Origin of the sequence: Rubinisphaera margarita, from assembly GCF_022267515.1 — a bacterium.
Taxonomy (GTDB): domain Bacteria; phylum Planctomycetota; class Planctomycetia; order Planctomycetales; family Planctomycetaceae; genus Rubinisphaera; species Rubinisphaera margarita.
The window spans coordinates 288,356-346,026 of sequence record NZ_JAKFGB010000005.1; the positions used below are offsets into that span (position 1 = coordinate 288,356).

The window sequence follows — 57,671 nt, forward strand, 5'->3', positions numbered from 1 at the left end:
CGGGCCGAATCCCTGGATCTGGCTCGGATCGATCTTCACCGCTTTGGCGAGCTCAGCCGGGGTCAACTTCCGGAACTTGCCGAACATCAGTGAGTGTTCAAAGGCCGAAGAGACCATGTCGGGAGGCGGCTGCGTCGGGCTGGGAAGATTGACGGGATCGTATTTCTGGTAGGTATGAATCACGCCGCCGTGCGATTTTGGAGAAGGCATTCCAGGCAACTCTCTTTCCAGATCTCGGTTCCCGTACATCATGTCGAACGCTTAGATGGTCGCGAGCCGGGCTGCCCCATTTGTGCTCGCGGTCCTTCTGGTCGTATTATAGGCGAAACCCGTCAGCGTCTACTGGAGGAACTTTGAAACATGCGATCGACACCCCGACTGCTCACTTGGGCCGCCCTTCTGGCTTTTGCCATTCCGACCGCTCTCACAGCCGCTGAACCGGCTGGAGGCTGGAAGCCTTCGTCGGAACTTGGCGAGAAGCTTTCGAAACGTTCGACCGACCGGAATGGGGGACGGACATTTATCGGCAGTGAAGAGCAGGTCCCCGATTACACGCTGCCCGAGGTGCTCGAAACCAGAGACGGCGAGGACGTTGAAACCGAAAAGGAGTGGAAGAACGTTCGTCGCCCCGAGGTGCTTGAGCTGTTCCGCAAGCACGTTTACGGCCGGGCTCCCGTGGGGCGTCCCGAGAACATGACGTTCGACGTTTACGACGTTGATCGCACCGCGATGGACGGCACGGCGACGCGGAAGCGGGTGAAGATTACCTTCCAGAATCGTGGCAAATCGCTTTCGGTGAACGTCGTGATCTTCGTGCCGAATGATCGTCAGGGGCCGGCTCCCGCCTTCCTGCTGATCTGCAATCGCGACAGGGAGAACATCGATCCCACGCGAAAGAACAAAGTGGAATACTGGCCGGCCGAGGAGATCGTTGCCCGCGGATACGCCGCGGTCGCCTTCTTCAATGGCGAGGTCGATCCCGACAACTTCGATGAGTTCAAGAACGGAATCCACGGACTCTACGACAATCCGAACGGAAGGCAGGACGATTCCTGGGCCACTCTGGCGGCCTGGGCATGGGGAGCGAGCCGTGTGCTCGATTATCTGGAGACCGATGATTCGATCGACGCGAAGCACGTCGGCGTGGTCGGTCACTCACGCGGTGGTAAAACGTCTCTCTGGGCGGGAGCATCGGACGAGCGGTTCGCGATGGTTGTTTCCAACAACTCCGGTTGTGGCGGCGCAGCTCTTTCCATGCGACAGTTCGGAGAAACCGTCGGCCAGATCAATCGCGTCTTCCCGCACTGGTTCTGTGACAACTTCTCGAAGTACAACGAGAACGAACAGGATCTGCCGGTCGACCAGCACATGCTGATCGCCCTTTCCGCACCGCGGCTGGTGTATGTCACAAGTTCTGATGAAGACCTGTGGGCCGACCCTTACGGGGAGTTCCTTTCGGCGAAACATGCGTCCCCGGTGTGGGAGCTGTTCGGCAAAACCGGTCTGGGAGCCGAGGAGATGCCGGCTCTGAACGAACCGATTCAGAAAGGCTCCATCGGCTACCACATCCGCAGCGGCGGGCACGGCCTGACGCTCTACGACTGGCAGCAGTTCATGAACTTCGCCGACAAGCACTGGAACAAGTAGTCGCTGCGGTGGACTTGTCGACGTATCCCACACCAGGGTTAGCTTGAACGGGTGGCCCGTCCGCCTCAGCGGGCGGGTCGCAGCGGGAACTTGGCGGCGCCTTTGTTGTTGGAAGGCAGCCACCTTCGCGAACGCTATCGGCAGGATGCCATCGGTATGAGTCCTACTCGATTTCGTACGTCATTCGTCCGTGATGCTGAGCACGGCTGATGCGGTCGGTGGCGTGCAGGCCGGCGAGGACGAATTCGACGCATGAGGCTCGGACAGCCGGATCTTCAGCCGCGTTGAGTTCGAAGGCTTTCTCCCAGACGGGCGGCACACGTTGCAGGCGGTCTGCGTAATCGCTCGACGGAAGCAGGTCGCCGACTTCGATTTTCACGCCGCGAGAGAAGATGTGCGAGATCTCGTCGAGACCGTGCTTGTCGACGTATTCGTCGAAGATAACGCGAATGGCTTCCGCGATGATCGCTTCGAGCACCTGCGTTTCCCGCATCTGATGACTGCCCATCAGATCGAGTTCGAGCTTGCCGAGTGATGAGGCATACAGATGCCCCAGATCGCTGATGCGGGGAACAGCCGGAGACTCGTTCAACAGCACGGCTCGCCGGCGGGCGCTGGCGATCATTGTGCGGTAGTTGGCATTTGAGAACCGAGCGGAGACGCCGGAGTCCTGGTCGATGTACTTCGATTTGCGGGCCTGAACGGTAATCTGTTCGATAATCTCCCGCATGAAATACGGCACGACGACCGGGAACTGATCGTCCTCGACGTCGGCGGCTTCCTGCTGGGTAATTTGAATGCCGAGATCGCGGTCGCGCGGATAGTGCGTCTGAATCAACGCTCCGATACGGTCCTTCAACTGCGGAATCACTTTTCCGCTGCGGTTGTAGGTCGCCGGGTTGGCGGAGAACAGAATCAGAATGTCGAGATCGAACTTGATCGGATAGCCGCGAATCTGGACGTCCCGTTCTTCCAGAATGTTGAACAGCCCCACCTGAACGAGTTCGTCGAGTTCCGGCAGTTCGTTCATCGCGAAGATGCCGCGGTGCATGCGGGGGATGAGCCCGAAGTGCAGAGCGGCCTCGGTCGACATGCTCACGCCGCCAATCAGCTTGGACGGATCGATCTCGCCGATGACGTCCGCGAACTTCGTCCCCGGAGCGAGTCGTTCGGCGTAGCGTTCTTCGCGGGGCCACCAGGCGATCTTCACGTCAGCCGGATCGGTCTCGGCAACATATCGCTTGCCGGCAGCGGAGATCGGGTGATACGGATCGTCGTGCACCGGGATATCGGGATGATCGAGATAGGGAATGTGCGGGTCGAGAAAGCGGACCAGCGATCGCATCAAGCGGCTCTTGGCCTGTCCTTTTTCACCGAGGAACAGCATGTCGTGAGCGGCCAGAATTGCGATGCTGATCTCGGGCACCACCGTGCTTTCGTAGCCGATGATGCCGGGAAACAGTTCCTCGCCGGCGGAGAGTGCCTTGAGAAAGTTTGCCTGAATCTCTTCTTTCACCGAACGGGATTTCCAGCCGCTTTCGCGAAGTTCCTGGAGCGTCTGAGCGAGTTGAGTCATGAATGCTTTCCGTGCTGTCTCGTTGGTGCTATTCGAATGCGAATCGGGCGGGCCATGTTCGCAATGCGGGGTGGGATCGAAACGTCCCTCTCATTATTGCGGAGGAATGGAACTCGCCAACCCGTTCTGCCGGATTCCGTGCCGTTCGAAGAAACTCCGGCACGGACGCATGATTGACAGAGAATTGTCGGAACTTCCCCTGGATTGTTCAGTTTCATAGGAAGAAACGCCGCGGAATCATTGGATTGGGGAGGGGGAGATTATGACGGAATGGTCGCGTTGGTGGGGTGGAACGCTGTGTCTGCTCGCAATCTATGCAGGGGCCTGGAGAACGCTGGAAGCCGGAGACTGGCCCCGTTTTCGTGGTCCAAACGGATCGGGTATTCCAGCCGATAACGAGCCGGTGCCAACGAAATGGAGTCCTGACCAGAGCGTGCAATGGCGGACCGAATTGCCCGGAGCGGGCGTGTCTTCACCAATCGTCATCGGCAATCGGGTCTTTGTGACCTGTTACTCGGGATATGGCCTGAACCGCCAGGAGCCGGGTAACATTGAAGATCTGGCGCGACATCTGGTCTGCGTGGATCGAAAGACCGGTCAGGTGCTCTGGCAGAAAGCTGTCGGAGCGATCATGCCGGAAGACCCGTATACCGGCATGGGCGTGCCCGCTCACGGTTATGCGTCTCATACACCGGTCTCAGATGGGAAATCGATCTATGTCTTCTTTGGAAAGTCGGGGGCACTGGCCTTCGACATGGATGGCAACCAGAAGTGGCAGACGACTCTGGGGGCGGAATCGGATCCCAAACGCTGGGGGTCCGCTTCGAGTCCGATTCTGACGGACGATCTGCTGGTTGTAACCGCCGGGCCTGAGAGTCGAGCCGTTTATGGGCTGGATACCAAAACCGGAAAGGAACTGTGGAAGGCGGAATCGTCGGGCCTCGGCGACGTGTGGGGAACTCCCATTCTTACGGAAGGCAAAGACGGGCGAACTGATATTGTGATCGGGGCTCCGTACGAAGTGTGGGGGATCAACTCGGCGACAGGCAAACTCAGCTGGTTCTGCGAAGCGATCCCGAGTGATTCCTACAGTTCGAGCGTGGTCCTGGCTCAGAATACGATCTTCGGCATCACAGGGCGGGAAGGGGGCTCGATCGCGATTAAAGCTGGCGGGTACGGGGATATCTCCGAGTCCCACGTCCTTTGGAGCGGGCGCGATCGCAGCCGGTATGGCACGCCAGTCGTGCAGGGAAATCGGCTTTATTACGTAAACGGCGGCATCGCGACCTGTCTCGATGCGACGACGGGCGAAGAGGTCTTTCGGGCTCGCCTCGAAGGCGGAGCGGATGCTGCGCCGGCTGCGGCGGACTTTGGTTTCGGCTTCGGACGGGGACGCGGTGGAGATTATTCCTCGCCGGTCCTGGCGGATGGAAAGGTGTACTATGTCGCCGAGAGCGGAGTGACGTACGTTCTGAAAGCGGGAGATGAATTCGAACAGCTCGCCACGAACCGCGTGACGGAAAACAGCGAGAACTTCGCTGCGACGCCGGCGATCAGCAGTGGCGATCTGTTTATTCGTTCCGACAAGGCGCTTTACTGCATCAGCGAGTAGCCGATCTGTTTATCGAGGTGGTCGTCCCGGGGGTGGTCCGGGACGTCCACCGGGACCGCGCCCGCCCGGCGGCGGACCGCGATGGCTGAACTCTTCGGCCGGTGTGCCCCGGAAGTTTCTCGGGATTACGGGCCAGTCTTCCGTCAGAAAGTAAGCGTAGGTTCCGTCGGGGAACTCGGGAGTGATGGCGTGACGTCCGTTGCACTCGTCGAGATCGCCCGAGCCGGCGACGAATTCGTAGTCGTTCACGAACGTTCCGTCATACGTACCGTCGGGGGCGGGATCTCCCGGACGATCTCCTTTCCTGAGCTGATAACTGGAGGTCAGTTTTTTGATCGCGGATGACGAATCTTCGGCATCGCTGTAGCCATAGACGGCGTAGATTGGAAATCCATCGGCTGCCCAGCCGATCAGCGGCGAATGCTTCTCGGAACTCATCGTCACGCGATCCAGCAATCCCGACGGCAACCCGTGATAATGATACTTCCCGTTGGGCTGCACGTGAGCGTGGGAGAAATCCAATCCCAGATTGATCGCGCCGGAAAGCGGTTCATACTGCCAGTCGGGAGCGGTCGCGTAGAACTCGGCTGCGCCGGGATCGAACGGGACTCCGTTGATGGCGATGCCGAACATTCCCCGCAACGGCGTGGTCTCATCGGCGACTTCCGGATTTGCCGGGACGCGGAAGGCATGGGATTGAGCGGTTATCGGATTCGGGTTTCCCCGATTGGGAAAGCGTCCGGTCCTGTGGTTCGGAATCCCGTTGGCAGTAATGACCCGCTGGTCCCCGACGATCTTGATGGAAACGCGACTCTCGACATTCGGATCCGACGTCGCCGGCACGAGCTGAAGCTCGCCTTTTTGTGTCACCCGGTGCATGCCGCGACGCGGTGGCTGGGCCACCAGGACGAGGGTCAAAACTCCAAAAACGAGGACGCCGCCGGCAATGAGCGGATGCTTTTTCATCGAGAGACTCCGTGGGCAGACGTCGACCTTCGGGTGACCGGAGAAAGCTCGCCAGTCGCATCGGTTACATCCTACCGGCGAGATCTGCTCCTGTCACCAGCAGGTCTGGTTTCGCATTCGGTCTAGAGTCCTCTGGAGTGGACGTAAATCAGCGCGGCGACCCACTTTCCCATTTCCGTTCTCAGGCGAGCGGGAGTGACGTCAATGTTGTCGATGGCGAAACGGACAGAGTCGAAATGACTCTGCCCGTCAGACTGGCATCACAGATGGGAGCGGTCGGAATTCATCTCACGGCTGTCATTTCCTGCTTCGGCCCGAAGAATTCAAAGTGGAGCTGGCTGTCGGCAACGCCCTGCTGCATCAGTCCGGCATACAGATTCGCCATGAACGCCTTCGGTCCACAGAAGTAGTATTCGGCATTGTCCGCTGCCACGGTTTCTCGAATGAACGGACCATCCAGTCGTCCGACACTCTGGCAGCGTCCGGCCTTCAGGTCGTCCTCGCGAGGCGTTTCATACCGCACGTGAAGATGCACGTTCAGAGACGTTGCTGCAATGTCGCGAAGTTCCTGTGCGAGCGCCTGACAGGCGCTGCTGCGGGCGGCAATAAACACATTGATCGGTGCGTCAACGTTTCGATGGCTCAGGCATTTGAGCATCGACATCAGCGGCGTGATCCCAATGCCTCCGGCGATCAGCACCAGGGGGCGTCCGTCTTCATGCTGAGGAGCGATGCAGAACTCTCCGCAGGGGGGGCCGATCTCCAGACTGTCACCCACATTGACATGATCATGCAGGTAGTTCGAAATTACACCGGGAGAGGTCTCCGGCACAGGACTCGGTTCTCGTTTCACGCTGATTCGGAAATAGTCGAGCCCCGGCCGATCCGACAGCGAATAATTCCGCGGCGAGGTCGGCGTGGTGGGATGGTCGATGCGAACGGTCAGGTACTGCCCTGCGCGAAAGTAGGGGAGCTCTCCTCCATCAGCTGGCTTCAGATAAAATGAAGTAACGATCTCACTTTCCGGGACCTTGTCGACGACAAGAAACTCGCGATAGCCATTCCACCCGCCGGGGCGTTCGGCCTGCTCGCGGTAGATTTCCAATTCTCGTTGAATGAAGATTTCGGCGAGGAAGCCATACGCTTCACCCCAGGCGGCAAGGACTTCATCCGTCGCCGCGTCGCCGAGCACATCTTTGATCGCCGCCAGGAGATTCTCGCCTACGATCGGATAATGTTCCGCCTGAATTCCGAGCGAGCAATGTTTCTGCGCGATCAATTCCACGGCTGGTCCGAGAGCCTGCAGGTTCTCGATATTCACTGCGTAAGCAATAATGGCTCCGGCAAGGGCTCGCTGTTGTGTACCAGCCTGCTGATGAGCCGGGTTAAAATAGGCTTTCACCTCCGGATTGGCGGTGAACATTCGCTGATAGAAGTGGCGGGTGATCGTTTCTGCATGTTCGGCAACGGCTGGAGCCGTCGCTTTGACGATCTCAATAGTCTGGGGAGTGAGCATCGATGGGCACCTTCTGGTATGGGGTCTGAAATCTGTGGGAGGAGGCTGGCTTCCCTCAGATAAACCAGTGGCTGGAATTATACACCAAATGGTGTATAATTCAATTCGAGTTCTGAGAGGATGTCGTCATGTTGTCAAAAACAGCGGAGTATGCACTGCGGGTGATGGCCGGTCTGGCTGCTGAAAACGAGCAGGCCAGGGGCGGAAATCAGATCGCCGAGCAGACGAAAGTCCCGCGTCGTTACCTGAATAAGGTTTTGAAAGATCTTGTTGATGCCGGGCTGGTGCATTCCCGGACCGGTCCGGGGGGCGGCTATTCGCTGGCGCAAGCGCCGGATTCGATCTCGATCCTTGACGTGGTGAATGCCGTTTCGCCGGTCGAACGAATCCGACATTGTCCGCTGGGACTGAAATCGCACACGAGTCTCTGTCCGCTGCATGCCGAACTCGACCGCGCTTACGCGGCGACCGAGGCGGCCTTTGCGGGGGTGACACTCGATCAGGTTCTGAAATCGGCCGGCAAGATCCAGCCATTGTGTGAAGTTGCCGACGACTGATTCTTTTTTTTACGACAACCGTACCCCGAGAGGAAGGATGCTCTGTTATGAGAAGCGCGCTCATCGCTCTGACAGGCTTGGCCATCGTCGTCACGTCTCACCCCGCCCGCTGCGAAACGCCTGAGGCCGCTTCGGTCGTTCGCGAGAATGTGGTTCAGGCCCGCCGCGAGGCGGAAGTTCTCCACGATACCATCCATGCCACGCTGCAGCTGGTGCATCACGCGTATTACCGGGAGGATGAAGGTTTGCCGATCCCGGCGGCGACGCTGAAGGACGTCTTCGAAGAAGTCGAGAAGCATCGGCAGGTGAAGCTCCGCTGGCTGGCGGTCGATGGGCAGGCGATGAATGTCGATCATCTTCCGGCCGACGAGTTCGAGACGCAGGCCGTCGAGAAGCTCTCCGCGGGAGAGGGGAGTCATGAGCAGACAGTCGACGGGATCTACCGGCGGGCAGCGGCCATCAAGCTGACCAATGTGTGCTTGAAGTGCCACCTTCCTGATCGCACCACGACGGAAGCCCGTACGGCGGGATTGATTGTGACCATTCCGATTGCGGAGTGATCAGCAGGGAGTCGAGAAAGGGGATTGCCTTCGCCTGCGGTCCCTTCTAGACTTCTCGCGGCCACACTGGCTCCGGACGAGACGCGCCGTACCCGGAAACGACAAGACGACGCTTCGTTACACTCTCGTTCTGGAGCGTTGTTATGAATGCGTGGCTGATTCTCTTACTGGCTGGACTGTTGGAAACGTGCTGGGTTGTCGGATTGAAATACACCGACGGGCTGACCCGGCTCTGGCCGAGCCTCTTCACGGCCATCGCGTTCACGGCCAGTCTGGTACTGTTGGCTCTGGCCGTTCGGCATCTTCCGATCGGCACGGCTTATCCGGTCTGGGTCGGTATCGGCACGCTCGGAGCCGTCATCTGGGGAGTCTGGCATTTTGATGAAGCTGTGACCTTCGCACGAATGGCCTTCCTAACGCTGCTGCTGGTCGCGATCATTGGACTGAAACTGTCCTCGACCACCTGAGCCGCATTTCCGGGAAACGCGTCATTCCGCGACCGTTCCCTGTTCCTCTTCCACGGCTTCGTTGACGACGTCATCCCAGAGCTTTGGCTGGGTCTCGGTGAGAATTTCGAGAATCGCCTGGCGATCGGTCGCCGACAGATACGCGAACTCTTCGCTCGTGTCCTGCCCGGTGAGGATTCGATGGAGCCGGGTGACAACATACTGCTTCGCTGGCGTGGGCAGACTCTTGAACCCGGCCGAGTCTACCAGATAGCTGCAGGGATACTTAAACATCCGCGTTTTCAGATCGAAGTCACGCAGCGAACGTCCCTGACTGTCGCGCGGCCCCTGTTGTTGGAACTCCCGGGTGAATTCCGAGGAACCCGACACCGGGGATGTGAGGGCGAACTCGTCTTTGAAGAGCATGTATTCGAGCAGTTTATCGCCAGCTGAAGCGATCCGCCGTCCTGTTGAATCGCTGACATAGTCGTTCTCCCGGCCCAGCGCCTCGTTCATGATGCCGTCGTGGTGGCGGGCCAGACGGGATTCCATCGAGACGAGCGTGAACATGTTCTGCATCTGCGTCTGATGTTCGAGCACCATGAGGGCGACGAGATCGCTATGCGGAGCCAGATAGGGATCGAGATCCACCAGAGTGGATAAATCGGTAACGTTCGCTCCCGCTTCCCGGTCAATCGCTTCCGGCTCCTGCCGACTCGGAGAAATTGCATTCCCCATGTGACGCATTTGCCCGTGAGATCCCGAGACGTAGTACCCGCCCCAGCGTTGATCAAACGGACTGCGATGATCGATGGTGAATGTTCCGGCTCCGAAATGAGGCTGTCCGTCTCCGGCCACAAACGCCGAACGAACCAGTCCGCCGGGCACTCCCTGGGTTCGGGAAGAAGCATGGCAGGTGAGGCATTGCCCCTGATCGCGGATGAACCGGGGCATTTCGAGCTGATCCTGATGCAGCACGTAAAAGACCGCTCCCAACTCGGGATCCATCGACATCACTTCGAGGACATCGCCGTCCTGAACCCAGCCGACGTAGACATCGTCGTTGAAATACAACGCTCGCGGCCGCTCCGGAGTAATCTTCCTCAGCTGAAAGCTGGTCTTCGAGTAGACCAGCACCTGGGATGATGCCGGGATCTTCAGTTCTTCCAGGACAGATTTCAGATAACCTTGTTCGTCGTCGAACTTCAGCGCGATGTTGCCCTGCTTGAGCCGCTCTTGAAGCTTTGCCACCGGATCGCGCGGCGTCGCGTCGGAGTAACTGATGGGTTCCCGGTCGAACTCGATCTGAGCCTGGGCGGTTGAAGTTGCACCGAGGAAAAGAACGCTTAACAGACCAACCAGGGCGATGAACGGAAGGCAACGCGATCGAATAAAGAGAAAGGCGAGCGACATGGCGGGACTCCGGAGGTCAGAGTATTCAGAGGAGGGACTTTATTCTTGCACGCGGGCCAGTTGCCGCCGCGTGGGAGCGACATCGGCCAGCGTCACACTGTTGAGGTATTCGAGCTGAATCCGTTCGGCTTCCGCCAGGATTCCCTTGAGTCGGCAAAAGGACTGGATGATGCAGACTTCATCGCGGGAAATGCAGTCGAGCAGATGCAGGTCTCCTTCAAACCTCTCGACCACCTCTCCCAGACGAATTTCTTCGGGAAGCGACGCCAGCTCGATTCCGCCGCCGATACCTCGAATACTGCGAACGTAACCGTAACGGGCCAGCAGATTCACGACCTTGGCGACATGATGGACCGAGATGCCGAACAACTCCGCGACATCGGCCACCTTCGCCCGTTCTGTGCGGGTCGCCAGATACATGAGCGTCCTCAACGCGAAGTCCGTCTGCATCGTAAATTGCATGGATTGACCTGCTGTTACTGAAAGATGTATGGTTGATGCATCTTTAAAAAATACTTTCACGGCCAGGTCCTGTCAACGTGCCGTTTTGTCGCAAGAGATCTGGAGAGTGTGGATACGGGAAGGCACCTGATGAGGGAATCGCACCTCGATGAGCATGATTCGGTGTTTGACTGGCTGCTCGACGTTCCTCGCTCCCAGTCGGTGTTCGAACGTCACGGCATCGACTGCTCCTGCGGAGGCAAGTCGCTGCGTTATGTCTGCGAACAGGCTGGCGTTGACTGGCGGATGATCGTGGCGGAAATCACTGCGTCGTCCGATCCGCCTTCCGCGTAGGCATTTGGTGCGAATCGACCGATCTGGAGGAATTCCTGAGGGAGAATCTCTGCAGAAAACTCCCCATATACAGAGGCGTTTTCCTCACTAGACTCGAAGGGAGAGCCCACTCCGAGCCGCCTTGAGACGTGATCAGCGGCGCGTCGGAGTTTCACCCGAGAACAGGGAGATTCCCATGGGTCTGAAGAGACGCTCCGCGGTCATCACCGCTATTACTGTGGCAGTGACGGCCGCCGGTCCATCCACATTTGCTCAACCGCCACTGAAGGGTGCGGAGAGCTTCATGCCGGTCGTCGTGCCCGATTTCGAGACGACCTTCAAAAAGGACAGCGAACAGAAAGCGAAGTTCGAGGAACGTCAACAGAGCCTGCTGCACGAACGATACATTCTTGAAGACAATCCTTCGGACGTCTGGATGTCCGGCAAACGAAAGAATGTGCAGCAGGGGATTCGCGTCAAACTCCCCGAGGGCGTCAGCTGGGACAAACTCGCCACCATGTCTCCCGACGAAATCCGCGAACAGGATCTTTTCCCGGCGGGCTTTCGGCCGCTGCCGCACTCGAAGCATGAGATCGGCGGGATGGTGTTTCCACCCGATCAGATCAAAACGATTCGGGAAGCCGAAGGGCGGAATCTCGAACGGTTCGATACCTCGTTCGATTATCCCGATCATCTAACGCCGGAGTTCCCGCCGCCGATCTTCCTGTCGACGCATCCTGAACTGGGTGACGTCTCGCAGGGCAAAGTTCTGACGATCAAGAACTTCTACGAAATCATGAATGGCAAACTGACTCCCGTGCAGCTCGAAGGTCTTCGTCTGCTGTTGACCCCATTCCCCCAGCAGCAGTTCAACATGACCGAAGACCGCAAGGTGAAGGAGCCCGAACTCGGCGTCACCTGTCTCGACTGTCACGTCAACGGGCACACCAATGCCACTTTCCATCTGAATCCCGATACGCGGCCGCAGACGCATCGCTTTCGGATCGATACCGTCAGCCTGCGGGGGATGTTCAACCAGCAGATCCACGGCTCCAAGCGGTCGCTGCGATCGGTTGAAGACTTCACCGAGTTCGAACAGCGGACCGCCTACTTTGACGGCGATCACGTGACGGCTGCCAAGAAGGGCGTGCACCTGCCCGATCGCGCCAGTCAGGTCGCGATGATGGCGCAGATGCAGAACATGTTCGACTTCCCGCCTGCTCCGAAGCTCGACCGCTTCGGCAAGCTGATTCCTGAGAAGGCCTCAGATCTCGAACTCAAGGGGCAGGAGCTGTTCTTCGGCAAGGCCCGCTGTGCGGAGTGTCATTCCGGTCCGTTCTACCTCGATCACCAGATGCACGACTTGAAGGCGGAACGCTTCTATGAGCCGAAGACAGTTAACGCCAAGTACGAAGCGGCTGAAGGACCGATCAAGACTTTCACCCTGCGAGGGATCAAAGATTCGCCCCCTTATCTGCACGACGGCCGTCTGCTCACGCTCGAAGATACAGTCGAGTTCTTCAACCTTGTAACCGGCGTAAACCTCACCGCGGAAGAGAAGAAAGCCCTCGTCGCCTTCATGCGCTGCCTGTAACCGAACGTGACTCGCAACAGCGTCTCCTCGTGGTGGCCGAGACTCCCGAGTTAGTTGGAAAGCGTAGATCGGGTGGCCCCGAAAGATTCTTTCGGGGCGGCGCAGCCGCAGGCGAAGTGGGATTTATTGCAGCGAGTTTTCTGCCACTCAACGACTGTCTCATTATCGAGACATGTCATAAAGACCTGGCGACGTAAGTTCCCTCGCCCCCGTGGGGGAGAGGGTTAGGGTGAGGGGGAATGCGGGTGACATGCTCCACGGGCCGTTGATTTTCATTTGTATGGAGTATCGCTGGTTGACCGCCCCCTCATCCGCCCTTCGGGCCTTCTGCTTCTGGCAGAGTTATCAAGCCGCTCCCCTGAAGGGGGCGAAGGGACCCATTCGCAGGCGGCCCCGATGGGACGTCTTCTACGCGTGATCGAGCAGGGCGAACAGTTCCCCGGAGAAGAACTGTTCGTCTTCGGCTGTGAACTCGCGGGGAGTCAACTCCATCGCTGGCGGAGTCGACCCGGCGGGCTGAACATCGGGAAGCGGGCTGTCGGTGTTCTTTGTCCATCGCTTCAGGCTGGAGAGCGGTAAGGCTTCGTCGGACGCAACCAGAGGGGCTGGCGGTGGGGTCGGCGCATAGGCCCGGGGGGCGGCGTTTTCGTACTTCCAGTCGACGGTCGAACTCCAGCGGGCGACCGACCGGTTGTCGAGTGTGCTGCCGTTCGACTCCGCGGACCACCAGTAGCCGGTCGAGGCGCGACCGAGAATATCGGCCAGGCCATCGCCGTTGGTGTCGCCAACGAGAACCGAGCCGGCGATCGGAGCAAAGCTCCACCGTCCGGCGCTTACGGCTCGGAATCGGTTCGCTTCGGCCAGTCCGGTCCACCAGACGCCGCTGCCCATCAGCGCAGCGATGTCGGTTTTCAGGTCCCCGTCGAAATCTCCCACGACCGTTGCCTGCAGACCGGTGCTGAACTTCCACTGACCCCAGTTCTCGGTCACGAATGCAGTGCCTGTCGACAGGCCAACGGTCCAGTCGCGGAAATCGCCTGAGCCGAGCAGCCCGATGACATCCGCCATGCCGTTGCCGTCGAAGTCGCCGACCATGAATTCATCGGCACCCGAAGACAGATCCCAGGTGGCCCACTTCGTGCTGATGAATCGATCGTTCGTCGACAGCGCGAGCCGCCAGTCGCCGGTGGGAGTCAGAATCGCCAGATCGGCTCCATCGACGCCGTCGAAGTTCCCGACAAGCACGGTTTCAATCGCGAAGTAGTCAGACAGCGTGGCCCATCGGCCGGCGGAGACGAACGAACTTCCCGTCGAGCGGCCGACCCACCAGTTCCCCTGATCGCTCCCGGTCGACTTGAACAGGCCGACCAGGTCATCGCGGCCGTCGTTGTCGAAGTCACCAACGTGGACTTCCTTCACATCGTCGGTCCGCCAGGTGGTCCACAATTCGTAGGTGAACGACTTGTCCGGCTGCGCCAGTCCGACACGCCAGTCTCCGTTCGGCAACCAGCCGGCGATATCTTCGAGCCCGTCTCCGTTGAAGTCGCCATAAAGGACCTGAAGCAGATCGGTTGTCGGCCAGCGGGCCCAGTGGCTCGTTGTGTACTCGCCGTCGCTGCCAGCCGTAGAAACCCACCAGTTGCCGTTGTTGTAGCCAATGATCGACGATGTCGATTCCGGGACGGGCGGCACATCGGGAACAGGAAGGAGAACGATATCGTTGCCATCCCCGCCCACATAGGTGATCGTGAACTCTTCGCCCCCCACGGTCACAGGGGTTCCTTCAGGGAGACCGGTGAAGTTTCCGAGGATTGCATCGGTTCCATCGTTGTCGAACAGGAGATGGCTGCTCTCGCCAGTCGGCGTGAACTGCGTATCGTCGAGCGTGAGTGTGCTTCCAGTCAGAGAGAGCGTGCCACTGACGAGCATCGGATCGAACTCGGTGGTCGATCTCGTGCTGGCGAGCCGCAGCGTAATGTTCGCCCCATTGGTAAACGATACTCCCTGCGCGGCCTGCAGAGCGATCGAATCGACCAGACCGACGAGACTCGAATTGTCGAACAGAATCCCGGAACCGGCCGCGTTGCCGATTCCGGTCAGAGTGATGGCCGCCAGTGAGATCGACTCCAGAGACGCTCCATTCTGCACCACGAGGCCATGACTGCTGCCGCTGTCGCCCCCCGTCCCGGAGATGGTGATCGCACCGTTGATCGACGAAACCGCCCCGCCGTCAATCAGCACTCCGGTCGACTCTCCGGTAGCCGTCCCGGCGGCATTCCCGCTGATGGTCAGTGCTCCGTGGACCGTCGAAAGGCTGCCGCTGCTGGCGATGGTGGCAGACGTCACGGCGTCGACAGAAATCGATCCCGAGCCTGGCGTTGTCACTCCGGCACCAACAACGATCGTATCACCCGACAGCAGGATCGCTCCGCCATAGTCGTGTTCCACCGCGTCATCGATTCGCAACTCCCCAGCAGCAGCGATTGTGAATGCCGCCGGATTGCTGAAGTACGAACGGATCCCCGTCAGAGCGGGAACGGAATCAGCGGTTCCGATCGCGCCGACGGTCATGTTGTCGGCGTGTCGCAGATTGATTACCCCGTTGCCGGTCGAAGCGGCAACGATCGTCGCAGCGTCCCCAACGGGCGTGGCCAGGTCCAGAAACGAGCTGGCTCCGACGGTCGTTCTCGCCTGAGCGGAAATCGCTCCGGCAATAATGTCTGTCGCAGTGTCTCCGGAACCATCGACAATCGCACCTTCTGAGAGCAGACGCACAACACCGCCGGCGGACGTGGAGATCAGACCGTTAAGCGTCAGCGGACTCCCTGAAGCGAAGTTTCGCAGACTCACCCGTCCCGCGATTCCGCCCGCACCGGCATCTGCGGTGATGTCGTTGGCGGCGATCTCTCCTCCCGTGGCCCCGGGGCCGACGTTACGAATGAAGATGTGGCCACCGTCGCTTGCCGTGCCCGCACCCGTCGTATGAATCGCACCGCTGAGCAGGATCGTCCCGTCGGCGAAGATATCAACCGCCCCGGAAGCCTCTCCCGCGACCCCGGCCGTCGTTGTGATCGAACCAGCCGATGTCGAACTGATCTGGCTTTCGCTGTGAAGTGTGACGTCGCCGCCCAGAGTCGCGATACCAGCTTCGATCGTGATTGTTCCGCCCGTCTCGACGGTCAGGTTTCCTCCGCCGGTCGAGAGGATGTTCGTCGTAAACGAAACGCTGTCCTTCTGGCCGGCAATGTTATCTCCCAGAATCGAGACGTCAGCCGCGAAAGTGGAGTCGAGGCCGGAGACGATCACCGTATCCGCCCCGCTGCCAGTGGTGGTGTTGACCGTGAGGCTGGCGGTCGGATTGCTGAATGTGACCGCGTTGCCGGGCGTGGAATCAAGCAGCGATTCTCCATCGGCGACATCGGCATCGTCGCTGAGGGAAATACTCTCGGCTGGTCTGTTGAACCAGAAGGTCCGATTCTGCACCGACACCCGATCGCTTATCGGCTCGATGCCGTCGTAGGTGACAACAGCTCCGTCGTAGCTGATCTGCCCATCGGTCGTATTCAGGAAGGTCTGGACAACATTCGTGTACGACCCGCCGGAAACATTCAGGGAATCACCAGTCGCGGTGGTTTGGGAGCCGCCGTGCAGATCAATCGCCACGGAGGGAGCAAACAGATCGACGGTATCATCCCCGGCATCGCCCCAGATCTCCGGATTCGTCCCGGCTGCTGCCGCGTTGAGGGTCAGTTCGTCATCGCCGGCATTGCCATGAATGGCGAGAACAAGAGCCACGATGTTCTGCACGAGAACCGTATCGGCATCGTCTCCCCCCGAGATGCTCAGCCCGGAGTTTACTCCCGCTCCGGTGTTGAGCACTTCGAACTGATCGCTTCCCGCTTCCCCGTTGAGGAAGAGCAGGGCATTGCTGCCCGAGGTCGTCAGCAGAAACTCATCGGCTCCTCCACCAGCGTTGACGGTCAGAACAGAATCATCGCCGGTGGTCGTGATGTCGATAACGTCGGCAGCCCCGCCGGCCGTGATCTCCGTTGCGGTTCCATTGGAAAGGGACGCGACATTGATTGTGCTCGCCGTCGTCGAACTCGTCTCGACCGCGAGTTGCTCGAACGTCTGGAAGGCGATCATCCCCCAGCCCGTCCGGGTCGTGGTCGTTGAAGAGAGATCGTACGTCGATTCGGAAACAGACGCCGCATCGAGAATCAGCAACTGATCTCCGACTGTGGTACTGACCGTCGCCATGCTTCCGCGCGCTGTGATGCTGGCAGACGTTGTAGCGATTCCATTCGTATCGCCAGCGACATCGACGTCGCCGAAGATCCGACTCAGTCGAACGGTGTCGTTATCGGCTCCGCCGCTGATCTCTGTATTCGTTCCCGCCGAGGTTTCCAGGAAGGTGATCGAATCGAGCCCGCTTCCCGTACTCAGGTCAAACACCAGAGCATCGAGGGTTGTCACGTTGACCGTATCGGCGTCAGGCCCACTGTCGATCTGCAGTCCGCTGCTGACGCCTGACCCAGTTCCGGCGATCGAAATCTGGTCTTCACCAGCGGCGGAATTCAGGAACGTGAGTGAGTTCGCTCCTGTCGTCGTGATATCGATCGAATTCCCCGCTTCGGCGGAGTTGATTGTGAAGACGGAACCCTCTCCAGTGGTCTGCACATCGATATCATCGGCTGCCGATCCGGTCGTGACTTCAACAGCTGTTGAGGCGGCGGTCGACTGGATATCAATGTCACTGGCCGCGGTCGCGCTCGCTTCGAGCTGGATCTGTTCGAGCGTGTCGTACGTCAGCGTTCCCCAGTCGGTCCGGGTGAAGGTGCTCGCCGTCAACGTGTAGGTCTCCGCAGTCGTGGAGCCGGAATCGAGGATGCTCAGTCGATCTCCGCTCGGCAGATTCAGGGCGGCATCAACGCCCCGGGCGGAAATCATATAATTGTCGGCCAGCATCGAGTTGTTGCCGCCATGCAGGCTGATATCAACAGTCGGCGCCATCAGCGTGAACACGTCGTCTCCGTCGCCGCCATCGAGCTCGGGGTTCGTGTCGGTTGCGGTGCCGAGAAGGGAAATCGCATCATTCCCGCCATCGCCATTCAGATGAAGAACACGGGCGCTTAAATGTTGCACGGCGAGCGTGTCGCCTTCCGATCCGCCCTGAATCTGCAGGCCAGAGCTCAAGCCCGAGCCAGTGCCGGTCACCTGAATGAGATCGGCTCCAGCCTGTCCGTTCAGGAAGAGCAATGCGTCGGTTCCGGTTGTGACGACATCGATCATGTCAGCCCCTTCACCGGAGTTGACTGTGACGACCGAATCGGCTGCGGTCGTCGCAATGTCGATATCGTCGCTGTCGGTGCCCGTCGTCAAACTGAACGTGAGAGCCGAGAGAGCAGAGGTCAGTTCGACGCTGCTGGCGTCGGTGAAGCTCGTTGTCAGATGCAATCCCTCGATGCCGCTGGTGGCGATCGTTCCGCCGCCGGTGCGTACGACTGTGCCGCCGCTCAATGCGTAATCTGCTCCGGCTGTCGCAGAGTCGAGGATATTCACGACGTCGCCGATCGTCTGGTTACGGACAATCGTCGTCCCACGAGCAGAGACCTGAAACGGTGTCGTCGCAGCGGTATGGCTGCCGCCCGCGATGTCGATCGAAGTGGTGGACGAGGTGATGTTGAACGTGTCATCTCCGTCGCCGCCGCTCAGTTCCGGATGCGACGTCGCGGCGGAGGCGGTGAGCGTGATGACATCAGCTCCGGCGTCTCCGGCGACATTCAGCACATGCCCGTCGAACTGCTGCACGGTGATGGTGTCGGTATCGGTTCCTCCCGAAATCTGCAATCCGTTCTGATTGCCTGAACCGGTGCCGGTCACGTCGATTGTGTCCTCACCCTCTTCGCCATTGAGATAGAGTAGTGAGGCGTCGGCCGTCGTTGTGACATTGAACTGATCATTGCCCATCCCGGCATCGATCGTCAGGACGGAGGCCAGGCCCATGTCGACGACGTTGATGATGTCCGCTTCGTTCCCGGCAATCACGGTCGCGGTCGAACTGGCGGACAGCGAGTTGATGTTGATCGTGCTCGATTTCGTCTGGCTCGTTTCCAGTCGAAGCTGTTCCGTCTGGTTGTAGGTAATCGATCCCCACGAATCGCGGGTGAGTGTCGTGCTGCCCAGAGTGTAAGTCGCTTCGTCGGTGGAAGTCGCATCGAGAACGGTGAGTTGATCCCCATCGATCTGATCGAACTGCAACATCGTGTCCCGGGCGGAGATCTGATGAGACGTGGTTGCAGTGCCGTTCGATCCTCCGTCGACGTTGAGAGCGCCGAGAATGCTCGCGAGCGTAAACGTGTCGTCCCCGTCGTTTCCGTTTAGTTCTGTGTGCGAACCGGCCGCCGTTTGCGAGACTGTTATCGAATCGTGATCATTGCCTCCGCTGACGAACAGGGCGTGTCCGTCGAAGTTGTCGATGCGGATGATGTCGTTGCCCGCATCGCCGTTGATGGAGAGGCCGGTCATCATCCCGGCTCCCGTGTCCTGCACCGTAATCTGATCCGCTGCCGCGCCGCCGTTGAGGAAGACCATCGAATTCGCGGCTGTGTCGGCGACATCAATCGTATTCGTGCCTCCACCTGAGTTGATGGTCAACGCGGTGTTCATCGCCAGAGCCGTGACGTCGATATCGTCTTCCGCCGAGCCGGTCGTCACCGTCACGGCGAGACTGGTCGGAACGAGAGTGAGATCGACATCGGCTGCAGTCGTCGCTCCGGTTTCAACGAACAGCCGTTCGAGCGAAGTGAAGGCGATCGTTCCCCAGCCGGTTCGCGTGAAGGTTTCGCCATCGAGCGTGTAGGTCTCTTCGGTCGAGGTGGTCGACTCGATGATGTTGAGTCGATCCCCGTCGGACAGGGTCAGAGAAGCGGTCTGGCTGCGGACAGTGATCGAGTAGTCCGTCGTCGCCGATGAGTGGGTTCCGCCATCGATATCAATCGAAACGGGAGCTTCGTTGATGTTGAAGGTGTCGTCTCCTTCGCCACCATGGAGTTCCGGATTCGTGCCGAGCGAAAGTGTCCCCAGCGTGATCGTATCGTCGCCTGCATCTCCCTGAATCAGAAGGGTGAGGGCATCGAGATTCTGCACGTCGATCGTGTCGACATCGACCCCGCCGGAGATGTGCACGCCGGAGTTCGCGTCCGCGCCGGTGTCAAGAACGGTGATCGCATCCAGCCCCGCACCACCGTTCAGAAAGAGGAGCGAACTGGTTCCGGAGGTCGTGACATTGATGGTGTCGTCTTCGTCGCCTGCGTTGACGATCACAACAGAGCCATCCGCGGTGGCCGCGATATCGATCTGATCGGCTGCCGTCCCGGTCGTGATCGTGAAAACGCCAACATCAACTGCAGCGGTCACATCGACAATCCCGGCTGCCGTCCCGCTCGTCTGCAGCGTCATCGTTTCCACAGTGTCAAAGCTGATTGTTCCCCCGCTGTCGCGGACGACGGTGGAACCGGCGACGGTGTAAGTCGTCGCGGCCGAGGCATCGCCATCGAGAATGTTGAGGGTGTCGCCGACTTCAGGAGTCAACGTGGCAGTTGCAGAGCGAGCCGTGATCGAGAAGCTGTCGGTTGTTGAGAGCTGCCCGTTGCCGCGAATGCGAATCGACGCCGTGTCTGAGGTCACGTTGAAGATGTCATTGCCATCTCCGCCCAGAAAATCGGGAGCGGAATCAACTGCCGCGGCCAGCAGCGAGATCTGATCGTTCCCGCCATCCCCGGATATCAGCAAAGGCAGGCCGGCGAAGTTCTGCACTTCGATCTCGTCGTTGTCCGCCCCGCCAGAAATCTGCAGACCGCTGGTCGCACCGGCTCCGGAGTCGACGACGGTGATCGCATCGTCTCCGTCCTCTCCATGCAGCCAGGTCAACGAGGAACTGTGCGTGCTGTGCACCTGAAGCGTATCGGCATCGGCTCCCGCGAGAACGACCAGGACACTGTCCGCGCCTGTGGTCGTGACGTCGATCGTGTCGGCGGCTGCTCCTGCAACGATTGTCGTGACGACGCTGGCGGCTGTGTTCGAAATGTCGATATCACTCGACTCGGTTCCGCTTGTCTGCAATTCGAGCCGCTCGATCGTGTTGTAGTCGATCGTCCCGGCTCCCGACCGTGTCACCGTCGTCGGGGTGAGTGTGTAGGTCGACATCGAAGCGTGACCGGCATCAAGAATATTCAGCAGGTCTCCGTCAGTCATCGAGAGCGAAGCCGTGCCCCCGGTGGCGACAATGTCATAGTTCGTCGCGGTGGTTTCGTGGTCCTCACCCGAGATGGTCAGACTTCCTGAAACGAGCCCCACATTGAAAATGTCATCCCCGGTGCCGCCGAGGAACTCAGTGTGTGAACCGGCAGCCGTTGCGGTGATCTCCAGAGTGTCATCGCCGCCATCGCCGTCGACGTGCAAGGTGAATCCATCGAAGTTCTGGACCGTCAACTGGTCCGCATCGTCGCCGCCTAAAATTTGCAGACCGTTGGAAGAGCCCGTTCCGGTGTCGAGGACCGTCACTGCATCTTCGCCCGCTTCGCCATTCAGAAAGACGAGGGAGGTGTCTGCGGTCGTGACCACATCGATGGTGTCGTTCCCGCCGCCGGCATTGACGGTAAAGATTGCGTTCTCGGCTGTGGTGCTGATGTCGATGTCGTCGCTCTCGGAACCGGTGTTGATCCAGGTAGAGAGCCCAGCTGTAATCGAAGTGACGGCAACATTGGTGGTCGCGGTGTCGCTCGTGTCGAGATGGAACTGTTCCAGGGTGTCGAACGTAATCGCATCCCATCCACTGCGGTTGATTGCCGTGCTGGTGAGTGTAAAGGTCTCTTCAGTTGTCGTGGTCGAATCGTCGATGTTGAGGCGATCGCCGAGGGTCCAGTCGAGAGAAGCGTTCTGGCCGCGGGCGGCTACGGTCGCCGATGTCATCTGGGTGAGATTCGCGCCGCCATGGATATCAACCGGAGAAGCGGCCTGCTCAAGATTGAAGGTGTCGTTGCCGTTCCCGCCGAAAAGTTCCGTGTCGCTGCTGATAGAGAGTGTGCCGAGTGAGATCTGATCGTCACCATCTCCTCCCTCGACTCGCAGGGCAGCGGCATTCAGACTCTCGATGTTGATGGTATCACCGCCGCCACTACCGAGAATCTGCACGCCGGAACTGGCTCCCGATCCCGTGTCGGAGATCGTGATCATGTCCTGCGCCGCTCCGCCGTCAATAAAGAGCAGGGAATCGTCGCCCGTGTTGACGACATGGATGGTATCCGCGGAACCACGCGAGTTGACCTGCGTGACGGAGCCAGCGCCTGAATCGGAGATCGTGATCGAGTCGGCGTTTGAACCCGTTGTCAGCGAAAAGAATCCGGCATCGACTGCGGCGGTCACATTAACTTCGCTCATTGCGGTCGAGCTGGTTTCCAGATTCAGGGATTCAATGCCTGTGTAAGAAAGGATGCCCCCGCCCGTGCGTTGAACTTGCGAACCTGTGATCGTGTAGAAGCTCGATGCGGTCTCATCCGTGTCGAGGATGTGAAGCGTGTCCCCGATCAAAGGGTCGCGTGTCGCAGTCGTTACCCGGGCGCTGATGGAATGGCTGGTCATGGTCGACAGTTCGCCATTCCCCTGGACATCAATTGAAGCCGTGTCGGAAGTGACTTTGAAAACGTCGTTGCCGTCTCCGCCGCGAAGTTCCGGCGTGGCGTCCATTGCGGCTGCCAGCAGAGTGATCTGGTCGTCTCCGGTGTCTCCCTCAATCAGCAGCGGGCTGCCGGCGAAGTTCTGGACCTGAATGATGTCGATCTCGCTGCCACCGGAGATCTGCAGTCCGTTTGCGGCTCCGCTTCCCGTATCGACCACAGTGATCGTGTCGCTCCCCGATTCGCCCGACAGAAAGACCAGCGAGGTATCGTCGGTCGTGGCAACGTCGATCACATCATCTCCGCCCCCGGCGTTGACCGTGAGTACGGAGTTCGCAGCCGTGGTCGTGACATCGATGTAATCGACCCTGTCGCCGGCGTTGACCGTCGCGGCCAGCCCGGCGGCCAGATTGTCGATCTCGATGGTGTTCCCAGACAGGGTGCTGGTGTTCACAACGAGCCGTTCGAGCCCGTCGAAACTGACCGAGCCACCCCAGTTGGTGCGGGAGACCGAAGTGCCGTTGATGGTATAGGTTTGGCCGCCGAATGAAGCGGCGCCGAGAATGTTGAGCACATCGCCGTCGGGTCGTGACGAAGTCAGCGTCGTTCCGCCGGCCGTGATTGAGTAATCGGTCACATTGATCGGATCGGTCAAATGGCCGTTACCGTCGACGGAGATGGGCAGGCCGAGCGATCCACTTGAGTAGTCGAGGTCGAATGTGTCGTTGCCATCCAGACCATTGAGCGAGAGGGAGTCGGTAATCGAAGCGAGCTGGCGGAAGATCTCGACCGAATTCAGTTCGACAACGAGTTCTGTCCCGTCGCGATAAACGTCAAACGTATCGTCATTCGCGGTCCCGTCGAGATTGGGATTGGGATCGGAAAGGTGCGTCAGGACGACGTCGTTGCCGTCGCCCCCATCGTAGTCAATCTGGTAGATATAGTCGTCGAGGACCAGCTGATCGCCGTCGTTCAGATTCAGGAACGTGCCGGTGACGGGGTTCACGCCCTGGTTATCGATGATGGTGAACGTCTTCAGGTAAGACGGCGTGTAGGCGGCCAGCCGGGTCGTGTCGAGCTGTGCGTTGTTGAGAGTCACGTCTCCCGCGACGACGATCTGATCGTAACCGGTGCCGGGATCATCTCCTTCGAGTTCGATTTCGACCGTGTCGCCGCTGTCCAACACCAGGTTTCCTGTAACAACCAGTTGTCCGGGAGAACCGCCCGGGGCGATGACGCCGTTCAGAGTCACCGTCTGTCCGCTTGAGGTCACATTGCCAGCGTTCGTTCCGGCTGCCGTGGTGATCGATCCGGTTCGCGCCGTCAGGGTGACAGCGACATCGGAATCGGACGTCAGAATCTCACCGAGAGCGATCGAGCCTCCCACGAGGGAAACCGAATCGGCAAACGTAGCCGAGGTGATCTCAACGGCTCCTGTGCCGGCGGTTGCATCGCCGATCAGAATCGATGAGAAGCCGTTCGCAAGATTCGCGAGCTCCGCGGCGTCGAGATTCAGGGTGCCGGTCGCGCTCTCGCCGATGCCGATCGACGAAGTGGGATCGTTTGGCACGATCTGAAGAGAGCCCGTTCCAGAAAGTCCGGCGTTGACAGCCAGAGTGGAGGTCTTCAGCGTGGTGGCCCCAGAGAGGGAGCTCGCGGTGGTCGCGAAGCTGATGGAGTCGTCGCCGGTCTGAAGATCGATCGTCAAATCACTGCTGAGACTGATCCCGGAAACGGTCATCGCATCGTCAGTTCCCGCTCTGCCACGGATTGTCAGCCCGGTCATCGGCTCGGCGAATGTCGTGTCCGTCAACTGGCCACCCGCGAGAGTCAGGTTGCTGGCACCGCCGTCGACGAGGAAGACTCCGGGGTTATTGACCTCCGGCAACAGAAACTCGTGGGTATCAGTTTGCAGCTGATTGTGGATGCCTTCCGTTCCGGAATAGCTGATCGTTTGCGGGAGAAAGCCCCCCGTTAGTGCCAGACTGCCCGACGTCGCATCCCCAAAGTCGTGCGTCGAACTGGTGAACGAGCCGCCGGTCAGGGTCAGTTGATCCCCAATCGGGCTGAACTCAACCCCGCCGTCGTACTGGGTGAATCGATCAAAGTCTCCGCCGGAGTAATCGAGGGTGACCCGGTCGTCGAGTTCCCCGGTGTCGATCAGGATCGAACCGCTAAAGGAACTGAGCGCGACCAGGACGTCATTGCCATCGCTGAACGTGCCTGGCCCCGGCGCAACGAAGTTGTCTGGATCACTGATCCGAAGATGCGGAGTGCCGGGCACAAATGTGGTGTCGATGACCAGCGTGAGATTGTCGGCCGTCGGGCCGCCAAACTCGTCGATGTGGAGGTCCTGATTATTGATGGCCACCGAAGCGAGCAGGGTGCGGTCTTCCAGCGTCTGACTGCGGCGGTCGACGCCACGGAGCCGCTGTTGCGCGATGATTCTCCTGTGAGAACGGGGCTTCAAATGCGAAGAGACAAGTGTCTCCAGCCAGTGACGGAGGAACATCGAAACGTCCTTGGACAGCAACTTCCGTTTCCGCGGGGCGTACTCCAGCCCCGATCTGTCAACAAAGTGCAGCGCATCGGACAGCCAGAGGAAAACGCATGCGGCAAGCAGCTCGCAGCAGCAGTGGGCCCGCTGTCAGATGCCATTTACACTACCGGGTCGGGATAACGCGGAACAACCCCCAACCCGCTGATTCTGGGCGAACTGCGGCAGGACCGGTATGGACCTGCTGCCAATCCACAGATATAACGCGGGTAGGACGTCACACTTTCAGGAGCCGGAACTTCGTCTCATGGGTCGCTCGCTCACAGCAATAATGACAATGCTCTCCCTGGTGCTGCACGCACTTCTGGGATGCTGTGCCCATCACGCCCACGCGGCCGAATGCGGTTGTGCGGTTCCCGCCCAGCAGGAGCAGCAAACCTGTCAACACGCCCATTCTGGACAATGCGCACATCACGAACAACCGGAACCGGAATCTTCCGACGAGGACCAGCCGTCCTGCCCGGATGAGAGTTGCTGTCACGAACTGGAATGTTCGTTCATGGCGGATCAAAAGGTCGATTTCAGCCTCGATCTGGCATTTGCCCTGCAAATGCCGTGCGTCTGTTCCGCCTTGCTCAAGGGAAGTATGCTGCCTGCCGTCGTGCCGACCGCTGTTTGCGAAGCCGCTGTCCCGCTGGAACGTCAGCCCCTGCGCGCATTGACGCAGGTGTGGCGACTGTAATCCCGTCGTGGTAACGCCTGACGTTGTGCAGCTCGCCGCACGTCTCCAGTTCCGTTTCGGGATGTCCCCGATACGCCCGATGAGCCGCTAAGCTCGCAGGCCGTGCCGATATTCCCGCTGCTCCCTGCACACTGAGCAGATGTGCTGTTTACTGCGGTGATGAACTGCTGCGCTTTTTTCCTGCAGTGTGACTCGCTGCGCCTGTTCCCAGTTAACCCGGGACGACGATCTCATGAATTCGATACAGACCCGGCCGATCCGTCGTTGGATCGGTCCACTCATCCTGGTGGCGTTTCTCGTTATCGGATGGCTCACCAGTTCCGTCTGGCTGCCGCCGATGAATGGCATGGTTCAGCGTTCAATCACCGGCTTTCGATCGGCCGCCTCGACCGAGCCTCACGGCGAAGAGGAAGGCGACGCACATGCCGGTCACGATCACGAAGGGCACGACCACGTCGGCCACGACGAAGCGACGTCGCTGGAACTTTCCGATCAGGCGTTGCGGAACATCGGACTCTCGCGCGAGACGATCCAGCCGATTGAGCTGCAGACGTTTCAGCGGTCGATTACCGTGCCCGCACTCGTCGTCGAACGTCCGGGGCGGACTCGCGTCCAGGTGGCCACGCCGATGACGGGCGTCATCACCCATGTGCACGCCGTGCAGGGAGAAGCCGTCGAACCGGGAAGCCTGCTGTTCCAGATTCGACTCACGCACGAGGACCTGGTGTCTGCACAAACCGACTTTCTGCAAACGCTCGGCGAGCTCGATGTGGAAGAACGCGAGATCACACGGCTGCAGGATGTCACGAGCAGTGGAGCGGTCGCGGGCAAGGTTCAGCTCGACCGGGAATATGCCCGGGACAAGCTCGCCGCCCATCTCCGGGCCCAGCGGGAAGCGCTCAAACTGCACGGTCTTTCGGACGAGCAGGTCGATCTGATCGCCAGCGAGCGGCGACTGCTGAGGGAACTTCAGATCTTCGCACCTTCGACCGACGAGCATCCCGAGAACGAACTCAAACTGGCTGGCAAGCTGGTGCAACCGGTCTCCCTGCAGCAGTCAGGCGATGCTCCCCCGAGCGGGTCCGGCGACCGGGAATCACTCATTCTGCAGGATCTGCTTGTTCACAAAGGACAGTCGGTGAATGCCGGAGAAACGCTGGCCGTGCTGGTCGAGTACAGCGAGCTCTATATCGAAGGACTCGCCTTTGAGCAGGACATCTCTCAACTCCGTCGAGCATCGGAACAGGGCTGGAAGGTCGATGCGATCTTCGAAGAGCCCGGAGCCGGTCCGCGGATCGTTGAGGATCTCGAGTTCGCCTACCTCGCCAATCGGGTCGACATGGATTCCCGGACGCTGCCGTTTTACGTCCGGCTGCCTAACGAAATCACGAAAGACCGTCGCAGCGATGGCAACCGGTATATCGAATGGAAATACCTGCCCGGACAGCGGCTGCAGATGCGGGTGCCCGTCGAAGAGATGCCGAACAGGATTGTCCTGCCTGTCGAGGCCGTCGCCCGGGAAGGGGCGGAGTGGTACGTCTTCCAACAGAACGGAGACCACTTCGACCGGGTGCCCGTGCACGTGACCTATCGCGATCAGTATTCCGCTGTGATCGCCAACGATGGCTCGCTCTTTCCGGGCGATGTCGTCGCCATGCGAGGCGCTCACCAGATGCAAATGGCCCTCAAGAACAAGGCCGGAGGGGGAGTCGATCCTCACGCTGGTCATAACCACTAGGAGGGCTGTTCATGCTGAATGCAATTATCCGCTTTGCACTCCGGCAGCGACTGCTGGTGATGGCGATCACGCTGCTGATGTGCGGCTACGGCACCTGGCAGGCGCTCCACGCACCGATCGATGTCTTTCCGAATCTGAATCGGCCCCGCGTGGTCATTATGACCGAAGCCCCCGGACTCGCTCCGGAGGAAGTCGAGTCGCTGATCACCTTCCCGATTGAAACGGCTGTGAACGGAGCCAACGGGGTGCAGGCCGTTCGGAGTTCGTCAGGCGTCGGGATCTCCGTCATCTACGTGGAGTTCGACTGGGGAACCGATATCTACGATGACCGACAGATCGTGAACGAGCGGCTGCAACTGGTCACCGACCGGTTGCCGGAAGGGATTAGTCCACAACTCGCACCCGTCTCATCGATCATGGGGCAGGTCCTCATGTTGGGGATGTGGAGTGAGGGAGGCGAGACCGAGCCGATTGAAGTTCGCACAATGGCTGACTGGGTGGTCCGTCAACGGCTGTTGACCATTCCCGGCGTTTCGCAGGTCTTCACCATGGGAGGCGGTCGAAAGCAGTTTCAGGTTCTGGTCGATCCCGACGCTCTGCTGCGATACGGCGTCACGCTGCACGAAGTCAAGCAGGCTGTTCAGGACAGCAATGAAAACGCGACGGGCGGCTATCTCGACGAACAGGGGCCGAATGAATTGCTGGTTCGTGCTCTCGGACGCATTCAATCGATCGAAGACCTGCAGAAAGTCGTTGTCGCCACGCGGAACGAGCGACCGATTGTGCTGGCTCAGATCGCCCGCGTTATTGAAGGGGCTCAGGTCAAACGGGGCGACAGTGCCGCCTATGTCCGCACCGGGGCCGGAGAGTTCGTCGGCGGCCCGGCGGTTGTGCTGACGATCAACAAGCAACCCGAAGCCGACACTCGAGCGGTTACCGAGGCGGTCCTGGAAGCCGTGGAAGATCTTCGTCCCTCGCTTCCGCAGGACCTTCGAGTGGAGCCGCTCTATTCGCAGAAACTGTTCATCGATCGAGCCATCGAAAACGTCGTCGAAGCGCTGAGAGACGGCGGGATTCTGGTGGTCATCATTCTCTTTCTGTTCCTGATGAACATCCGGACGACATTTATCACGCTCACAGCGATTCCACTTTCGCTGTTGATGACCGTGATCGTGTTCTCGTTCTTCGGTCTGTCGATCAACACAATGACACTCGGCGGCCTGGCAGTCGCCATCGGGGAACTGGTCGACGATGCCATTGTCGATGTCGAGAACATCTTTCGGCGGCTTCGGGAGAACCGGCAGCAGGGGAACCCGAAGAATCCGCTGCTCGTTGTCTTTCAGGCCAGTGTCGAGATTCGAAACTCGATTGTCTTCGGCACAATGATCGTGATTCTGGTCTTCCTCCCGCTGTTCGCGCTCTCGGGCATGGAGGGGCGGTTGTTCACGCCGCTGGGAATTGCTTACATCGTTTCGATTCTGTCTTCACTGCTCGTCTCCCTGACGGTCACGCCCGTGCTTTCCTACTGGCTGCTGGCTGGGAAGAAAGATAGCGGGCACGAGAAAGATGGCCCGTTGCTCCGCCTGTTGAAATGGATCGGCGACAAAGTCATTCGTTTCAGTCTGAGAGTCCCGAGGCTCAATCTGATCGCGACCGCACTGGCGGTCGGACTGGCCGGGCTCTTTCTGATCAATCTGGAACGCGACTTTCTTCCCCCATTTAACGAGGGGACGATTCAGCTGAATGTTGTGCTGCCGCCGGGAACGTCGCTGGGAACCTCGAACGATATCGCCGGTCGGGTTGAAGACCGACTCATGGCGATCGAGGACATTCTCTCGATCAGCCGCCGCACCGGCCGGGCTGAACTCGATGAACACGCCGAGGGCGTCAACATGAGCGAGATCCTGATCGAGCTCGATCCCGAATCCGAGCAGTCCCGTGAGGAGCAGATCGAAGAAATTCGTGAAGCCATGGGCGAAATCCCCGGGATTGTCACGGCTGTGGAGCAGCCGCTCGCTCACCTGATCTCACATATGCTATCGGGCGTGAAAGCTCAGATCGGGATCAAGATTTACGGAGACGACCTCGATCTGCTGCGTCGCAGTGCAGGGGAGATGCAGGCTGCAATCCAGTCCGTGCCGGGCGTGACCGATCTTCTGGTCGAGCCGCAGGTTATCATCCCTCAACTGCGGATCGAACTCGACCGTGACAAACTCCTGCTCTACGGTTTGACGGCTGCTGAAGTCAACACGTTCATCGAAACAGCGATGAACGGGCAGATCGTTTCGGAAGTCCTGCTCGGGCAGCGAACCTTTGACCTGTTAATCCGGCTGGACGAAGGCTATCGAGAGAACCTGCAGGCGCTGAAACGGCTGACGATTGAGATGGAGAACGGCGGGAAGATTCCACTCGAAGCCGTGGCCGACATCTATGAATCGGGAGGTCCCAATACGATCAATCGCGAGAATGTCCGACGGCGAATCGTGCTGCAGTGCAATGTCTCTGACCGCGGCGTGGTCGATGTCGTCCAGGAGATTCGCGAACGGGTGCTGCCCGTCGTCCAGTCGCTTCCGCCCGGGTACTTCGTTGAATACAGCGGCCAATTCGAGAGTCAACAGTCGGCGACCCGCATCATTGGAGCTCTGTTCGCCGTTTCGCTGGTCGGCGTCTTTCTCGTGCTGTTTACGATGTTCCGTTCCGTAAAACTGTCGCTGCAGGTAATGGCCGCACTGCCGATGGCGTTCATCGGCTCGGTTGCCGCCCTGGTGATGACCGGTCAGACGCTAACCGTGGCCGCCATGGTCGGGTTCATTTCCCTGGGCGGGATCGCTTCCCGCAACGGAATCCTGCTCCTCAATCACTACCTGCATCTGGTCCGACACGAAGGCGAGGACTGGACGAAAGAAATGATTGTTCGTGCGGGACTGGAGCGTCTCGCTCCGGTGCTGATGACTGCGCTCACGTCCGGGATCGGCCTCGTGCCGCTGGTACTGGCCGCGGGCGAAGCCGGCAAGGAGATTCTCTATCCGGTAGCGACGGTCATTCTCGGGGGACTGATCAGTTCGACACTCTTGGACTTCTTTGTCCACCCGGCACTCTTCTGGTTGTTCGGTCTCGAAGAAGCCCGGCGTGTGGTGGACGAATCGAACATGGAACTTGAGCTCATCCTCCCCGAACAGGAACCCGTCGAAGAACGGACTGTTGAAGTTTGAACCGCGGAAACGGTTCCCTCATTCTCAATGCTGAAAGGAATAGCAATGTTACGAATTCACTCTCTTCTGTCGCTGGTTGCTCTGCTGGTCGGCCTGGTCGGATGCGAGCCCCAATCGGCTCCTCCGGCTTCCGAGACCACTAACGGGCAGGCAGAAAGCGGCGGCCATGACCACGCCGAACATGATCATCCCACCGAAGGTCCGCACCACGGAGAACTCATTGAATTGGGTAACGAAGAATATCACGCGGAAATCATTCACGATGAAACGGCAGGCACCGTAACGATTTACATTCTCGATGCGGCGGCAAAGATGCAGGTTCCGATTGAATCGGCTGAGGTCATCGTGAACACAACTCACGACGGACAGCCCGCTCAACACACGCTTCAGGCCAGTCCCGATGAGAATGATCCTGAGGGGAAGTCCTCGAAGTTCGTCTCCAGCGAATCAGACCTTGCCGCCCATCTTCATCAAGAAGGAGGTGAGCCCAGGCTCGTGGTGACGATCAATGGAAAGTCCTACCGGGGAACAATCGCCCACGACCACAGCCACGAGCATGACCACGCCCATTAGGCCGTGAATGTTTTGGCCGTTTTTGGCTGCATCATTCTCCTTCCCTCCGGAATTTCTTCGTCATTCTGGAACATTCTTCGCGTCCCACTGGAATTTGCTGCCGGCCCGCTAGAATAAAGGCTGCATTCAACTCGAGGTGACAGGATGTCATGCCGCCGCCTGGGACGTAATTGCAGTTTGTTTGTACACACCGGCGGTCATATCTACAGGCGACGAGGCAACCAGGATTGAGCAGCGATTCGCACTCTGAGAGAGAGTTTCCCCAAAGCGGCGGAGTTCTACAAAGATTATTAGGGCCGAACGGTCTGGGCACACAACCGCGTCGGATATCCGACGCGGTTTTAGTCGGCTTTGCGGTTGCGCTTCTCGTTCTGCTGGTGACCGCTGCGATCAACTACATCCATACCCGCACACTGGTTGAGAACAGTCGTTCTGTCGCGGAATCGCAGGAGCTGATGGTTCAACTCGAAGGGCTTCTCTCCAATATCACCGATGCCGAGACAGGCCAGCGTGGTTTTCTCCTCACGCTTGATGAATCGTATCTCGACCCATACGAGTCTTCCGCATCCCTGGTCCATTCCGATCTGCGGAAGCTCGAAGAGCTGTTGCATGAGAACGAAACTCCATTGGGGCGGCTTCCCGATTTGAACCGAGCCGTGCAGGCCAAACTCGATGAATTGCGAGAGACGATCGATCTGGCGAAAGATGGCGATCGGGAGGCGGCTCTCGTCATCGTCCAGAGTGATGTCGGCAAGAGGCTGATGGATGAGATCCGCACAATCCTTGGATCCATGCAGGAGACTGAAGCCGAAGATGTGCGGAAACGGCTGCTTGAGACGGAGCAGAGTTTTCAGTCTGCGGTCGCCTCGGCGGTGTTGTCCACCCTGGTCGGAGTCGCGCTCCTCGGGTTTGTGTTCTATCTCGCCCTCCGGAATATTCGCCAGGAGCAGGCGGCGACCGCCGAAATGACCGCCCAGCGTGAACTTTACCTGACGACCCTGGCCAGCATCGGCGATGCGGTCATCAGTACCAATGCTGAGGGGGATGTTGTTTTTCTGAATACCGTTGCCGAGAGCCTGACCGGTTGGACAACCGCCGACGCCTCTGGTCGACCGCTGACGGAAGTCTTTCGAATTATCAACGAGACCACGAGAGCGACGGTGGAGAATCCGGCGTTGCGAGCCATTCGCGAGGGCGTCATCGTTGGACTGGCCAATCATACGCTACTGATCACACGCGATGGACAGGAAGTGGCGATCGACGACAGTGCCGCTCCGATTCGAGATGATGCCGGGGAAGTGATCGGGAGTGTGCTCGTTTTTCGCGATATCAGCAGTCACAAGTTTTCGGTGCGACGACTGGAGGCAAGCGAAGCCCGCATGCGGTCGATGCTCAACTCGGCTCTGGACGGCATTATTTCCATCGACCACCGGGGCAACGTGATCGAGTTCAACAAGTCCGCCGAAAAGATGTTCGGCTATACGCGGGACGAAGTTCTTGGCAATGAAATGGCGAACTTCATCGTTCCGCCGTCGCTTCGTGGGAGACATCGCGATGGCCTGGAACGGTATCTGAAAACAGGTGTCGGCCCCGTTCTCGATCAGCGTCTGGAACTGACCGCGGTTCGGAGAGACGGCGAAGAGTTTCCCGTGGAAATCTCGATCACACGCATCGAAACCGTCGGGCCCCCGCTGTTTACCGGATACGTTCGCGATATCACCCAGACGAAGTTCGCCGAGCAGCAGCGACAGGAGTCCGAGCGGCGTTTTCGGATGCTCGTCGAACAGATTCAGGACTACGCCATCTTCATGATGGACCCGGAGGGACGGGCAACCTCGTGGAATGTCGGAGTTCGGCGATTGCTCGGTTACGAGGAAGACGAATTCATCGGTTTGAGAGTCTTCAAAGCGGCCTTCACGCCGGAGGATCTGGAAACCGGGATCGATGAAGCGGAATTGCGTCAGGCTGCCACTGAAGGGCGCGGTGGAGATGACCGTTGGAAGTTACGAAAAGATGGAAGCCGTTTCTGGGCTTCGGGAATCACGACCGCGCTGCACGACGAAGACGGCAATTTGCTGGGCTTCATGAAGGTGATGCGGGATCAGACGGATCGCAAGCGGCTCGAAGATGAGCTTCGGAAAATTGCGGCCGATCTCTCCGAAGCGGACCGACGAAAGACCGAGTTTCTCGCCACGCTGGGGCACGAACTTCGCAATCCGCTGGCGCCGATCCGAACTGGCCTGGAAGTCATGAAGCTGGCCAGAGACGAGCCGGAGACCATCGAGGAAGTTCGGCTGACGATGGAACGACAAACCCATCAGATGATGCGTCTGATCGATGATCTGCTCGATGTGTCACGGATCACCCGCGGCAAGCTGGAACTTCGCCGATCGATGGTTCTCGTGGGCGACGTGGTCGGCAGCGCCGTTGAGGCGGCGCGACCTTTTGTCAATGATGCTCAACATGAGTTGACCGTCGAGTTGCCGGAAGAACCGATCGAGATGTACGGCGACCCGCATCGACTCGCCCAGGTCTTCTCGAATCTGTTGAATAACGCAGCAAAGTATACGCCGGTCGGAGGACATATCTGGCTGACCGTTCGCCGACTGGACGACGATGTGGTCATCAGCGTTCGGGATAACGGCCTCGGGATCCCGGCGGAGATGCAGGAGAGTATTTTTGAGATGTTCACCCAGATCGATCGTCCGCATGAGTTCGGCCACACCGGACTGGGGATCGGTCTGACACTCGTCAAGAGATTGATAGCACTTCATGGAGGAACGATCGAAGTGAAAAGCGATGGGCCTGATCACGGAAGCGAATTCACAGTTCGATTACCAGTAATGACGGAGTCGGCGGCCACAAGCGTTCTGCTTGAGGATCCCCCGAGCGGAAATCCGCCTCTCAAGGTCCTGGTTGTCGATGACAACGAAGCGGCTGCATCCATGCTGTCTATGGTTGTCAGCATGCTCGGCAATGAAGTCCGCATTGCTCACGACGGAAGCCAGGCCGTTCAGGTGGCCAGCCAGTTTCGTCCAGAGGTGATCCTGATGGATCTCGGCATGCCGAATATGAATGGATTCGAGGCGGCTCGCGAAATCCGCAAACAGGAATGGGGCAAGACGATGGTCCTGGCGGCTCTGACAGGGTGGGGGCAGGATGAAGATCGTCGGCGCTCGCGTGAAGCGGGCTTTGATCACCATTTCGTCAAACCCGCCGAGCCAGCCGAACTGCAACGGTTGTTTGCCGCGGTGAGCCGGAATTGAGCAGACGTCCCTAGAGCATATTCATGCTTCTCCTGCAGTCGCTCGGCGTCAATCCCGGGCTATGCTGAGTTTTGCACCTGCACACGCCTGCATTTGAATTTTGACTTTGCTTTAGACCGATCGGAAGTAGAAGACGATCAGTCCCGCGACGTAGACCAGCGTGACCCAGACCGAATCGATCCCCATTCCGAACAGGGTGCGGTCGCGTCGCTCAAGCAGTCCCCACATATAGAGAGCCGTAAGGACGATGCCGATCCCTCCCATGAACAACGCCGATTGATCGACAGCGTTCACAACCGGACCGGCTCGGAATGCCAGATCACTCGGCAGCAGCAGCGCGACTTCGAGGGAGTTGGTTCCGAAGATGTTGGAGATCGCCATCGTGTAGCTGCCGAGCCGAATCGCGCCGGCGGTAGTGCTGATCTCGGGAAGCGAAGTGGTCAGAGCAACCAGCGTGGCTCCCAGAAAACCGCCCGAGAGTCCCGTCTGTTCCGACAGCGCATCGGCGGTCGCTGAGACGAGGAAGCCTCCAATCAACACGAACAGACAATTGTAGGCAAACTGAATCCAGATTCCCCACTCCAGCCGTGTTCCCTGGCCCTGTTCAGACGCGTGATCACTGGCGTTCTCCTCGGGGTTGTTCTTTTCGGAGAGTGCTTCGGGAAGCTCAGTCGGAACCCACGACTCTCGATTCTCAAAGCGATTCATGTAATAGAGCGAAGCGGCATAGACCGCACCCAGCAACAGAGGCCAGAAGCCAATGTGTGCGAACAGCGTCACATCGCCCGCGGAGATGGCGCACACGCCGACGGCGATCTGCAGAATCAGCAGCGTCCCCCCCAGAAGCAGAACCGGGCTCGGAGAAAAATAAGTCAAAGCTCCCTTCACGACCCAGAAGTCGATCAGCGCCAGAACGGCGAGTTGCATGGCAACGCCACCGAACAGATTGTTCATCGCCAGGGAGGCATTTCCCAGCCAGCTCGCTGTGACGGTGGTCGCGATCTCAGGCAACGAGGTGGCCCCGCCCAGCAGAAGAGCCCCCGCCAGAGCTTTGGACATGTTCGATCGCTCGGAAATCTGATCGGCGATGTGCGAAAGTTTCGTTCCGGATCTCCAGACCAGCAGGCCTCCGACGAAGAGTATCAGCAGGTTGATCCACGGGCTGTATGTATGAAAATCGAATGTCATGCAACGACCAGTCGCCGGGCGGCGAAAAGATAAAAAGCGAAAGCAGGCGAATCCATTGAACGATTCGCCTGCTTTCTACCCCTGTTTCACGCAGATTACGTGCGGGCGGCTTCCCGGTTGATGAAGCTTTCCGCCAGATTGGTGAGAATCTTGTCGGCATCACCTTCTTCGTCCAGCGTCTGCTGCAACAACTCGGCGGCCTGCGGCTGTCCCAGTCGTTGAGCCAGGTTCCGGATACAGCCGTATGCGGCAATCTCGTAATGCTCAACCCGCTGGGCGGCACAGATCAGAGCCGCGTCGATCACGTGGGCATCACCCTTGGCGCTGATGACTTCTTCGCCTTCTTTGACCAGCCCCTTCATCGCTTCGCAGGTCTTGCCCTTCGCATCTTTGCCGAAGATCTTGAAGACCTGTTCGAGGCGGCGAATCTGACCCTCCGTTTCTTTCAGGTGTTCCTGAAAGGCTTTCTTGAGCTCCGGATCAGAGGCTTTGTCCGCCATCTGCGGAAGTGCCTTGGTCAGACGTTGTTCGGCATCATAAACGTCTTCCAGCTGATCAACGAAAAGTGCGTCCAGATCGTTGAATTCGGTTGATGTAAATAGTCCCATTGTGATTTCCTTTCGTTTCATTGCGGATGGACTCGCGTCCCATTCGGCGTTTCTTCCTGGCTGAATCGGGCTGCAAACATCGTTCCACCAAATCGGCGTCCCCGAGGAACGCAATGCGGCCTCTCGGGGCGATGCTGAGCCCGATTCACTTTCGGGCCTCAAGTTCCGGAGTCCCGGCTCAGGCAAACCCTGACTCGACGCTTGGCACGATATTCGTTCAACGGAAGATCTGGTTAGTTTCCCCGATCGCACGGCCCCTTTTGATTCTGGACCAGATGTTCGATTTTGAACTCTCACTCGCCGGTAATTTCACCGTTTTCTGCATCGCGGCTGTCGTGATCGGTTTCGCGGGCGCGAGAGCGTCACGGTTTGCCGATCAACTGGCCGACAGCACAGGATGGGGAGAAGCACTCACCGGAACCATCTTTCTGGGATTCATGACCGCATTGCCCGGCTTCATCGCCTCGCTGGTGACCGCGATGAAAGGCATGCCGGCTTTGGCCATCAGTAATGCTCTCGGCGGCATCGCCATCCAGACCGCAGCGCTCGGAGTGGCCGATATCGCCTATAAACGGGCGAATCTGGAGCACGCGGCTGCCTCGGTGCCGAATATGATGCAGACCGTAATGCTGCTCGCGCTTCTGGTTCTCGTGCTTCTCGGGTTAAGCAGTCCCGACGTCACGGTGGGTCACGTTCATCCCGCTTCGATTCTCCAGATCATCGTGGCCGCCTGCGCGTTCGTCATCGTCGTCCGTGTGCGGCAGGATCCGATGTGGAAACCGGTGCAAACGGATGAAACGCGAGTCGATCGGCCCAACGAAGACTATGTCGAGCGGGATTCCCGGAAGCTCGGATTGGCTCTGCTGGTCGTGGCCGCCCTGACCGCCCTGAGCGGAGCAGTGATTGCTGAAGCGGCACAGAACATCGTGGAACAGACCGATTTCTCGGAGATTCTCGTCGGCGGCTTACTGATGGCGGTTGCGACCTCGTTGCCGGAACTCGTCACCAGTGTGGCCGCAGTCCGAGAGGGAGCCCTGACGTTGGCAGTCAGCGATATTGTCGGCGGAAACTTCTTCGACGTTCTGTTTGTCGCGGGAGCGGACATCGTCTTTCTCAGTGGCTCGATCTATCACGCCGGGGACGTGGGTATGCGTGAGGTCTTTCTTGCCACGCTCACCATTCTGCTCAATCTGATTCTGTTGGCCGGCCTGATCTTCCGGCAGCGGGAAGGACCGGGACGGATCGGAATCGAAAGTTCTCTCATGCTGGGGTGCTACGTGATCGGATTCATCATTCTTTCACTGTCATTCTAGATCCTCGAATGTTTTGTCCAGCCAGCAGCGGAATTGGACTCTGAACGCGCAGCCTGCGCCGGCAGCTTCCGCGCCCGAGCATGCTGATCGTCGTCGCCCGAAAACTGCGGGGTATCGGGAAATCTCCTTAAAGGGAGGGCTTGCCATCCAACGGCCCTGCATTACGCTGAACTTGCACGAAGAGATTACCTGCTTTGTTTCCCGGGCGAGCCGCATGAATCGAGATTCCGTTGACCCTCGTAGATGGCTGCAGCGATGGTTCGTCCCCACCGCGATGCTGCTGCTCGGTGGATGCGCCGGTCCACAATCCACGCTCGATCCCGCCGGGCAGGGAGCGGAGGATATCGCCCGGATCTTCTGGATCATGGTCGTCGGGGCGACGGTCATCTGGACTACCGTCATCGGACTGGCGATCTATGCACTGAAGTTGAAGCCCGGCCCCCATCATCGCCGTCGCTCCGGCTTCTGGATCATCGGGGGTGGAGTCATCGCCCCGACCGTGATTCTGACCGGGCTGGTCATCTACAGTCTCGCCTTTCTTCCTCAGCTTCTCGCCCGACCTCCTGAAGGTTCGCTTCAGATCAAAGTCGAAGGTCTTCAGTGGTGGTGGCGGGTTACCTATCTCGAGAACGGCGAACCCGATTTCGAGCTTGCGAATGAAATCCATCTGCCCGTCGGCGAGCCAGTCGAGTTCCTGCTTTCAAGTCCCGATGTCATTCATTCGTTCTGGATTCCCGCGCTGGGCGGGAAAGTCGACATGATTCCGGGCCGGCAAACGCGGCTGACCCTCATGCCGACTCGAACCGGAACCTTTCGCGGAGTCTGCGCTGAATACTGCGGCTCCTCCCATGCGTTGATGAACTTCACGGTCGTGGTGGAAGAACCGGATGAGTATCAAGCGTGGCTGGAAGAGCAGCGAAGTCCCGCCCGCCGACCGGCTGAGCAGCTCACGATCCTCGGTCGCGAACTGTTTGTGAGTTCGGGGTGCGGGGCATGTCACTCCGTTCGCGGGACCGACGCGAATGGTCGCATTGCTCCCGATCTGACCCATGTCGGCAGCCGCCATAAACTGGGCGCCGACGTTCTTCCCAATGAACGAGCCAGCTTCGAACGATGGATCCGCCATACTGACGACGTGAAGCCCGACGTCCTGATGCCCGAATATCATTCGCTCGACGCGGCGGAGTTAACGGCTCTCGCTGCCTACCTCGAAAGTCTTGATTGAAACCCGCTGTATGCAGACCACCGAGAACGATCCTGAACCGCTGCCCGAAGCCCCGCCGCTCGAAGTCCGGCGTGCGCAGGAGGAGCGTCTGCTCAAAGCCTGGGAAACGCCCAAAGGCTGGCGGTACTGGTCGGCGGTCAACAACTCCGAGGTCGGACTCTGGTACACGGTCGCCTCGTTCTGCTTCTTTCTGTATGGCGGCGTACTTGCACTGCTGATGCGCATTCAGCTGGCCGTACCCGAAAACACGTTCCTGACCGCGAATCAGTACAACCAGATCTTCACCATGCATGGCTCGGTGATGATGTTCCTGTTCGCCGTGCCGATCTTCGAAGCCTTCTCCATTCTCGTATTGCCGCAGATGCTTGGGGCACGCGATCTCCCGTTCCCGAGGCTCTCGGCGTACGGGTTCTGGAGTTTCATCATCGGCGGGGTGTTCGTCTGCGGCTCCATCTTCTTCGATGCCGCACCGCGAGGCGGCTGGTTCATGTATCCGCCGTTGACCAGTTCGTATCAATCCGATGTCGGAGCCGATATCTGGCTGCTCGGGTTGACGTTCATCGAAATTGCCTCCATTGCCGCGGCGATTGAATTAATCGTCGGGGTTCTGAAGTGCCGCCCGCCGGGCATGCGAATCAACTTGATCCCGCTTTACTCGTGGTACATTCTGGTCGTCGCCGGAATGATCCTGTTCGCCTTCCCGCCGTTGATCGCCGGCGACATTCTGCTCGAAATGGAGCGGGCGTTTCACTGGCCATTCTTTGACCCGGCACGAGGCGGCGATCCGGTTCTCTGGCAGCATCTGTTCTGGATCTTCGGACATCCCGAGGTCTACATCATCTTCCTGCCATCGGTCGCGCTGATGGCGATGATCGTGCCGACGTTCGCTCGCACGCCGATTGTCGGCTACAGCTGGGTCGTTTTGTCAGCGGTTGGGACCGGGTTCCTCAGTTTCGGGCTCTGGGTCCACCACATGTTTACCACCGGGCTGCCGGGGGTGTCACTCGGAATCTTCTCGGCCGCTTCCCAGGCCGTGGCGATACCGACCGGGGTGCAGATCTTCTGTTTTCTGGCGACGCTGGTCGCGGGACGAGTGGTGAAGTCGACCTGTCTGCTCTTTATCTTCGCAGGGCTGGCGACCTTCATTATCGGCGGGCTGACCGGCGTGATGGTCGCGGTGGCTCCCTTCGATTTTCAGGCTCACGACACCTACTTCATCGTCGGGCATCTGCATTATGTGCTGATCGGCGGAACGATCTTTCCGATCATGGCTGGCTTCTATTACTTCTTCCCGATGGTCCGGGGTAAGAAGCTGAGCGAACGGATCGGTACGATCGTCTTCTGGCTCGTCTTCATCGGTTTCAATGTTGGCTTCTTCCCGATGCACATCTCCGGAATGATGGGGATGCCCCGGCGAGTCTTCACCTATCCAGCCGGGATGGGCTTCGACACCTTGAATATGACCTCAACCATCGGCGCCTTCATTCTCGCCGGCGGCTTACTGCTGTTCTTTATCGATGTCGTCCGGCCGCGAAAGAATCAGCCTTATTCGGAACGCAATCCGTGGAACGCCGGAACACTCGAATGGCTGGCGGAAATCCCCGATAAACCGTGGGGAGCCCGCTCGATTCCGGAGATCGACAGCCGCTATCCGCTCTGGGACCAGCCGAACTTTGTCCGCGATGTCGATGAAGGCCGCTTCTATCTCCCCGATGCAAAAGAAATGCTCCGCGAAACGATCGTGACTTCGGTGATCGATGCCCGCCCGATGCAATGCCTGCGCGTGGCCGGGCCGACATTCATCACAGTCTGGGCGGCAATCTTCACCGGCGGCTTCTTTATTCTGGCGACGTATCACTGGTGGACCTCGGCTGTGGTCAGCGGGCTGCTCGCCATCGTGATGCTGCTCCGCTGGGCCTGGACCACGGCTCCGATTCCTGAGAAAGACTCGAAGGATGTCAGCCTCGGGGTGACGCTGCCGATTTATGTCTCCGGACCGAGTGCGGTCGGCTGGTGGGCGATGTTCATCACCATGACGGCTGATCTGACGGCGTTCATGTCACTGGTCTTCGGCTACTTCTTCTACTGGACTGTTCATAAAGATTTCCCGCCTGAACCGCATCAGGGGCCGGGAGTCTTCTGGCCGGTGTTGAGCCTGGTGCTGCTCGCCGGTTCGTATGGACTGACGCTGTTGTCTCATCGATGGAATCGAGACGACAACGCCCGGGCGTTCTATGGAGGGCTCATCGGAGCAGCCGTGCTTTCCCTGGGCGGAGCGGCCGCGATTCTTGCTGGTCCATGGACGACGAACCTCGATCCGACTTCACACGTTTACCCGGCCATCGTCTGGGTGCTGGCCGGCTGGATGGCTCTGCACGTGATCGGCGGCACGATCATGCAGTTGTACTGTCTGGCCCGGCGGGCGGCTCGCCGAATGACCGCGAAATACGACGCCGACATCGTCAACGTTTGTCTGTACTGGCATTTCCTCGCTCTCACGGTCTTCATCACCGTTGGCGTGATTGCCGGTTTCCCCTTCCTGGTGTAGAGAGACGACATGACCCGGATCTCCGATCCCGAATATATGCAGCCGACGGAGGAACAGGATCGACTCTGGATCCTGTTCGCTTCGCCGACGATCTGGGCGATCCATCTGCTCGCCTGCTATATCACCGCGGCAATCTGGTGTGCGAAGTTCGGCGAGACCGATTCGGCTTTCACCACCGTGCGGATTGCATTCGCGGTTTACACCGTGCTTGCTCTGGCGGCAATCGGCTGGTTGGGCTGGACCGGATATCAACAGCATCGGCGTGTCACCGACAAGACCCCGCACGATGACGACACGCCACTCGATCGCCATCGGTTTCTGGGCTTCGCAACCCTGCTGCTGTCCGGCCTGAGTGCGATCGCAACCATCTACGTGGCCCTTGTGGCCGTTTTCATCGGGAGTTGTGACTGATGAGTGATTCCCTGTCCCTGGCCCCCCAGTTCGAACACGATGGACGAACGACACTGCGGACCGACTCCCTGTTTTCCGGGTGGCGGATCTGCTTTCTCATCTGGGGGCTGATCAGCCTGATCATCGCGTGGATGGGTCCACTGCCGCGCCTGGCGCATGAGGCATTCTTCGCCCACATGACAATGCACATGCTCGTGGTCGCCGTCGCCGCTCCCATGCTGGGGCTCGCGATTGCCGGCAGTCGGTTCGATCCGGTCATGAAATGGCCTCGCATCTTCTCGCCCATTCCCGCTTCCGTGGCCGAGCTGATCATCGTCTGGGCCTGGCATGCTCCGCAGCCGCATCATCTGGCGCGAATGCACACCTGGGGACTGTTCGCCGAACAGGGCTCGTTTCTGCTGGCCGGAATTATTGTCTGGCTCTCCGCGTTTGGCGGGCTGCTGCCCCGCAGTCGCGGCCGCAGTGCGGCGGGGGTCATCGGTCTGTTGCTCACATCGATGCACATGACCCTGCTCGGAGCGCTCCTGGCATTGGCTCCCCGTTCGGTCTACGACCATCACCAGGGATTCGGAAGCATGACGGCTTTGGAAGACCAGCATCTCGGCGGGGCGATCATGCTCGTCGTCGGGGGAATCGCTTACCTCTGGGGCGGAGTCGCGCTCACGGTCGGACTCGTGCAGGACCGCAAACAGGACGAGGCGGTGGAGTGATGAAACAACATCTCAAGACAATCGTGATCTTTCTGCTGATCGTTGCCGTCTGTGGCGGTCTACTCGTCGTCACCGGCGTCCTGCCAATCCGAGCCAGCGACGGTCACTGGGCAATCACCCGCTGGTTTCTCAACTTCTCGAAAGAACGGTCCGTCGCCTTCCACAGCAGTGGAATCGAAGTTCCCGATCTCGACCGTGAAGCCCTGGTGGTGAAAGGGGCAGGGCACTACGAGATCGGCTGCCTGCAATGTCACGGCAGTCCGCAACGGGAAGCCCCGCGCGTCGTCGCCTACATGACTCCAAAGCCGCCCGATATCGCCGCTCTGGTGAAGGAACGGGAACCGGAAGAGCTGTACTACATCGTCAAGCACGGCATCCTCATGACCGGCATGCCGGCCTGGCCCAGTCTGCAGCGGGACGATGAAGTCTGGCCGGTTGTCGCTTTTCTGCTGAAGTATCCAGAACTCGATCACGCGGCGTACCGCAAACTCGCTCTTGGTGAACTCGATCTGGAAGAAGTGCCGGACACCGTCAACGGTGAGGATGAAACTCCGCTCGACGTTCCGCATCATGTTGTCGAAAGCTGCGCCATGTGTCACGGTCTCGAAGGACGGGGGCGCGGCTACGGCGTCTTTCCGGTACTGGCCGGCCAGAACGAAGCCTATCTGGTCGAGACGCTGGTTGCTTATCGGGACGACAAACGGCACAGCGGAACAATGGAAGCCGTGCTCGGCCGACTCGATGTCGACGACCTCGAACGCCTCGCCAAATACTACGCAAATCTGCCAGCGGCAGGAGCCCTTGCGGATTCCGAAACCGATGGTCCCCCGCGTGATGAAGATCATGCGGAAGCCATCGAGCGGGGCCGCCAGATCGCACTGGAAGGCCTTCCGGAGCAGAAAGTGCCTTCCTGTGCCGACTGTCATCCGATCGACGGCTCGACGATTAATGACGAGTACCCGGTTCTTACCGGCCAGTACGCCGACTATCTGGAACTGCAGCTCGAGCTGTTCGCCGAACGGGTTCGCGGCGGAACCGATGCATTCAATCTCATGCACCCCGTCGTCGATCATCTCGAACCGGAGCAGATGCGGGATGTCGCGCTGTTCTACGCCGCGCAGTCGCGCGACGAATCACCATGATGGCACGACGTTCGGGGCGTGCGAGCAGAACTCAGTTCGCTTCGATCCACTCCAGAGCAGCCTCTTTGTCCGGGTAGTGGAAGTATTTGATCTCGGCGGTAGTGAACGGCTTGCAGAACTTCGCCATCCCTTCTTCCCATTTGCTTTCGCCGACGAGAGCCAGCTTTTCGATATCCCGGAAGTGCTTCAGGTCGAACTTGATGTCTTCCCACATCGCACCGGCATCCCAGCCATGAAAGTCGTGCATGACGACGACCATGCGAATCTTGCCGAACTCTTCGATTCGCCTTTCAATGATCGGAACAAAGGCTTCGTAAGCCGCCTTTTCGAGCTTCCCGGTGATTTCGATGATCAGAATCTTCCCAGCCGCCACTTCGGTTACGTTGAACGACATCAGGTCCTCCGCAGTTCGATTACCAGATCCGGAACGTCAAGCCCTTGCAGGAATCTCGCGACTCGTCAGCGAGATTTCAGCAGCCCGAATTCGTCAGCTGCTCTCCTGTGCATCATCCTATCTCCGGCCGGGCCTGCAACCCAGTGCCGGAAACGGATTAAGGTCGAGTTTGTGCCCTCGCCGAAAATTCGTCCAATCCTGAGATCCGTCTTCGCCGGCCATCGTTCTCCCTTGAAAGTTCCGCGGCTGCTGATCAGCGACGGCTACATAGCCGGTCGATACAATCCCGCAGCCGCTTTGTAATCCCTCTTTTTTGTCGAAGAAGTCAATGGTTATCACGTCGCTTCTCCTTGTCGTTGGACTCCTCCTCCTCTTCGCCGGGGGAGAATCACTCGTCCGCGGGGCCTCCCAGCTCGCTTACGCTGCGAAGCTTTCTCCTCTGTTTGTCGGACTGACGATCGTCGCCTTCGGCACGAGCACCCCCGAACTGGTCGTCTCGATTTCGACGGCTCTCCAGGGGGAGGCCGACCTGTCGCTCGGAAATGTCGTTGGCAGCAACATTTTCAACATCCTGTTTATTCTCGGGCTTTCCGCAGTCGTCGCTCCGCTGACCGTCAAGCGGCAGATTGTCCGCTGGGATGTCCCGCTGATGATCGCAATCTCCGTCGTCCTGCTGATCCTGGCTCAGGACGGACGCCTGACCGCGCTGGAAGGGTGGGCCCTTCTCGCCGGAATGCTGACCTACACCGCATTCTCCTACTGGCAGGGGAGCCGAGACCGGGATGCCGTCGCCGTTCCCGCCGACGATGTCCCCGCCGCGTCCGGGAGGAAAGGAATGTTCTTTCAACTGGGACTGATCCTGTTCGGGCTCGTGCTGCTCGTCGCAGGCTGCGAGCTGTTTGTCCGCAGTGCCATTTCAATCGCCCAGGCACTCGGCGTGTCGACGACGATCATCGGACTCACGATCGTCGCGGCCGGAACTTCGCTGCCAGAACTGGCCACTTCGGTGATTGCCAGCTATCGCAACGAACGAGACATCGCGGTCGGCAACGTCGTCGGCAGCAACATCTTCAACATTCTGGGCGTCCTGGGCTCGGCCTGCATCTTTTCCGGAACGGGCGTCGGCGTGCCGGAGTCCTTCCTGCAATTCGATCTGCCAATCATGGTTGGCACCGCAATCGTCTGCCTGCCGATCTTCTTCACCGGCCGCGTAATCGCCCGCTGGGAAGGAGCCGTCTTTCTCGTTCTCTACGTCGCCTACACAACCTACCTGATTCTGGCGACAACCAACTCCGGCTACCGCGACCACTTCGGCACGGCGATGATCGCTTTCGTCCTCCCGCTAATCACACTCGGCATCATCGTCAGTTTGATTCGTCACCCGTGGAAGCGAACGAACAGCGAATCGGTTCAAAGCGAGACGCGGTAAGGAGCAAGCTTTCTGCCGCCGATCGCCCGCCTCTTCGGTCGAGAACCGTGCCGAATCGGACCGACAGGACGACAGGGATATCCTTCAAAAGCTTCAATCGAAGTCACTACAACCGCTATTCAGAACAGATTCGGGCGAATTCGGGACGACTGAGCTGGGCGACCTGCGACGTGGCGGTCGGAGGCGCAGCTATTGTTGGAGATCTCAATGTCTTCAGAATTCGCCGGTTCGTCCTATGCAAACTTCGCTGCCCCAGAACCTGCTCGATCGACGAGCGGAACGTGCCATTCGTAATCTTAATCGCTGGTCGTCCCGCTTCGATGGCAGTGTTACCCAGCGACGGCGTCACCTTCGGGAACGATGTTTCATCAAGGCGTCACTGGCCACGATCGCGGGAAACGGGACGGCGGGTCCTACCGTGGGAGAATGGAGAACGGTCTGGGTCCGCAACATCTCGGCGGGGGGGATTGGCTTCCTGTCCGCAAAGCCCATTTCGGAGATCACCGAACCGATTGTCATCGTCCTCGGTAATCGACGGCTGATCTACCGAATCAACCGCAGCCGTCCCGTCCACGACAGTTTCTACGAATACGGTGCCCGCTTCATTGGTGAGGGGCATGTCGATTCCTAATCGGTCACCCGACCCGGGACTGCGGCGAGATCCCATTCTTCAGGAAAGCAGCCAGTTCAGCCGAGTCGTAGATCGCCCGCGAGGAGACGAGCCGGCCATCGCGAACCGCAAGTTCAGTGTACGAGGTGAGCAGATAGGTATGCGGGCTTTCGTGATGCCCGAGGATGGTCTCGTTCTTCACCGTGACACACTGCCGTGCAGAATGCGTCAGCAGTTCCACGCTCTGAATCGCTTCGATTTTCAGGCTGGATCCGAGGGACTCGTAGAAGTCGAAAATGTCGAGCCCGTGGAACGAACCCGCAAAGGTGAGTCCCGCGTCTGACCCCGGCATGTCGTAACGGATCGATGGGTCGGCAATCGGAGCGTCCCCCAGGAACAGCAGTCGAGGGCTTCCCGTCCCGATCGAACTGACGTAACAATTCGCGACCCGCTCCCCATCGGCAGCGACGAAGAAATCAGAAGTCAGCCCCAGTGGCCTATCCCCCGGGTATCTCTGGGAATAGGCCCGGTTGATAACTTGAGCAATCCGAGCCAGCACGTCGCCGTTCACCCGCTTGCGACCATGCTCGACATTATGAATCGTCCGCACGCTGACTTCCACCGCGTCCGCCAGTTCCTTCCGACTCAACCCCACCTCAGCCAGCAGGTCGTTGAGCAAGCCCTTGCGGGTGAGAATACCCTGAGGAGGACGCCCCATAAGTCTTGTGCTCCTGAATGGTGCCGCGCGAGAGGCCACTTTGGAACCGAGGTGTCAAACTCGGTCGCCGAACGAATCGTCGAACAGAAAAGAGCACCAATCGCCAAAGAATGAGAGAACGAGCCGCCTGGACAGCAGGCACCAGTTAGCGAATGTGCACAACAATTCTCCAACAGACAGGAACACCTGTCAATCGCATTCGCCACCGCTACGGCGAGACGGTCCAGACATCTACGGACGGCTGACCTATCTGCCGGAGGTTGAATCCACCGCAACAGGCAACACAGCCGGAGAGCCGCACTACGCATACGGCTACGACGAATTCGGGAATCAGGTCTCAATTACCGACCCGAACGGAAATGTGACGAAGTTCACCTACGACAACCGTAGTCTACAGACAACCCGAACCCTGCCGCTCGGCGTCCTCACCACCGGAGATCCTGATGACTTCATCGAACACTTCGAGTACGATGATCGTGGTCGTCTGACGAAGCATACCTCCTTTGAAGGGATCGTCACCGAAAACGTCTACGACCTGACGACGGGGCGCCTGTCGACGAAGCAGTTCTTTGACAACCAGCAAACTTTGCTCGAAACCTGGACGTACAAGATCGACGCCTTTGGGCACGACGTTGGAGTTGTCCAGACCGACCACCGGGGCGGCGGGGATGTCAGTAGGACAGAAGCTCGTCTTTATGACGAGCGAGGCCGGCTGACGCGCGAGTCGACGCCTGAGGGCATCCTCGGATACCGCTACGACAACCGCGGCCGGCTGATCGAAACTCGTGTCTACGCCTCCACGGCGGACCCCGAACTTGATCAGCCAGACCGCGTGATCCGTAGCGAGTATGACGTGCTTGGCCGATTGTTGATGGTTCGTGAGACCATCGGTTCAGACCTCAACGCCAATGTCACCACCTACGGCTACGACCTGCTCGGCAATCTCGGTCGTATGGTCGCTCCCAATGGCGTGATCACGGTGTATCGCTACGACGGCCTCAACCGGCTCGATACGCTCACGCATTACCGGCCCGATGCTGACAACGTGAACCTGGCGGACAACCAGGTCGTCGCTTCGTACGACTACGAAGTCCGGCCCGATGGCAAGCGGACCTCCGTCATCGAGAAGGTCGATGAAGACGGCGATGGCGTTCTCGACTCCGATGAACAGACCGAGATCACCTGGCAGTACGACGAACTCGGTCGCCTGATCTCGGAAACATTCGAGAACGGCGAGAACCTCGACACGCTCTACCGCTTCGACGCCTACGGCTACGATTTGGTCGGAAACCGCAAGCAGAAAGTCGAGGATCACGACGGGGATGGCGTTACCGAGAACACGATTTCGTACACCTACGACGCCAACGATCGGCTCGATACGGAAACAAACTCCGACGGCAGTTCGACGACCTACGGCTACGACGTCACCCAGCAGACATCAAAGACGGTTCGCAACAGCCTTAGTGAGCCGATCTCCACGGTGATCTTCACCTACGATCCGCAGGGGCGTCTCGAAACCGCTACGACGACCACGGCCACCCGGATCGAGAAAGTCACGTATGACTATGATGCGGCCGGTTTCCGCATCGCCAGCACACACGAGATCGACGCCGACGCGGATGGAATGGTTGACGAGACAAAGATCACCGCCTATCTCGCCGGCGACCGTAACCACACCGGCTACAAGCAAACGATCCGCGAAGTCGAGACGAGCAACGCAGGAACCTTGAAAACGATCGACTACACCTTCGGTCATGATGAGATCGCTCAGACTGTCTCCACAAAGGACCCCAATGGAAATGTCGTTTCCAGCGAATCACATGTCTTCGCTCACGATGGTCATGGCTCTGTTCGTGTGTTGCTCGATGCGATGGGTACTCTCGTGGAGTTCTACGCGTTCGATGCCTATGGTAACGCCATCGGCTTTGACCAGACTTCTGCCTTGACTTCGCTTAGACACTCTGGAGAGACCTTCGACGTTCGAATAGGTCAGCAGTACTTGCGAGCCCGCTATTATACCCCAACCGTAGGACGGTTTAATCGTCTCGACCAATTCCAAGGAAATTCGACGGATCCGCAAAGCTTCCACAAATATCTTTACGCACACGCAACTCCTATCAACGGAAACGATCCTACAGGACATTCGTTCATATCGACGGTTGCAGTCGGCCTCGGAGTCCGTGCGGTCAAATTTGCTGGCACTGGGGCCGCGGTCGGCGCTATATTTGGAGCAATTGATGCCTATTTGGGGGGGGGAAGATCCTCGAGAAGGGGCCTTCATGGGAGGCTTAGTCGGAGCCGGAGGTGGGCTATTGGCAGCCTTTGCTCCAGGGATTGTGCTTTCCAAACCCGCAATGTTGATGGCATTCCTTGCCTCGATAGATGGCGCCTATAGATCTTTTTCTAACGACCACTATTACCAAGGTCTATTTAGATTAGCGACTGCACCCATCGCCTATGGAAAGTTAGCATCTCTCGCAAGGCAAGCTACTATTTTTAACAAGCTAAAAGGCATTACGGTCGGGATGCGCGGTTGGCTAAAGCAGATTGATGACCTTTTTCGATACGGGCTTCGACGAGGGACCTTGGACAATAGAACCGCCGGTGCTGCGGAGGTGCAAGTCACGAACAATTCGTCTGGTGGAACCAGCAGTTTTATTGAAGCGGCAATGAGTGGTGACCACAGTGTCCCGGGCATGTCCCCGTCACCAGACAGTCCTCGATTGTTCTCACCCAACCAAGGGTCGAATAACGGCCATCCAGAGTACGATGCAGAGGTTAAACTGCTAGAGTCAATTGCGAAGCGGCTGTGGCCCACTGCTAGCCGAGGCGCAACGACGGATGATTTTAGCGGAAAGGTTTATCTATTCTCTGAGAATAAACCCTGTTCTTCATGCAGTGACGTTGGAATGGAGGGGATTGTCCAGCAATTTGAAAAAATGTTCAAAGGCGTAAAAGTTGTGGTGGAGTATTCGTATTACTACCCCGGAAATAGGTGATACGGTGGATCGTGCCCCATGTAGCGAAGTGATGGAAGATTTGTTCTTTCGAATATTTTCTAGCAAGATATGCATGAAAAGGTATGCTCGCGGCTTCAGTGTCGAAGAGATCCTTGCGATGGAAGATCTGACGAAAGCACAAATTCCACCGTTATATCAGATTTTTTTGTCGCGGCTCGGGCGATATTCTGCAGCACTGTTCTGCAACGGACAGGGTTCGTTTCGAAGCATTGACCGTTACCTTGAAGTGCACAGCCTGATTACTGAGTGCCTGCAAGAGCAGGGAGCCCATGATCTGATCGCCGATGGAATTGTCCCTATATTTAATGAAAATGGGGATAAATTTTATTTTCTACTATCTTCAGACGGTGCGGTGGACCCGAGAGTATTTGAATTCAGTGACATTGAAGGTCGTGGACCAAGAAGTACGGGGGTGAAATATACAAGCTGGCTAGGGGAGCGGGTCGCGGAGTCGATGGAGTGTATGAAGTATTGGAAATGGTACCAGGTTATTGATTACCACTTGTGGCTGAAAGAGTACAGATAAAGGTGTCCCCCAATTGCATTCTTGGCTGTACTGATTCGCGTTTGAACGCAAGATTGGCCAATGTGTGTTTTGGCATCATTTCTATAACCAGTTTCACAACGCGTTCTAAGTGAACATCGTTCGGACACGGCGTGTGCATCTCGCTCCGGCGGGACATAACGCTGAGAAGCAGTCTTCTAATTCGCAATGTGAGCAAAAATGGGGTACGACTCCAGAAATGGAATTTCGTTTCAGGAAGGAGTCGCCCCCATGTTCGTTGTCCCAGTCAGGTATTATCCGTCTGATTTGACCGATAGGCAATGGAAGTTGATCCGAGGATTCCTGCGCCGTCTCAGCAAACGCGGTGCTCCTCGAAAGTACGATTATCGCGTCATCATCAATGCCGTGTTCTTTGTGGTCAAAGCAGGGTGCCAGTGGCGGATGCTGCCGCGTGAATTTCCACATTGGAAGGCCGTTTATCAGCTGTTCTATCGCTGGCGAAATTCCGGTGTCTGGGAGCGGATTCATGACACGCTCCGCATGAAAGTTCGCGACCTCGACGGCAAGCGACCCAAGCCGACCGCGGCCATCATTGATTCACAAAGTGTGAAAACAACTCACATTGCCGGAGACGAACGAGGCTACGATTCCGGGAAGAAGATCAACGGCCGCAAACGTCACATTGTGGTCGATACGCTGGGACTGCTGTTGGCCGTCATTGTCCATCGAGCCAATGAGCAGGACTATAACGGGGCTCCACTGGTGTTGTATTCGTTGTGGGAAAAGATGAAGTCAATCCAAGTGATCTTCGCTGATACCGTGTACGGGTACAAAGGGCTGCCCGAATTCACCAGGCAGACCCTCGGCATGGCCATCATGATCGTGAAACGTCCGGTCGATCAACTCAAGGGATGCTTTGAAGTTCAGCCCAAACGATGGATCGTGGAACGCACCTTCGCGTGGATTGGATTGTACAGACGAAACAGCAAAGACTACGAAATCAATCCGGAGATCAGTGCCACGATCATCCAGATCACCATGTTTCAAATCATGCTCAACCGCCTCGATCGAACAAAATTATGAATTAGAAGACTGCTTCTGAGTGCTCCGCGGCTGGCCCACGACCTGGCAGGCCCTTCGCTCGGAAACGCAGAACGATGTTTCCAGCTCCTCCACAGCTCTCCGCTTCCGGGAAGGGCTCACCAGTTTCCCTCAGCGATGTGCTTGAGCATGCGGATATCGAGTTGCTGATCAGCAACGATTTCCTTGAGCCGTTTGTTCTCTTCTTCGAGCTGCTTGAGCCGCTTGGCTTCCTCAGACTTCATGCCGCCGTACTGAGCCCGCCAGCGATGAAAGGTCGCCTCGCTGATCTCCGGCGTCTGCACAACCGCTGCCAGGTCCTTGCCGGCGTCGAGCATCGCATCAGCATCCCGCAGCTTCTTGACAATCTGTTCCGGCGTATGCCGCTTCCGCTTCTTCGTCATCAGAGTCTCCTGTCCTGAAAAGGAGGTCAGACTCTCATACCACATGGATCAGATTTTGGGGAGCATGCCAATCACAATAATGACCCAGCTGCAGGAACAACATACGCAAACGCTGGGTTCGCATTAGCCGGTAGCGGGGGAGGGGTCGCTTCAACACTGGTTGGTCGATGGCTACTGGGGAAATATGACAGCTTTCGCTCGGCGAAAAAGTTGACTCAACGCATTGGGTTGGAGGCATCTCTCTATTCCAGAGGGAACCAACGACATCACTTGAATCAATCTGCAACATTCGACAATATCCCAAAGAAAGAGGCAATTTCGATCATACTGGGAGGGAACGCAGCAACCTCGGGCACTCAGCACAATACCGTTCATGACATTCTTGAGAATGATCTGTACGATCGATACCGAAAAGGTGGAGATCGATACGGCCACGAAATGACTGTGCGAGAATACAACAACGCACTCAATGCCGCCATGGAGAAAATTGGCGTAAAAGCCGAGGAGCTCGGTTACGTTATGAATCTCGTTATCGCAGAACAGTTACACTATGGATATACGATGGATAGTGTGATTGATCCTAAGGGAAGAGTTGCGGGTATTGTCAAGCGTCCTTTTTAATCTATCCGAAAGATTTACTAAGCCATGAAGGAAAGAACTAGGCATTTCATAGAACGTATTAGACAGGCTACTTGGTTCTCAAATGTCGAACTACCAGTTACGCATGAAGGCCGATTTATTGATGATATTGTTGTAGCTTCGTATGGCCATGCTTTTGATCTATTTAATAGCCAAGATTTTGAAGAGATGTGCCAGTTCATGAGGAGGCCAATCACTAAAGGGAAGAATAAAGATTTGGGCTCACGTCTGGTTCTTGAGTGGGGTGATTGTGTCAATGCAATTAGGCCGGTCGTTGAGACTCTGGTGCAACAAAAGCTAACTCAAGCCGACATCTGTCCGCGAAGGATGTTCAAGTCAAGCTGCGATGGATTTAACTGGCAAATTGTCCTCGGGACATGCTGTGTGGAATTCAGCGAGTTTCCCATGCCAACGTTTTACACCAATTGGTGCGACATTCTGATCGACGGTCACTTTGCTTGCTATTGGGACGGGGATACTGAAGAAGGTCAGTTTGTCGTAATTTGAATAGGAAAATCATGCCAGACATAATCGGAACTGATTTACCCCGATTCGCACAAATCCTGCTTTCAGTGAAATGGTTTGCACACTCGCACGAAATCCCAGAAGACGCGAAATCCGATCTAGTATCCGGGATTGGCGAAGCGATTCATGCCTTTGGTCAACAAAGCGAGCAAAATGCGTCTCGGACGATTGCCGAACGATTTTCTCAGGACTTGAGCCGAAAATGTAATTTTACGACCGAAGAAATTGGCGGCGTTTTCGTTGCCTTCGACCTCCAATGGGAACCGGCATTTCGAAAGAAAATCCGCAGTTCGATTCCGATGTCTCTCCACACGAAGAGTGTATCCGATGAATTCATCTTTCGCCTGCGACATGGATTGCTCGCCGACGTGTTCACTGACGTAGCGTCGGGAACCTTCTTCCGAGTGTGGTGTGACTGGCTCCGGCGGGGCCACTTCGCCTGCTTTTGGGATGGCGATCTGGACGATCCCATGTTCGATGACGTGTTCGTCCTGATGAATGAGTATCGGCAGGCTTAATAACGTACTGGCTCTCCTTTTTGACGTACGAACGATGTCAATTCTTCCTTAGGTTATCGACTCGATTCCGATTTCCGGCACAACTGATTCCTAAGCCTTGAACAGTTTCAGAACCTGTTCGCAGTGAGCATCGAACGGGTACGGCACGTCCATTTCACCCCGACAGAAAGACGTTTACACATATTGCCAGGGTTCTGTTCCCAAGCAGGATCCTGGATGGATTCGACCCCGTTTCTCAGTGATGAAGGTTTCTTCCCCAATCAGCCCGTCTCCGTCAAATGCGGTCGGCCGGAACGGGACAATCTCCAGTGTTTTGAAGGGTTTCTCTAGGTGCTGGCCACCGGAGCCCGCTGGAAAGATTTGCTATCTCATTATTTTTGTTACACAACCTGCTGGAGACGGTTCAAACAATGGACCGAGTTAGGTGCCTTCTCCCGGCGTGGACGTCGATTCTGGAGTTGTGTCGCCAGATCGAGGGACTCGATACAACTCTCTTGGGTGACGCCACATTTTGTGCTGCGAAAAAAGGGGCCTGAAGGTTGGCAAAACCATGAGCGGCAAAGGCTCCAACGTCATGCTGCTCACCGATGCTCATGGTCAGCCGGTGGGCCTGCAGTCCCACAGTGCTTCTCCGCATGATGTCAATCTGATCGAACGATTGCTCCAAGACTCGCTCCGCTGGGTGATTCGAGCCCGACGGTTCGTCTACGACACGGCCGCCGATTCCGCTCGTCTGCGGCGTCGGGTCTGGCTCTACGGACCTCGCCTCATTGCTACCTACCGGCGACGGAGAAACGAGAAGCACGCTCGCCGACTCAACTCCCGTGACCAACGCTTCTACGATCTTCGCTACCGAATCGAACGGACATTTGCCTGGCTGAGCCATTACCGCAGGCTGAACGTCCGCTGGGAATACCACGCTCACCTGTTTGAAGGCTTCTGGCAACTCGCCTGTCTGTTCACTATCCTGAAGCGGTTGTGAAACTGGTTCTAGTTCTACTAGGCTATTATTAAGCCACATTCTGACGAAAGTGCAATTTAACTGGTTCGGAAAGACCGACTTCAAGAGATCCAAGAACCTAGCAGATCTGCGAGTGAAAATGGCGGAGTTGACGGCTTCGCTAAACAGAGAAGTGGGGTTGTTTCTTCTACCGGATGGGACGAAGATGTTACGTATTGGTGAGGTTCGTAAGGTTACTCCACCTCTTGGGTCAAAGGCAATTGCGCACACCCATACATCTGGACTCCTCATTCTTTCGGACGCAGATATTCGTGTTATTACCAAACAAGAGCAGCACGAGACATTTATTATAGCTCCCGACGGTGCAATGGTATTGTGGAGGCGGACTGGAAAAGAAGCCGTAAATTTAGATGATGTGGACGGTGGGCTATCTGCTTTTGCGCACGAAATCGTGCATAAAGGAGAGAGAAATGACTAAAGAAACCAATATGGTTCGAACCTTTCTACTCACGCCAGAAGAAATCCATATAATTCGGAAACGTAAGCGCCTCGGCCAATGGATACCGTTGTTGAGAAATCCTATTGAAACTTCAAGCCGACGTATCAGTGTTTCCATAATTGGATCGCTTCACGAACTTGCACTTGGGCAAATTTCAGTGGATCGCGATGGCTACACGCTCACCACGCAGGGAATACACCTTGATCACTCTTGTGACGAAACTTCCACAGGAGAATTTACGTCGTTCAGGATCTTCGAGAATAGGAGTAGGGTCGACGAGTTGCTTTATCTGTGGTATGAAAAATGCTATAGTGTTGCTTCGTTTAAGTATTCGGAAAATGAATCGGTGCTGGATGGGCTCGTGTTTATGATTGCTAGGGAAGGTGACGCTTCTTCATCTATTGCTATCGATTTGTCTAAGATTCCTTCTCGTTTTGGAGTCAATGAGCGGTGGGAAGCCCAGTGTGTCGATTGCCATCCGGACAAATTGCCTTCGTTGTTTAGTCGGCCTCTCAAGAAGAGTGTGCGAAGAAATGGGGTCTGGACCGCTTGGTCGAAAGGGGCTGATGTGGTTGAATGGTGACGAAATTCACTCACGATGTGTTTGCCATCTGTATTGTATGGCAAATGGAGCGTTTGCCGTATATTCGAAAGATCACTTCGTCGGGAAAGGGATTCTGCGATAACGAGTATCGAGACTGCCGAGAAAGCTATAAGCGGCTACGAAACTAGAGCCAGTTTCATAACCCGTTCTCAGTGAACATCGAACGGGCACGGCGTGTGCATCTCGCTCCGGCAGAAAGGAGTTTTGCACATGTTACCACGATCCTGTCCCCAGGCAGGATCCAGGACGGATTTGACCGCGTTTCTCAGCGATGACTGCTGGTTTCTCATTGAAGATTTCTTTCCCAATCAGCCCGTTTCCATCAAAGGAGGCCGGCCGGAACGAGAGAATCGCCTGTGCTTTGAAGGGATTCTCTGGGCGCTGACCACCGGAGCCCGCTGGAAAGATTTACCACCCCATTATCCTTCTTACACAACCTGCTGGAGACGGTTCAAACATTGGACTGAGTCCGGTGCCTTTCTCCTGGCATGGACGTCGATTCTGGAGTTGTGCCGGCAGATCGACGGGCTCGATACGACAACGCTCCTGGGTGACGCCACATTTTGTCCTGCGAAAAAAGGGGCCTGAAGGTTGGCAAAACCAAGAGTAGCAAAGGCTCGAAGGCCATACTGCTCACCGATGCTCATGGTCTGCCGCTGGGTCTGCAGGTCGACAGTGCTTCTCCGCATGATGTCAATCTGATCGAACCATTGCTCCGAGGCTCGCTCCACTGGGTGATGCGAGCCCGGCGATTTGTCTACGACACGGCCGCCGACTCCAGGCGTCTGCAGCGTCGGGTCAGGCTTTACGGTCCTCGTCTCATTGCCACCTACCGGCGACCGAGAAACGAAAAGCACGCCCGCCGACGCAAATCCCGTGATCAACGTTGATACGATCAGCGAGTTAGTTTTTTCACTCGCTTTCCTTGCCTGTTGTCGCAAAAACTCAGGAGTTTTTGCCAAATGGCTGGACACCCTTGAAACCATAGTGGTGTCTTTGTGCCCCATCAGCAGTGCGACCGAAATCGGGTCGACGCCTCCGCTCATGAGGGCTTCAGTCGCCCAGGAATGGCGAGCATCATAGGCAGTGACTCGAAAACCGACTTGTCGGAAATCCTCCGTAGACGCAGCACAATGGCGTTCTTCGTCCACGGTTCGCCTCGCTCATTCCGGAAGAGAGGGCCGTCCGAAACGCGAGTTGTTAGTCTTTGCCGAGAGAGAACTGCTTTCCAGAAAGCGAGCAGTACCAACCTTGGGTCTGCTTCCGGAAAAATGGCTTGGCAGGTCGTGCCATGAGTGAGCTCCTTTTCGTGCATTATTTCGTGCATGGACAAAACAATGCTTCGGAGCTGATGCGAAAAAGTCTAGCTTTTCCGAGTGGGCGATGAGGGACTCGAACCCCCGACATCTTCGGTGTAAACGTAGGCCAATGTCTTGGAAAACACGGTTTTTCAAGCGGAATACCCGCTTTTGTGCTTCCATGAATTCCTTTTGATCAGCCGATTTCGTGCACATATCGTGCATTATTTCGTGCATTATTTCGTGCACTGATTTGCTGGTCGAGAGGTTCTGGACACCTTGTCAAATTGAATGTTCGCAGGAGCGCGGTCAGAGCGACAAAAAAATAGGGTGCGGGCAATTCATGTGACACGCTGGCAAGAGTCTATGAATGTCAACTCGACAACGAAAGGCAATCTTCCGAAACGGACGCGGTCGGCCGTCGACGAAAGATGCGATCGTTTGCAGCCTGAGGCGTATTTTCGAGAAGCTGGGCTTTAGGGTCATTGCATATGGTGCTCGACATTCCTGGGCGACGGATGCATCGATGAAAGGAGGCAATGATCCGATTTCGGTTGCCTGTCTGATGGGCCATAAAGATACGACGATGGTTTCACGCGTCTACAGCCACCTCACGAAGAACCCTGAGCTTCTTCGAAGCCAAGCGATGAAGGTTGAGCGTTGAGCAGTGGATCACACTTTACTCCCTCTCATCGCCGTATCTCGCGTTCCCACTTCATTATCCGTTCATTACCACTGTCCCAACCATACCACAAACCCATGTAAAAAATGCGGGTAATACCGAGGCACCTTGAGCAGGGCCACGTTTTCAACTGAACCAATAAGCGGCTCGTTGAATTCACACAAAACCTGTCGTCTGCTACACTTACTTGCTTATCCCGCCACACACACACACACACACAATTCCGCGAGGTAAGTCGGGTGAGCAATTTCGTCGATACACTGGGGAATCAGCT

General features: G+C 57.7%; 44 protein-coding genes, 2 pseudogenes and 1 riboswitch (2 of these 47 running past the window's edge). Of the genes and pseudogenes, 33 read left to right on the plus strand and 13 right to left on the minus strand.

The window, feature by feature from the left end:
* Positions 1–210: the beginning of a hypothetical protein gene (locus L1A08_RS02140; RefSeq protein WP_238753675.1), read on the minus strand. Its footprint begins 1,494 nt before the window's first position; 210 of the gene's 1,704 nt are visible here — the first part of the coding sequence; its start codon is at positions 208–210; its stop codon lies off the left edge, out of view.
* Positions 211–360: 150 nt separating this feature from the next.
* Here L1A08_RS02140 and L1A08_RS02145 point away from each other — a divergent pair, with 150 nt between their 5' ends.
* The gene (locus tag L1A08_RS02145) at positions 361–1,647 is read left to right on the plus strand and encodes a dienelactone hydrolase family protein (protein ID WP_238753677.1); all 1,287 of its coding nucleotides are present in this window, start codon (positions 361–363) and stop codon (positions 1,645–1,647) included.
* A gap of 163 nt (positions 1,648–1,810) precedes the next feature.
* On the opposite strand, the gene L1A08_RS02150 is transcribed toward L1A08_RS02145, so the two are convergent.
* Entirely contained in the window at positions 1,811–3,223 is a 1,413-nt protein-coding gene (locus L1A08_RS02150) for a magnesium chelatase (RefSeq protein WP_238753679.1), read from the minus strand.
* Positions 3,224–3,485: 262 nt separating this feature from the next.
* Between L1A08_RS02150 and L1A08_RS02155 the strand changes: the two genes are divergently transcribed.
* Positions 3,486–4,835: an outer membrane protein assembly factor BamB family protein gene (locus L1A08_RS02155; protein ID WP_238753681.1), complete on the plus strand. Its 1,350-nt coding sequence runs from the start codon at positions 3,486–3,488 to the stop codon at positions 4,833–4,835.
* Between the two features lie 9 nt (positions 4,836–4,844).
* On the opposite strand, the gene L1A08_RS02160 is transcribed toward L1A08_RS02155, so the two are convergent.
* Together L1A08_RS02160 and hmpA are read right to left on the minus strand one after the other, a co-directional pair.
* On the minus strand, positions 4,845–5,801 hold the full coding sequence (locus tag L1A08_RS02160; protein ID WP_238753684.1) for a YHYH protein: 957 nt from the start codon (positions 5,799–5,801) through the stop codon (positions 4,845–4,847).
* Between the two features lie 283 nt (positions 5,802–6,084).
* Entirely contained in the window at positions 6,085–7,317 is a 1,233-nt protein-coding gene (gene hmpA, locus L1A08_RS02165; RefSeq protein ID WP_238753686.1) for an NO-inducible flavohemoprotein, read from the minus strand.
* A gap of 128 nt (positions 7,318–7,445) precedes the next feature.
* Between hmpA and L1A08_RS02170 the strand changes: the two genes are divergently transcribed.
* From L1A08_RS02170 to L1A08_RS02180, 3 genes are all read left to right on the plus strand, one after another.
* Positions 7,446–7,874: an Rrf2 family transcriptional regulator gene (locus tag L1A08_RS02170; protein WP_238753688.1), complete on the plus strand. Its 429-nt coding sequence runs from the start codon at positions 7,446–7,448 to the stop codon at positions 7,872–7,874.
* A gap of 47 nt (positions 7,875–7,921) precedes the next feature.
* Positions 7,922–8,434 (plus strand): c-type heme family protein, encoded by a 513-nt coding sequence (locus L1A08_RS02175; protein WP_238753690.1) that lies wholly within the window; start codon positions 7,922–7,924, stop codon positions 8,432–8,434.
* 55 nt (positions 8,435–8,489) lie between these two features.
* A riboswitch (guanidine-III (ykkC-III) riboswitch) is annotated at positions 8,490–8,550 on the plus strand.
* Positions 8,551–8,577: 27 nt separating this feature from the next.
* Positions 8,578–8,901, plus strand: a complete 324-nt coding sequence (locus L1A08_RS02180; protein ID WP_238753692.1) for a DMT family transporter — start codon at positions 8,578–8,580, stop codon at positions 8,899–8,901.
* Positions 8,902–8,922: 21 nt separating this feature from the next.
* On the opposite strand, the gene L1A08_RS02185 is transcribed toward L1A08_RS02180, so the two are convergent.
* Together L1A08_RS02185 and L1A08_RS02190 are read right to left on the minus strand one after the other, a co-directional pair.
* The gene (locus L1A08_RS02185; RefSeq protein ID WP_238753694.1) at positions 8,923–10,293 is read right to left on the minus strand and encodes a hypothetical protein; all 1,371 of its coding nucleotides are present in this window, start codon (positions 10,291–10,293) and stop codon (positions 8,923–8,925) included.
* 39 nt (positions 10,294–10,332) lie between these two features.
* Positions 10,333–10,755: an RrF2 family transcriptional regulator gene (locus L1A08_RS02190; RefSeq protein ID WP_238753696.1), complete on the minus strand. Its 423-nt coding sequence runs from the start codon at positions 10,753–10,755 to the stop codon at positions 10,333–10,335.
* 129 nt (positions 10,756–10,884) lie between these two features.
* Between L1A08_RS02190 and L1A08_RS02195 the strand changes: the two genes are divergently transcribed.
* Entirely contained in the window at positions 10,885–11,088 is a 204-nt protein-coding gene (locus tag L1A08_RS02195; protein ID WP_238753698.1) for a DUF542 domain-containing protein, read from the plus strand.
* Positions 11,089–11,263: 175 nt separating this feature from the next.
* Positions 11,264–12,661: a cytochrome B6 gene (locus L1A08_RS02200; protein WP_238753700.1), complete on the plus strand. Its 1,398-nt coding sequence runs from the start codon at positions 11,264–11,266 to the stop codon at positions 12,659–12,661.
* A 408-nt stretch (positions 12,662–13,069) separates the two neighbouring features.
* Here the strand turns inward: L1A08_RS02200 and L1A08_RS02205 are convergent, their stop codons facing one another.
* Positions 13,070–24,850 carry an FG-GAP repeat domain-containing protein gene (locus L1A08_RS02205; RefSeq protein ID WP_238753702.1) on the minus strand — a complete coding sequence of 3,927 codons (11,781 nt, stop codon included), beginning with the start codon at positions 24,848–24,850 and terminating at the stop codon, positions 13,070–13,072.
* A 544-nt stretch (positions 24,851–25,394) separates the two neighbouring features.
* Here L1A08_RS02205 and L1A08_RS02210 point away from each other — a divergent pair.
* The 5 genes from L1A08_RS02210 (at position 25,395) to L1A08_RS02230 (ending at position 34,366) form a co-directional block, all read left to right on the plus strand.
* Entirely contained in the window at positions 25,395–25,577 is a 183-nt protein-coding gene (locus L1A08_RS02210) for a hypothetical protein (RefSeq protein WP_238753704.1), read from the plus strand.
* A gap of 232 nt (positions 25,578–25,809) precedes the next feature.
* Positions 25,810–27,315: an efflux RND transporter periplasmic adaptor subunit gene (locus tag L1A08_RS02215; protein WP_238753706.1), complete on the plus strand. Its 1,506-nt coding sequence runs from the start codon at positions 25,810–25,812 to the stop codon at positions 27,313–27,315.
* An 11-nt stretch (positions 27,316–27,326) separates the two neighbouring features.
* The gene (locus tag L1A08_RS02220; RefSeq protein ID WP_238753708.1) at positions 27,327–30,527 is read left to right on the plus strand and encodes an efflux RND transporter permease subunit; all 3,201 of its coding nucleotides are present in this window, start codon (positions 27,327–27,329) and stop codon (positions 30,525–30,527) included.
* Positions 30,528–30,572: 45 nt separating this feature from the next.
* Positions 30,573–31,100 carry a hypothetical protein gene (locus L1A08_RS02225; protein WP_238753710.1) on the plus strand — a complete coding sequence of 176 codons (528 nt, stop codon included), beginning with the start codon at positions 30,573–30,575 and terminating at the stop codon, positions 31,098–31,100.
* Positions 31,101–31,477: 377 nt separating this feature from the next.
* Positions 31,478–34,366, plus strand: a complete 2,889-nt coding sequence (locus L1A08_RS02230) for a PAS domain S-box protein (RefSeq protein ID WP_238753711.1) — start codon at positions 31,478–31,480, stop codon at positions 34,364–34,366.
* Between the two features lie 111 nt (positions 34,367–34,477).
* Here the strand turns inward: L1A08_RS02230 and L1A08_RS02235 are convergent, their stop codons facing one another.
* Both L1A08_RS02235 and L1A08_RS02240 read right to left on the minus strand, forming a co-directional pair.
* The gene (locus L1A08_RS02235) at positions 34,478–35,554 is read right to left on the minus strand and encodes a sodium:calcium antiporter (RefSeq protein ID WP_238753712.1); all 1,077 of its coding nucleotides are present in this window, start codon (positions 35,552–35,554) and stop codon (positions 34,478–34,480) included.
* A gap of 95 nt (positions 35,555–35,649) precedes the next feature.
* Positions 35,650–36,162 carry a YciE/YciF ferroxidase family protein gene (locus L1A08_RS02240; RefSeq protein WP_238753713.1) on the minus strand — a complete coding sequence of 171 codons (513 nt, stop codon included), beginning with the start codon at positions 36,160–36,162 and terminating at the stop codon, positions 35,650–35,652.
* 275 nt (positions 36,163–36,437) lie between these two features.
* On the opposite strand from L1A08_RS02240, the gene L1A08_RS02245 reads away from it, so the two are divergent.
* From L1A08_RS02245 to L1A08_RS02270, 6 genes are all read left to right on the plus strand, one after another.
* Positions 36,438–37,475, plus strand: coding sequence for a sodium:calcium antiporter (locus L1A08_RS02245; protein WP_238753714.1), 1,038 nt, complete (start codon positions 36,438–36,440; stop codon positions 37,473–37,475).
* Between the two features lie 214 nt (positions 37,476–37,689).
* Positions 37,690–38,700 (plus strand): cytochrome c oxidase subunit II, encoded by a 1,011-nt coding sequence (coxB, locus tag L1A08_RS02250; protein WP_238753716.1) that lies wholly within the window; start codon positions 37,690–37,692, stop codon positions 38,698–38,700.
* Positions 38,701–38,710: 10 nt separating this feature from the next.
* Positions 38,711–41,248 (plus strand): cytochrome c oxidase subunit I, encoded by a 2,538-nt coding sequence (gene ctaD, locus L1A08_RS02255; RefSeq protein ID WP_238753718.1) that lies wholly within the window; start codon positions 38,711–38,713, stop codon positions 41,246–41,248.
* A gap of 9 nt (positions 41,249–41,257) precedes the next feature.
* Complete coding sequence (locus tag L1A08_RS02260; protein ID WP_238753719.1) at positions 41,258–41,659, plus strand: hypothetical protein; 402 nt, start codon at positions 41,258–41,260, stop codon at positions 41,657–41,659.
* On the plus strand, positions 41,659–42,369 hold the full coding sequence (locus L1A08_RS02265) for a cytochrome c oxidase assembly protein (RefSeq protein WP_238753721.1): 711 nt from the start codon (positions 41,659–41,661) through the stop codon (positions 42,367–42,369). The genes L1A08_RS02260 and L1A08_RS02265 overlap by 1 nt, the downstream gene beginning before the upstream one ends.
* Positions 42,369–43,511 (plus strand): c-type cytochrome, encoded by a 1,143-nt coding sequence (locus tag L1A08_RS02270; protein ID WP_238753723.1) that lies wholly within the window; start codon positions 42,369–42,371, stop codon positions 43,509–43,511. The genes L1A08_RS02265 and L1A08_RS02270 overlap by 1 nt, the downstream gene beginning before the upstream one ends.
* 31 nt (positions 43,512–43,542) lie before the next feature.
* Here the strand turns inward: L1A08_RS02270 and L1A08_RS02275 are convergent, their stop codons facing one another.
* A complete protein-coding gene (locus L1A08_RS02275) occupies positions 43,543–43,905 on the minus strand; it encodes a SpoIIAA family protein (protein ID WP_238753725.1) in 363 nt (120 codons plus the stop codon).
* Between the two features lie 328 nt (positions 43,906–44,233).
* Here L1A08_RS02275 and L1A08_RS02280 point away from each other — a divergent pair, with 328 nt between their 5' ends.
* Positions 44,234–45,334, plus strand: coding sequence for a calcium/sodium antiporter (locus L1A08_RS02280; protein ID WP_238753727.1), 1,101 nt, complete (start codon positions 44,234–44,236; stop codon positions 45,332–45,334).
* Between the two features lie 235 nt (positions 45,335–45,569).
* Positions 45,570–45,965: a PilZ domain-containing protein gene (locus L1A08_RS02285; protein WP_238753729.1), complete on the plus strand. Its 396-nt coding sequence runs from the start codon at positions 45,570–45,572 to the stop codon at positions 45,963–45,965.
* Positions 45,966–45,969: 4 nt separating this feature from the next.
* Here L1A08_RS02285 and L1A08_RS02290 read toward each other — a convergent pair whose 3' ends face one another.
* Complete coding sequence (locus L1A08_RS02290; RefSeq protein ID WP_238753731.1) at positions 45,970–46,662, minus strand: helix-turn-helix domain-containing protein; 693 nt, start codon at positions 46,660–46,662, stop codon at positions 45,970–45,972.
* Between the two features lie 154 nt (positions 46,663–46,816).
* Between L1A08_RS02290 and L1A08_RS02295 the strand changes: the two genes are divergently transcribed.
* The 4 genes from L1A08_RS02295 to L1A08_RS02305 all read left to right on the plus strand — a co-directional run bounded on the left by L1A08_RS02295 (position 46,817) and on the right by L1A08_RS02305 (position 51,270).
* Positions 46,817–49,057: an RHS repeat domain-containing protein gene (locus L1A08_RS02295; RefSeq protein WP_238753733.1), complete on the plus strand. Its 2,241-nt coding sequence runs from the start codon at positions 46,817–46,819 to the stop codon at positions 49,055–49,057.
* A 301-nt stretch (positions 49,058–49,358) separates the two neighbouring features.
* Positions 49,359–49,661 carry a deaminase domain-containing protein gene (locus L1A08_RS22905; protein WP_390896837.1) on the plus strand — a complete coding sequence of 101 codons (303 nt, stop codon included), beginning with the start codon at positions 49,359–49,361 and terminating at the stop codon, positions 49,659–49,661.
* Entirely contained in the window at positions 49,621–50,208 is a 588-nt protein-coding gene (locus tag L1A08_RS02300; RefSeq protein WP_238753735.1) for a hypothetical protein, read from the plus strand. Before L1A08_RS22905 ends, L1A08_RS02300 begins: the two co-directional genes overlap by 41 nt.
* 249 nt (positions 50,209–50,457) lie before the next feature.
* Positions 50,458–51,270: an IS5 family transposase gene (locus L1A08_RS02305; RefSeq protein WP_238753737.1), complete on the plus strand. Its 813-nt coding sequence runs from the start codon at positions 50,458–50,460 to the stop codon at positions 51,268–51,270.
* A gap of 125 nt (positions 51,271–51,395) precedes the next feature.
* Here L1A08_RS02305 and L1A08_RS02310 read toward each other — a convergent pair.
* Positions 51,396–51,671: pseudogene (locus L1A08_RS02310) on the minus strand (transposase); the annotation flags it as partial.
* Between the two features lie 270 nt (positions 51,672–51,941).
* Here L1A08_RS02310 and L1A08_RS02315 point away from each other — a divergent pair.
* From L1A08_RS02315 to L1A08_RS23110, 7 genes and pseudogenes are all read left to right on the plus strand, one after another.
* Positions 51,942–52,292: a hypothetical protein gene (locus L1A08_RS02315; RefSeq protein WP_238753739.1), complete on the plus strand. Its 351-nt coding sequence runs from the start codon at positions 51,942–51,944 to the stop codon at positions 52,290–52,292.
* A 24-nt stretch (positions 52,293–52,316) separates the two neighbouring features.
* Complete coding sequence (locus tag L1A08_RS02320; RefSeq protein WP_238753741.1) at positions 52,317–52,817, plus strand: hypothetical protein; 501 nt, start codon at positions 52,317–52,319, stop codon at positions 52,815–52,817.
* Positions 52,814–53,353: a hypothetical protein gene (locus tag L1A08_RS02325; RefSeq protein ID WP_238753743.1), complete on the plus strand. Its 540-nt coding sequence runs from the start codon at positions 52,814–52,816 to the stop codon at positions 53,351–53,353. The genes L1A08_RS02320 and L1A08_RS02325 overlap by 4 nt, the downstream gene beginning before the upstream one ends.
* Positions 53,354–53,903: 550 nt before the next feature.
* Positions 53,904–54,335 carry a transposase gene (locus L1A08_RS02330; protein WP_238753751.1) on the plus strand — a complete coding sequence of 144 codons (432 nt, stop codon included), beginning with the start codon at positions 53,904–53,906 and terminating at the stop codon, positions 54,333–54,335.
* 184 nt (positions 54,336–54,519) lie between these two features.
* On the plus strand, positions 54,520–54,792 hold the full coding sequence (locus tag L1A08_RS02335) for a hypothetical protein (RefSeq protein WP_238753753.1): 273 nt from the start codon (positions 54,520–54,522) through the stop codon (positions 54,790–54,792).
* Complete coding sequence (locus tag L1A08_RS02340; RefSeq protein ID WP_238753755.1) at positions 54,785–55,396, plus strand: hypothetical protein; 612 nt, start codon at positions 54,785–54,787, stop codon at positions 55,394–55,396. The genes L1A08_RS02335 and L1A08_RS02340 overlap by 8 nt, the downstream gene beginning before the upstream one ends.
* A 231-nt stretch (positions 55,397–55,627) precedes the next feature.
* Positions 55,628–55,837, plus strand: a pseudogene (locus L1A08_RS23110) (transposase); the annotation flags it as partial.
* An 8-nt stretch (positions 55,838–55,845) separates the two neighbouring features.
* Here the strand turns inward: L1A08_RS23110 and L1A08_RS23115 are convergent.
* The gene (locus tag L1A08_RS23115; RefSeq protein ID WP_238753757.1) at positions 55,846–56,568 is read right to left on the minus strand and encodes a hypothetical protein; all 723 of its coding nucleotides are present in this window, start codon (positions 56,566–56,568) and stop codon (positions 55,846–55,848) included.
* A gap of 517 nt (positions 56,569–57,085) precedes the next feature.
* Between L1A08_RS23115 and L1A08_RS22920 the strand changes: the two genes are divergently transcribed.
* Positions 57,086–57,379: a tyrosine-type recombinase/integrase gene (locus tag L1A08_RS22920; RefSeq protein ID WP_390896834.1), complete on the plus strand. Its 294-nt coding sequence runs from the start codon at positions 57,086–57,088 to the stop codon at positions 57,377–57,379.
* 257 nt (positions 57,380–57,636) lie between these two features.
* A protein-coding gene (locus L1A08_RS02350; RefSeq protein WP_238753759.1) for an ATP-binding protein crosses the window boundary here: on the plus strand, positions 57,637–57,671 show its start. It continues 2,077 nt past the right edge of the window; the window shows 35 of its 2,112 coding nt (coding positions 1–35); the start codon lies at positions 57,637–57,639; its stop codon lies beyond the right edge, outside the window.

Excerpts from the sequence above, each read along its gene's own strand:
- L1A08_RS02145 (WP_238753677.1), top strand. The coding sequence starts at position 361 with ATGCGATCGACACCCCGACTGCTCACTTGGGCCGCCCTTCTGGCTTTT.
- L1A08_RS02150 (WP_238753679.1), bottom strand. The coding sequence starts at position 3,223 with ATGACTCAACTCGCTCAGACGCTCCAGGAACTTCGCGAAAGCGGCTGG.
- L1A08_RS02155 (WP_238753681.1), top strand. The coding sequence starts at position 3,486 with ATGACGGAATGGTCGCGTTGGTGGGGTGGAACGCTGTGTCTGCTCGCA.
- L1A08_RS02160 (WP_238753684.1), bottom strand. The coding sequence starts at position 5,801 with ATGAAAAAGCATCCGCTCATTGCCGGCGGCGTCCTCGTTTTTGGAGTT.
- hmpA (WP_238753686.1), bottom strand. The coding sequence starts at position 7,317 with ATGCTCACTCCCCAGACTATTGAGATCGTCAAAGCGACGGCTCCAGCC.
- L1A08_RS02170 (WP_238753688.1), top strand. The coding sequence starts at position 7,446 with ATGTTGTCAAAAACAGCGGAGTATGCACTGCGGGTGATGGCCGGTCTG.
- L1A08_RS02175 (WP_238753690.1), top strand. The coding sequence starts at position 7,922 with ATGAGAAGCGCGCTCATCGCTCTGACAGGCTTGGCCATCGTCGTCACG.
- L1A08_RS02180 (WP_238753692.1), top strand. The coding sequence starts at position 8,578 with ATGAATGCGTGGCTGATTCTCTTACTGGCTGGACTGTTGGAAACGTGC.
- L1A08_RS02185 (WP_238753694.1), bottom strand. The coding sequence starts at position 10,293 with ATGTCGCTCGCCTTTCTCTTTATTCGATCGCGTTGCCTTCCGTTCATC.
- L1A08_RS02190 (WP_238753696.1), bottom strand. The coding sequence starts at position 10,755 with ATGCAATTTACGATGCAGACGGACTTCGCGTTGAGGACGCTCATGTAT.
- L1A08_RS02195 (WP_238753698.1), top strand. The coding sequence starts at position 10,885 with ATGAGGGAATCGCACCTCGATGAGCATGATTCGGTGTTTGACTGGCTG.
- L1A08_RS02200 (WP_238753700.1), top strand. The coding sequence starts at position 11,264 with ATGGGTCTGAAGAGACGCTCCGCGGTCATCACCGCTATTACTGTGGCA.
- L1A08_RS02205 (WP_238753702.1), bottom strand. The coding sequence starts at position 24,850 with ATGTTCCTCCGTCACTGGCTGGAGACACTTGTCTCTTCGCATTTGAAG.
- L1A08_RS02210 (WP_238753704.1), top strand. The coding sequence starts at position 25,395 with ATGGCGGATCAAAAGGTCGATTTCAGCCTCGATCTGGCATTTGCCCTG.
- L1A08_RS02215 (WP_238753706.1), top strand. The coding sequence starts at position 25,810 with ATGAATTCGATACAGACCCGGCCGATCCGTCGTTGGATCGGTCCACTC.
- L1A08_RS02220 (WP_238753708.1), top strand. The coding sequence starts at position 27,327 with ATGCTGAATGCAATTATCCGCTTTGCACTCCGGCAGCGACTGCTGGTG.
- L1A08_RS02225 (WP_238753710.1), top strand. The coding sequence starts at position 30,573 with ATGTTACGAATTCACTCTCTTCTGTCGCTGGTTGCTCTGCTGGTCGGC.
- L1A08_RS02235 (WP_238753712.1), bottom strand. The coding sequence starts at position 35,554 with ATGACATTCGATTTTCATACATACAGCCCGTGGATCAACCTGCTGATA.
- L1A08_RS02240 (WP_238753713.1), bottom strand. The coding sequence starts at position 36,162 with ATGGGACTATTTACATCAACCGAATTCAACGATCTGGACGCACTTTTC.
- L1A08_RS02245 (WP_238753714.1), top strand. The coding sequence starts at position 36,438 with ATGTTCGATTTTGAACTCTCACTCGCCGGTAATTTCACCGTTTTCTGC.
- coxB (WP_238753716.1), top strand. The coding sequence starts at position 37,690 with ATGAATCGAGATTCCGTTGACCCTCGTAGATGGCTGCAGCGATGGTTC.
- ctaD (WP_238753718.1), top strand. The coding sequence starts at position 38,711 with ATGCAGACCACCGAGAACGATCCTGAACCGCTGCCCGAAGCCCCGCCG.
- L1A08_RS02260 (WP_238753719.1), top strand. The coding sequence starts at position 41,258 with ATGACCCGGATCTCCGATCCCGAATATATGCAGCCGACGGAGGAACAG.
- L1A08_RS02265 (WP_238753721.1), top strand. The coding sequence starts at position 41,659 with ATGAGTGATTCCCTGTCCCTGGCCCCCCAGTTCGAACACGATGGACGA.
- L1A08_RS02270 (WP_238753723.1), top strand. The coding sequence starts at position 42,369 with ATGAAACAACATCTCAAGACAATCGTGATCTTTCTGCTGATCGTTGCC.
- L1A08_RS02275 (WP_238753725.1), bottom strand. The coding sequence starts at position 43,905 with ATGTCGTTCAACGTAACCGAAGTGGCGGCTGGGAAGATTCTGATCATC.
- L1A08_RS02280 (WP_238753727.1), top strand. The coding sequence starts at position 44,234 with ATGGTTATCACGTCGCTTCTCCTTGTCGTTGGACTCCTCCTCCTCTTC.
- L1A08_RS02285 (WP_238753729.1), top strand. The coding sequence starts at position 45,570 with ATGCAAACTTCGCTGCCCCAGAACCTGCTCGATCGACGAGCGGAACGT.
- L1A08_RS02290 (WP_238753731.1), bottom strand. The coding sequence starts at position 46,662 with ATGGGGCGTCCTCCTCAGGGTATTCTCACCCGCAAGGGCTTGCTCAAC.
- L1A08_RS22905 (WP_390896837.1), top strand. The coding sequence starts at position 49,359 with ATGTCCCCGTCACCAGACAGTCCTCGATTGTTCTCACCCAACCAAGGG.
- L1A08_RS02305 (WP_238753737.1), top strand. The coding sequence starts at position 50,458 with ATGTTCGTTGTCCCAGTCAGGTATTATCCGTCTGATTTGACCGATAGG.
- L1A08_RS02320 (WP_238753741.1), top strand. The coding sequence starts at position 52,317 with ATGAAGGAAAGAACTAGGCATTTCATAGAACGTATTAGACAGGCTACT.
- L1A08_RS02330 (WP_238753751.1), top strand. The coding sequence starts at position 53,904 with ATGAGCGGCAAAGGCTCCAACGTCATGCTGCTCACCGATGCTCATGGT.
- L1A08_RS02335 (WP_238753753.1), top strand. The coding sequence starts at position 54,520 with ATGTTACGTATTGGTGAGGTTCGTAAGGTTACTCCACCTCTTGGGTCA.
- L1A08_RS02340 (WP_238753755.1), top strand. The coding sequence starts at position 54,785 with ATGACTAAAGAAACCAATATGGTTCGAACCTTTCTACTCACGCCAGAA.
- L1A08_RS22920 (WP_390896834.1), top strand. The coding sequence starts at position 57,086 with ATGTCAACTCGACAACGAAAGGCAATCTTCCGAAACGGACGCGGTCGG.